At 70.1% G+C, this 56,277-nt stretch carries 53 protein-coding genes (2 of these 53 only partly in view); 37 read left to right on the plus strand and 16 right to left on the minus strand.

The features are described 5' to 3' along the window. From ACFTZC_RS19505 to ACFTZC_RS19515, 3 genes are all read left to right on the plus strand, one after another. Positions 1 to 1,114, plus strand: partial view of a discoidin domain-containing protein gene (locus tag ACFTZC_RS19505; protein ID WP_382891278.1) — the final stretch only. It extends 1,595 nt beyond the left edge of the window; only the last 1,114 of its 2,709 coding nucleotides appear in the window; the start codon falls outside the window, past its left edge; the stop codon is at positions 1,112 to 1,114. A gap of 127 nt (positions 1,115 to 1,241) precedes the next feature. Next, positions 1,242 to 2,771 carry an ABC transporter substrate-binding protein gene (locus ACFTZC_RS19510; protein ID WP_382891280.1) on the plus strand — a complete coding sequence of 510 codons (1,530 nt, stop codon included), beginning with the start codon at positions 1,242 to 1,244 and terminating at the stop codon, positions 2,769 to 2,771. Next, a complete protein-coding gene (locus ACFTZC_RS19515; RefSeq protein ID WP_382891282.1) occupies positions 2,772 to 4,577 on the plus strand; it encodes an ABC transporter permease subunit in 1,806 nt (601 codons plus the stop codon). On the opposite strand, the gene ACFTZC_RS19520 is transcribed toward ACFTZC_RS19515, so the two are convergent. Together ACFTZC_RS19520 and ACFTZC_RS19525 are read right to left on the minus strand one after the other, a co-directional pair. Then, entirely contained in the window at positions 4,555 to 4,917 is a 363-nt protein-coding gene (locus ACFTZC_RS19520; RefSeq protein ID WP_382891284.1) for a hypothetical protein, read from the minus strand. The two genes, ACFTZC_RS19515 and ACFTZC_RS19520, sit on opposite strands and share 23 nt — an antisense overlap. 49 nt (positions 4,918 to 4,966) lie before the next feature. Continuing rightward, positions 4,967 to 5,734 (minus strand): LysR family substrate-binding domain-containing protein, encoded by a 768-nt coding sequence (locus tag ACFTZC_RS19525; protein WP_382891286.1) that lies wholly within the window; start codon positions 5,732 to 5,734, stop codon positions 4,967 to 4,969. Positions 5,735 to 5,792: 58 nt separating this feature from the next. On the opposite strand from ACFTZC_RS19525, the gene ACFTZC_RS19530 reads away from it, so the two are divergent. The 6 genes from ACFTZC_RS19530 to ACFTZC_RS19555 all read left to right on the plus strand — a co-directional run bounded on the left by ACFTZC_RS19530 (position 5,793) and on the right by ACFTZC_RS19555 (position 10,548). Beyond that, positions 5,793 to 6,200: a DUF5997 family protein gene (locus tag ACFTZC_RS19530; protein WP_382891288.1), complete on the plus strand. Its 408-nt coding sequence runs from the start codon at positions 5,793 to 5,795 to the stop codon at positions 6,198 to 6,200. A 16-nt stretch (positions 6,201 to 6,216) separates the two neighbouring features. Then, positions 6,217 to 6,798 carry a Uma2 family endonuclease gene (locus ACFTZC_RS19535; RefSeq protein WP_382891290.1) on the plus strand — a complete coding sequence of 194 codons (582 nt, stop codon included), beginning with the start codon at positions 6,217 to 6,219 and terminating at the stop codon, positions 6,796 to 6,798. A gap of 135 nt (positions 6,799 to 6,933) precedes the next feature. Continuing rightward, complete coding sequence (locus tag ACFTZC_RS19540) at positions 6,934 to 7,386, plus strand: hypothetical protein (protein ID WP_382891292.1); 453 nt, start codon at positions 6,934 to 6,936, stop codon at positions 7,384 to 7,386. Between the two features lie 148 nt (positions 7,387 to 7,534). Then, the gene (locus ACFTZC_RS19545; protein ID WP_382891294.1) at positions 7,535 to 8,011 is read left to right on the plus strand and encodes a hypothetical protein; all 477 of its coding nucleotides are present in this window, start codon (positions 7,535 to 7,537) and stop codon (positions 8,009 to 8,011) included. A 141-nt stretch (positions 8,012 to 8,152) separates the two neighbouring features. Next, a complete protein-coding gene (locus ACFTZC_RS19550) occupies positions 8,153 to 9,253 on the plus strand; it encodes a PLP-dependent cysteine synthase family protein (protein WP_382891296.1) in 1,101 nt (366 codons plus the stop codon). Beyond that, a complete protein-coding gene (locus ACFTZC_RS19555; RefSeq protein WP_382891297.1) occupies positions 9,250 to 10,548 on the plus strand; it encodes an MFS transporter in 1,299 nt (432 codons plus the stop codon). Before ACFTZC_RS19550 ends, ACFTZC_RS19555 begins: the two co-directional genes overlap by 4 nt. 52 nt (positions 10,549 to 10,600) lie before the next feature. Here ACFTZC_RS19555 and ACFTZC_RS19560 read toward each other — a convergent pair whose 3' ends face one another. Continuing rightward, positions 10,601 to 11,128: a DUF4396 domain-containing protein gene (locus tag ACFTZC_RS19560; protein WP_382891299.1), complete on the minus strand. Its 528-nt coding sequence runs from the start codon at positions 11,126 to 11,128 to the stop codon at positions 10,601 to 10,603. A gap of 158 nt (positions 11,129 to 11,286) precedes the next feature. On the opposite strand from ACFTZC_RS19560, the gene ACFTZC_RS19565 reads away from it, so the two are divergent. The 3 genes from ACFTZC_RS19565 to ACFTZC_RS19575 all read left to right on the plus strand — a co-directional run bounded on the left by ACFTZC_RS19565 (position 11,287) and on the right by ACFTZC_RS19575 (position 14,272). After that, positions 11,287 to 11,778, plus strand: a complete 492-nt coding sequence (locus tag ACFTZC_RS19565) for a DUF6153 family protein (protein ID WP_382891301.1) — start codon at positions 11,287 to 11,289, stop codon at positions 11,776 to 11,778. 95 nt (positions 11,779 to 11,873) lie between these two features. Beyond that, entirely contained in the window at positions 11,874 to 12,548 is a 675-nt protein-coding gene (locus ACFTZC_RS19570) for a DUF305 domain-containing protein (protein WP_382891303.1), read from the plus strand. A gap of 122 nt (positions 12,549 to 12,670) precedes the next feature. After that, positions 12,671 to 14,272, plus strand: coding sequence for a multicopper oxidase family protein (locus ACFTZC_RS19575; protein ID WP_382891305.1), 1,602 nt, complete (start codon positions 12,671 to 12,673; stop codon positions 14,270 to 14,272). Positions 14,273 to 14,332: 60 nt separating this feature from the next. On the opposite strand, the gene ACFTZC_RS19580 is transcribed toward ACFTZC_RS19575, so the two are convergent. From ACFTZC_RS19580 to ACFTZC_RS19590, 3 genes are all read right to left on the minus strand, one after another. After that, positions 14,333 to 16,420 carry a pectinesterase family protein gene (locus tag ACFTZC_RS19580; RefSeq protein WP_382891307.1) on the minus strand — a complete coding sequence of 696 codons (2,088 nt, stop codon included), beginning with the start codon at positions 16,418 to 16,420 and terminating at the stop codon, positions 14,333 to 14,335. Positions 16,421 to 16,573: 153 nt separating this feature from the next. Continuing rightward, the gene (locus ACFTZC_RS19585; RefSeq protein ID WP_382891309.1) at positions 16,574 to 16,813 is read right to left on the minus strand and encodes an acyl-CoA carboxylase epsilon subunit; all 240 of its coding nucleotides are present in this window, start codon (positions 16,811 to 16,813) and stop codon (positions 16,574 to 16,576) included. Next, positions 16,810 to 18,408, minus strand: a complete 1,599-nt coding sequence (locus tag ACFTZC_RS19590; RefSeq protein WP_382891311.1) for an acyl-CoA carboxylase subunit beta — start codon at positions 18,406 to 18,408, stop codon at positions 16,810 to 16,812. The genes ACFTZC_RS19585 and ACFTZC_RS19590 overlap by 4 nt, the downstream gene beginning before the upstream one ends. A 145-nt stretch (positions 18,409 to 18,553) precedes the next feature. On the opposite strand from ACFTZC_RS19590, the gene ACFTZC_RS19595 reads away from it, so the two are divergent. The 11 genes from ACFTZC_RS19595 to ACFTZC_RS19645 all read left to right on the plus strand — a co-directional run bounded on the left by ACFTZC_RS19595 (position 18,554) and on the right by ACFTZC_RS19645 (position 27,214). Beyond that, entirely contained in the window at positions 18,554 to 19,558 is a 1,005-nt protein-coding gene (locus ACFTZC_RS19595; RefSeq protein ID WP_382891313.1) for an acyltransferase domain-containing protein, read from the plus strand. A 153-nt stretch (positions 19,559 to 19,711) separates the two neighbouring features. Further along, positions 19,712 to 20,452, plus strand: coding sequence for a 3-oxoacyl-ACP reductase FabG (gene fabG, locus ACFTZC_RS19600; protein ID WP_382891315.1), 741 nt, complete (start codon positions 19,712 to 19,714; stop codon positions 20,450 to 20,452). Beyond that, the gene (locus tag ACFTZC_RS19605; protein ID WP_382891317.1) at positions 20,449 to 21,921 is read left to right on the plus strand and encodes a peptide MFS transporter; all 1,473 of its coding nucleotides are present in this window, start codon (positions 20,449 to 20,451) and stop codon (positions 21,919 to 21,921) included. The genes fabG and ACFTZC_RS19605 overlap by 4 nt, the downstream gene beginning before the upstream one ends. 239 nt (positions 21,922 to 22,160) lie before the next feature. Continuing rightward, positions 22,161 to 22,481, plus strand: coding sequence for a TcmI family type II polyketide cyclase (locus ACFTZC_RS19610; RefSeq protein WP_382891319.1), 321 nt, complete (start codon positions 22,161 to 22,163; stop codon positions 22,479 to 22,481). A gap of 110 nt (positions 22,482 to 22,591) precedes the next feature. Then, positions 22,592 to 23,017 carry a cupin domain-containing protein gene (locus ACFTZC_RS19615; RefSeq protein ID WP_382891321.1) on the plus strand — a complete coding sequence of 142 codons (426 nt, stop codon included), beginning with the start codon at positions 22,592 to 22,594 and terminating at the stop codon, positions 23,015 to 23,017. Beyond that, positions 23,014 to 24,291 (plus strand): beta-ketoacyl-[acyl-carrier-protein] synthase family protein, encoded by a 1,278-nt coding sequence (locus tag ACFTZC_RS19620; RefSeq protein WP_382891323.1) that lies wholly within the window; start codon positions 23,014 to 23,016, stop codon positions 24,289 to 24,291. Before ACFTZC_RS19615 ends, ACFTZC_RS19620 begins: the two co-directional genes overlap by 4 nt. A gap of 92 nt (positions 24,292 to 24,383) precedes the next feature. Continuing rightward, positions 24,384 to 25,580 (plus strand): ketosynthase chain-length factor, encoded by a 1,197-nt coding sequence (locus ACFTZC_RS19625; RefSeq protein ID WP_382891390.1) that lies wholly within the window; start codon positions 24,384 to 24,386, stop codon positions 25,578 to 25,580. 99 nt (positions 25,581 to 25,679) lie between these two features. Next, entirely contained in the window at positions 25,680 to 25,934 is a 255-nt protein-coding gene (locus ACFTZC_RS19630) for an acyl carrier protein (protein ID WP_382891325.1), read from the plus strand. A 1-nt stretch (position 25,935) separates the two neighbouring features. Further along, positions 25,936 to 26,397, plus strand: coding sequence for an SRPBCC family protein (locus tag ACFTZC_RS19635; RefSeq protein WP_382891327.1), 462 nt, complete (start codon positions 25,936 to 25,938; stop codon positions 26,395 to 26,397). After that, positions 26,394 to 26,783 carry an antibiotic biosynthesis monooxygenase family protein gene (locus tag ACFTZC_RS19640; RefSeq protein WP_382891329.1) on the plus strand — a complete coding sequence of 130 codons (390 nt, stop codon included), beginning with the start codon at positions 26,394 to 26,396 and terminating at the stop codon, positions 26,781 to 26,783. Before ACFTZC_RS19635 ends, ACFTZC_RS19640 begins: the two co-directional genes overlap by 4 nt. Further along, entirely contained in the window at positions 26,780 to 27,214 is a 435-nt protein-coding gene (locus ACFTZC_RS19645; protein WP_382891331.1) for an SCP2 sterol-binding domain-containing protein, read from the plus strand. The genes ACFTZC_RS19640 and ACFTZC_RS19645 overlap by 4 nt, the downstream gene beginning before the upstream one ends. Before the next feature lie 84 nt (positions 27,215 to 27,298). Here the strand turns inward: ACFTZC_RS19645 and ACFTZC_RS19650 are convergent, their stop codons facing one another. Both ACFTZC_RS19650 and ACFTZC_RS19655 read right to left on the minus strand, forming a co-directional pair. Then, positions 27,299 to 28,039 carry a SchA/CurD-like domain-containing protein gene (locus ACFTZC_RS19650; RefSeq protein WP_382891333.1) on the minus strand — a complete coding sequence of 247 codons (741 nt, stop codon included), beginning with the start codon at positions 28,037 to 28,039 and terminating at the stop codon, positions 27,299 to 27,301. 39 nt (positions 28,040 to 28,078) lie between these two features. Further along, complete coding sequence (locus tag ACFTZC_RS19655) at positions 28,079 to 28,525, minus strand: anthrone oxygenase family protein (protein WP_382891335.1); 447 nt, start codon at positions 28,523 to 28,525, stop codon at positions 28,079 to 28,081. A 273-nt stretch (positions 28,526 to 28,798) separates the two neighbouring features. Here ACFTZC_RS19655 and ACFTZC_RS19660 point away from each other — a divergent pair, with 273 nt between their 5' ends. The 5 genes from ACFTZC_RS19660 to ACFTZC_RS19680 all read left to right on the plus strand — a co-directional run bounded on the left by ACFTZC_RS19660 (position 28,799) and on the right by ACFTZC_RS19680 (position 31,799). Continuing rightward, positions 28,799 to 29,266: an anthrone oxygenase family protein gene (locus tag ACFTZC_RS19660; RefSeq protein ID WP_382891337.1), complete on the plus strand. Its 468-nt coding sequence runs from the start codon at positions 28,799 to 28,801 to the stop codon at positions 29,264 to 29,266. A gap of 34 nt (positions 29,267 to 29,300) precedes the next feature. Beyond that, positions 29,301 to 30,356, plus strand: a complete 1,056-nt coding sequence (locus ACFTZC_RS19665) for a methyltransferase (protein WP_382891392.1) — start codon at positions 29,301 to 29,303, stop codon at positions 30,354 to 30,356. Positions 30,357 to 30,422: 66 nt separating this feature from the next. Beyond that, entirely contained in the window at positions 30,423 to 31,172 is a 750-nt protein-coding gene (locus ACFTZC_RS19670; protein ID WP_382891339.1) for an SDR family NAD(P)-dependent oxidoreductase, read from the plus strand. 1 nt (position 31,173) lies between these two features. Continuing rightward, positions 31,174 to 31,485, plus strand: a complete 312-nt coding sequence (locus ACFTZC_RS19675; protein WP_382891341.1) for an antibiotic biosynthesis monooxygenase family protein — start codon at positions 31,174 to 31,176, stop codon at positions 31,483 to 31,485. After that, a complete protein-coding gene (locus ACFTZC_RS19680) occupies positions 31,482 to 31,799 on the plus strand; it encodes an antibiotic biosynthesis monooxygenase family protein (RefSeq protein ID WP_382891343.1) in 318 nt (105 codons plus the stop codon). The genes ACFTZC_RS19675 and ACFTZC_RS19680 overlap by 4 nt, the downstream gene beginning before the upstream one ends. A 199-nt stretch (positions 31,800 to 31,998) precedes the next feature. Here ACFTZC_RS19680 and ACFTZC_RS19685 read toward each other — a convergent pair whose 3' ends face one another. The 3 genes from ACFTZC_RS19685 to ACFTZC_RS19695 all read right to left on the minus strand — a co-directional run bounded on the left by ACFTZC_RS19685 (position 31,999) and on the right by ACFTZC_RS19695 (position 34,749). After that, positions 31,999 to 33,000 carry a beta-ketoacyl-ACP synthase 3 gene (locus ACFTZC_RS19685; protein WP_382891345.1) on the minus strand — a complete coding sequence of 334 codons (1,002 nt, stop codon included), beginning with the start codon at positions 32,998 to 33,000 and terminating at the stop codon, positions 31,999 to 32,001. Further along, the gene (locus ACFTZC_RS19690) at positions 32,997 to 34,097 is read right to left on the minus strand and encodes a hypothetical protein (RefSeq protein WP_382891347.1); all 1,101 of its coding nucleotides are present in this window, start codon (positions 34,095 to 34,097) and stop codon (positions 32,997 to 32,999) included. Before ACFTZC_RS19690 ends, ACFTZC_RS19685 begins: the two co-directional genes overlap by 4 nt. A 148-nt stretch (positions 34,098 to 34,245) precedes the next feature. Then, positions 34,246 to 34,749: a MarR family winged helix-turn-helix transcriptional regulator gene (locus tag ACFTZC_RS19695; protein ID WP_382891349.1), complete on the minus strand. Its 504-nt coding sequence runs from the start codon at positions 34,747 to 34,749 to the stop codon at positions 34,246 to 34,248. 130 nt (positions 34,750 to 34,879) lie between these two features. Between ACFTZC_RS19695 and ACFTZC_RS19700 the strand changes: the two genes are divergently transcribed. Further along, on the plus strand, positions 34,880 to 35,344 hold the full coding sequence (locus tag ACFTZC_RS19700) for a DUF6069 family protein (RefSeq protein ID WP_382891351.1): 465 nt from the start codon (positions 34,880 to 34,882) through the stop codon (positions 35,342 to 35,344). Positions 35,345 to 35,435: 91 nt separating this feature from the next. After that, a complete protein-coding gene (gene asnB, locus ACFTZC_RS19705; protein WP_382891354.1) occupies positions 35,436 to 37,316 on the plus strand; it encodes an asparagine synthase (glutamine-hydrolyzing) in 1,881 nt (626 codons plus the stop codon). Positions 37,317 to 37,465: 149 nt separating this feature from the next. On the opposite strand, the gene ACFTZC_RS19710 is transcribed toward asnB, so the two are convergent. Next, positions 37,466 to 39,289, minus strand: coding sequence for a BTAD domain-containing putative transcriptional regulator (locus ACFTZC_RS19710; protein WP_382891356.1), 1,824 nt, complete (start codon positions 39,287 to 39,289; stop codon positions 37,466 to 37,468). A 280-nt stretch (positions 39,290 to 39,569) separates the two neighbouring features. On the opposite strand from ACFTZC_RS19710, the gene ACFTZC_RS19715 reads away from it, so the two are divergent. Beyond that, positions 39,570 to 41,195, plus strand: a complete 1,626-nt coding sequence (locus ACFTZC_RS19715; protein WP_382891358.1) for an MDR family MFS transporter — start codon at positions 39,570 to 39,572, stop codon at positions 41,193 to 41,195. 707 nt (positions 41,196 to 41,902) lie between these two features. Here the strand turns inward: ACFTZC_RS19715 and ACFTZC_RS19720 are convergent. Next, positions 41,903 to 43,033, minus strand: coding sequence for a tyrosine-type recombinase/integrase (locus ACFTZC_RS19720; protein ID WP_382891360.1), 1,131 nt, complete (start codon positions 43,031 to 43,033; stop codon positions 41,903 to 41,905). A gap of 464 nt (positions 43,034 to 43,497) precedes the next feature. Here ACFTZC_RS19720 and ACFTZC_RS19725 point away from each other — a divergent pair, with 464 nt between their 5' ends. The 5 genes from ACFTZC_RS19725 (at position 43,498) to ACFTZC_RS19745 (ending at position 51,903) form a co-directional block, all read left to right on the plus strand. Beyond that, the gene (locus ACFTZC_RS19725; RefSeq protein ID WP_382891394.1) at positions 43,498 to 45,153 is read left to right on the plus strand and encodes a type I restriction-modification system subunit M; all 1,656 of its coding nucleotides are present in this window, start codon (positions 43,498 to 43,500) and stop codon (positions 45,151 to 45,153) included. Beyond that, positions 45,146 to 46,309: a restriction endonuclease subunit S gene (locus ACFTZC_RS19730; RefSeq protein WP_382891362.1), complete on the plus strand. Its 1,164-nt coding sequence runs from the start codon at positions 45,146 to 45,148 to the stop codon at positions 46,307 to 46,309. Before ACFTZC_RS19725 ends, ACFTZC_RS19730 begins: the two co-directional genes overlap by 8 nt. Next, positions 46,306 to 49,560, plus strand: coding sequence for a type I restriction endonuclease subunit R (locus tag ACFTZC_RS19735; protein ID WP_382891364.1), 3,255 nt, complete (start codon positions 46,306 to 46,308; stop codon positions 49,558 to 49,560). The genes ACFTZC_RS19730 and ACFTZC_RS19735 overlap by 4 nt, the downstream gene beginning before the upstream one ends. Before the next feature lie 505 nt (positions 49,561 to 50,065). Then, positions 50,066 to 51,127, plus strand: a complete 1,062-nt coding sequence (locus tag ACFTZC_RS19740; protein WP_382891366.1) for an AAA family ATPase — start codon at positions 50,066 to 50,068, stop codon at positions 51,125 to 51,127. Between the two features lie 32 nt (positions 51,128 to 51,159). Next, the gene (locus tag ACFTZC_RS19745) at positions 51,160 to 51,903 is read left to right on the plus strand and encodes a hypothetical protein (RefSeq protein ID WP_382891368.1); all 744 of its coding nucleotides are present in this window, start codon (positions 51,160 to 51,162) and stop codon (positions 51,901 to 51,903) included. 182 nt (positions 51,904 to 52,085) lie between these two features. Here ACFTZC_RS19745 and ACFTZC_RS19750 read toward each other — a convergent pair whose 3' ends face one another. Together ACFTZC_RS19750 and ychF are read right to left on the minus strand one after the other, a co-directional pair. Next, positions 52,086 to 53,705 (minus strand): endonuclease NucS domain-containing protein, encoded by a 1,620-nt coding sequence (locus ACFTZC_RS19750; protein ID WP_382891370.1) that lies wholly within the window; start codon positions 53,703 to 53,705, stop codon positions 52,086 to 52,088. 339 nt (positions 53,706 to 54,044) lie between these two features. Next, complete coding sequence (ychF, locus tag ACFTZC_RS19755; protein ID WP_365808084.1) at positions 54,045 to 55,133, minus strand: redox-regulated ATPase YchF; 1,089 nt, start codon at positions 55,131 to 55,133, stop codon at positions 54,045 to 54,047. 271 nt (positions 55,134 to 55,404) lie between these two features. Between ychF and ACFTZC_RS19760 the strand changes: the two genes are divergently transcribed. Further along, complete coding sequence (locus tag ACFTZC_RS19760; protein WP_382891372.1) at positions 55,405 to 56,034, plus strand: DUF6542 domain-containing protein; 630 nt, start codon at positions 55,405 to 55,407, stop codon at positions 56,032 to 56,034. 39 nt (positions 56,035 to 56,073) lie between these two features. On the opposite strand, the gene ppgK is transcribed toward ACFTZC_RS19760, so the two are convergent. Beyond that, positions 56,074 to 56,277, minus strand: the 3' portion of a protein-coding gene (gene ppgK, locus ACFTZC_RS19765; RefSeq protein WP_382891374.1) for a polyphosphate--glucose phosphotransferase. The gene runs 534 nt beyond the window's last position; 204 of the gene's 738 nt are visible here — the last part of the coding sequence; its start codon lies beyond the right edge, outside the window; its stop codon occupies positions 56,074 to 56,076.

Here is a 56,277-nt window from a genome sequence, read left to right on the forward strand (position 1 = left end):
CACCGAGGCCGCCGCGCTCGTCGGGGAGGAGCCGCCCGCCGCGTGGACCCGGATCGCGGACCGGATCCGGATCCCCTACGACCCGAAACGGAACATCTACCTCCAGTACGCCGGGTACGACGGATCGCGGATCAAACAGGCCGACACCGTGCTGCTGATGTATCCCCTGGAGTGGCCGATGCCCCCGGGCGCCGCCGCGGCGACGCTCGACTACTACGCGGAGCGCACCGACCCGGACGGGCCCGCCATGACCGACTCGGTCCAGGCGATCGACGCCGCGGCGATCGGGGAGCCGGGGTGCGTGACGTACACGTACCTCCAGCGGGCGATCCGGCCGTTCGTGCGCGGCCCGTTCGCGCTCTTCTCCGAGGCGCGCGGCACCAAGGCGGGGGCGGACGACCCGCTCGCCGGCTCGCCCGCGCAGGACTTCCTGACCGGCAAGGGCGGCTTCCTCCAGGTGTTCACGCACGGGCTGACGGGGCTGCGGCAGCGCGCGGACGGCGTACGCCTCGATCCCATGCTGCCGCCGCAGCTCGCGCGGGGGGTGACCGTACGGGGGCTGCGCTGGCAGGGGCGTACGTACGACGTGGCCCTCGGCGCCCGCGAGACGACGGTGCGGCTGACGTCGGGCGCGCCGTTCACCGTGCACACCCCGGCCGGCGACCGCCTGCTCGACTCCACGCTGACGCTCCCCACGCGCCGCCCCGACCTCGCGGCGACGGGGAACGCGGCCCGCTGCCGTCCGGTGAGCGCCACCTCGGAGCAGCCGGGACAGTATGCGGCGGCGGCCGTCGACGGCAGCCCGGCGACCGCGTGGGCGCCCGCGGAGGGGGACGCCACGGCGGCGCTCACGGTCGACCTGGGGCGCCCGGTGCCGATCGCCGCCGTCACGCCGCGGTGGACGGAGCCGCGCCCCGCCACGTACGGGATCGAGACGTCCACGGACGGGGCCCGCTGGAGGCCGTTCCGGCCGGGCGCCCCGGGCCGTTACGTCCGGATCACCGTCCATGCCGCTGCCCACAGGGGTACGAGTACGAGCCCGGGCATCAGCGAACTGTCCGTCAGCACCTCCGGTACGGGCGGCGCGCCACCGGCGGCGGGCGCCTCGGGTTGAGAATTCACCCACCCCAGGGGCTGGATTGGTAAGGCTTGCCTTATATGCTGCGTTCGCTCCCGGAGTGCACGCGGAGCGCACACACGTCCCGGCGGGCATCCCCTGCCCGTACAGAAGGACCTGCCCCATGCGCACCACCACCCGCGGCGTGCTCGCGGCGCTCACGCTCCCGCCCCTGCTGGCCGGCTGTTTCGCCGCGAGCGGCCCGGACTCCGCCGCCGGCCAGGGGTCCGGCGCGGACGGTGCGAAGCGGCTGCGGGTCGCCCTCGCCGTACCGCCGGTCCAGGCGCTCTCCCCGTACAGCAACGACGCCACCGTGCTGAGCAAGCTGTCCGTCGCCGAGGGCCTGACCGCGCTCGGCGCCGACGGCACCGCGAAGGCGGCGCTCGCCACGTCCTGGAAGCGGACCGACGCCACCACCTGGACCTTCGAGCTGCGCAAGGCCTCCTTCCAGGACGGCACCGAGGTCACCCCGGCCGCCGTCGTCAACGCGCTCGACCACGCCGGCGCCGCGAAGACCAGGCCGCGCGTGCTCAGCGACGTCACGCTGACCGCGAAGGCCGAGGGCGCGAACACGGTGCGGATCACCACCGGCGCCGCCGACCCGGTGCTCCCGCTGCGCCTCGCCTCCCCGGCGCTCGGCATCCTCGCCGCGGGCGCCTACGCGAAGGACGGCTCCGTCGACCCGGCGGGCAACGGCACCGGCCCCTTCGAGGTCACCAAGCTCACCGGCACCTCCAAGGCCACCCTCCGGCGCTTCGACGGCTACTGGGGCGGCCAGGCCAAGACCCCCGGCATCGACGTCTCCTGGATCGCCGACGGCACCGCCCGCGCCAACGCGCTGCGCGCGGGCGACGTGGACATCGCCGAGTGGATACCCACCTCGCAGGCGAAGCTCCTCGACGCGAAGACCCGGCACGAGGTGCCGTCCGTCCGCACCGACAGCCTCGTCCTCAACACCGCGAGCGGCGTCTTCACCGACGCCGCGCTGCGCGCCGCCGCCCGCGAGGCCGTGGACGGCCCGGCGCTGGTCGGCTCCGTCTTCGGCGGGTACGCCGACGCGCCGAAGGGGCTCTTCGGCCCCGGCATCCCCTGGGCCGCCGGCGACCGCACCGCCGTGACCGGCCGCGCCGCGGCCGCGAGCACGGCGGAGGTGAGGTCCGCGACCAAGGGGAAAACGCTGCGCCTCGCCACGTACACCAACCGGAGCGAACTCCCCGAGGCCGCGACCGTGCTCCAGCAGCAGCTGGAGAAGGCCGGGTTCACGGTGAAGCAGGACGTCCGCGAGTACACGCAGATGGAGGCGGACCTGCTCGCCGGGAAGTACGACGCGCTCGTCTTCTCCCGCGTCACGCTGCTCGACACCGGCGACGCCGTCTCGTACCTCGCCAGCGACTTCACCAGCAAGGGCGTCTACAACATCGCCGGGCTCAAGGACCCGGCCGTGGACCGGGCGATCGCCGCGGCCGCCGAAGAGGGCGACACCGAGCGCAGGCGGCAGAAGACCATGGCGGCCGAGGCGGCGGTCCTGCGCACCGACGCCGTCGTCCCGCTGGTCCACGAGAAGGTCGTGCAGGGCATCGCCACCGGTGTCGAGGGCGTGCTCCTCGACCCGCGCGAGCGCTCCCTGATCGACGCCGACACCCGCCTCCGCTGAGTGGCCGTCACCCCCGGCGCCCCCGGCGCCGCCCCGTACCGCCGCGTCGTGTGGCGCGCCGGGGCCGGCCGGCTGGCCGCCGGCGCCGCCCTGCTGGTCACCGTCGCGCTGCTGCCCTGGCTCTCGCGCACCGACCCGGCGCTGACCGTGCTGCGCACCCGGTCGGCCGAGCAGGACCCGACACCTGAGGCGCTCGCCGCCGTACGGGAGCAACTCGGCCTGGACGACGGGCCGCTCGCCCTCCTCGGCCGCTGGCTCGGCGGGCTGGCGCGCGGCGACGCGGGCACGTCGTGGGTGTCCGGCGAGCCGGTGCTGCCCGACGTGGCGGCGGCCTTCGGGATCTCGGCGACCCTCGTACTGGGCGCGCTGCTGGTCACGGCCCTGGTCGCCGGGGCGGTCTGCGCCCGTACGCTCCTGCTCGGCTCCCGGCGGAAGCTGCGGTACGGCGGGGCGGGCGGGCCGGCGGCGCTGCTGGCCGCGCTGCCGAAGTTCCTGCTGGCGTCGACGCTGGCCACGGTGTTCGGGGTGGGGCTCGGCTGGCTCCCGTCGAGCGGCTGGGACGGGCCGGCGTCGATGGTGCTGCCCGCGCTGGCGCTCGGGGTGCCGTCCGGCGCGATGATCGGCGGGCTGCTGGAACAGGCGCTGCCCGCCGCGTTCAACGAACCCTGGGCGCGCACCTGGCACGCCGCCGGGTTCCCGCCGGGCCACACGGCCCGGCACGCGCTGCGCCGGACGCTGCCCGGGGTGCTCCCGCAACTGCTGCCCACGCTCGTCGCGCTGGTCGGCGGCGCCGTCGCGGTGGAGAAGATCTTCAACATCCCGGGGCTCGGCCGGCTCGTCCTGGACGCCGCCGTCGCCCAGGACCTGCCCCTGCTCCAGGCCGGCACGCTGACGCTGATCCTGCTCGGCACGGGCGCGGGCCTCGCCCTGGGCGGGCTGCGGCGCGCCCTGCTCGGCCCGGCGCTGCGCGACGGCGCGCTGCCCGCCCTGCACCGGCCGCCGCTGCCCGTACGGCGCTGGGTCCGGTACGCCGCCGGGGCCTGCGCGCTCGTCCTGGTGGTCCTCGTCACGGCGGGGGCGCTGCGCGATCCGCTGCACGTCGACACGGCGGCCCGGCTGCTGCCGCCGTCCGCCGCGCATCCGCTGGGCACCGACGCGCTCGGCCGCGATCTGCTGGCGCGGGTCGGCCACGGCGCGCTCCGCACGGCCCTCGTCGCGCTGGCGGTGACGGCGGTGAGCGCGCTCGCCGGGGTGCTGCTCGGTCTCGCCCCGCGGGTGAGCGCCGGGCTGACGGACGTGGTGGCGACGCTGCCCGCCGTCCTGGCCGGGCTGCTGGTCACGGCGGTCACCGGGCCCTCGGTGTACGGGGCCGCGCTGGCGGTCTGCGTGGTCGGCTGGAGCCCGTACGCCGCCCAGACCGCGGCGCTGCTGGAGCAGGAGCGCGCGAGCGGCCATGTCGCCGCCGCGACCGCTCTCGGCGCGGGGCGCCGCCAGGTGCTGCGCCGTCATCTCCTCCCGGCGCTGCTCCCGCCGCTGCTGCGCAACGCCCTGCTGCGCCTGCCGACCGCGGTGCTGGTGCTGGCCTCGCTCGGCTTCCTGGGCCTGGGCGAGCAGCCACCGGCGCCGGAGTGGGGCCGGCTCCTCTCGGAGAACCAGCCGTACGCGGAACTGGCCCCCTGGACCGTCCTGGGCCCGGCCGCCGCACTGGCCCTGCTCGCCGTCCTGGCGGTCACGGCGGGCGGGGAGGGGCCGCGCCGGGCCACCGTAGGTCAGCCCCGGCGGGTCACCAGGGGCCGCCACGCGTGAACGGGGCGGTCCGTACGTCGAGCCACTCCGCCCCGGCCCACGCGGCGAGGGCGAGCACGCCGACCATCATGAGCGCGGCCAGGCCCTCCCTGACCCGCAGGACTCCGGCGGCCAGCGCCCAGACGGCAAGGGCGAGGGCGGGCATCCCGAACAGCAGCAGGGGCAGTTCGACGTAGAGGAGGCTGAGATCCCGCTCCCCCTCGAACCCGCCCCGTACGCCGGGAGCGGCCCCGAGGAACCACACCACGGCCCCGGTCGCAAACCCGCCCACCACAGCCAGGCAGCCGGCCCACCCCCGGGTGACGGGCCGTTCGTCCGCGGAACTCTCACGTATCGCCATCAGGTCGAAGGACGCGCGGGCCGCGGGGCCGGTTCCCCGGACCTGCGAGTCAGGACCGGCGACGCGGCTTGCCGCGCTTGGCGCCTCCGGAGCCACTCCGCGCGCCCTTGCCGGCGGCGGGCTTCCGCGCGGCACTCTTCGCCGTCGTCTTCGACTTCGCCTTGGCCTTCGCCGTCGGCTTCGACTTGTCCTCGGGTACGGGCGCGGGGCGGCCCCGGGTGCTGTTGACGGTCCGCCCCCGGACGATCCCGATGAACTGCTCCACCAGATCGGTGGTCTCGTCCTCCCGCCACGACAGCGCCACCCGCGACTCGGGGGCGTCCGTCACCGGCCGGTACGTGAGGTCCCTGCGGTGGTAGAGCCGGGCCAGCGACTGCGGCACCACGAGCAGCCCCACGCCCGCCGCCACCAGCTCGACCGCGTCCGCCGTCGTGGCGGGCCGCTCGACCGCCGGAAGGCCGGGCGGGCGCTCCCACTCCAGGGTGTCGTCAAGGGGGTGCAGCACCACCTCGTCGGCCAGCTCCGCGGCGGAGACCTCCTCGACGGCGGCCACGAGATGGTCCTTGGGCACCACCACGACGGTCGTCTCGGTGTAGAGGGGAATCGCGCTGAGCCCGCTCCGGTCCATCGGCAGCCGCACCAGCCCGGCATCGGCGCCCCGGCCCCGCACCACCTCGGGCGCCTCGGCGGCGGAGACCCCGCTGAGGACCAGGGGAACGCCGGGCAGCCGCTCGTGCCAGATCCGTACCCACTTGGTGGGCGTCACCCCCGGTACGTAGGCGAGCCTGAATGAGGGAGGTGCGTCCGAGCCTGTCACCCCGCCAGATTACCGGCCGTGGTCGGAGGGCGCGCACACGCTCGTTACGCTGGGCTTCATGACCTCGCACAAGACCACTGTCCAGACGATGAAGCCCGCCACGGCGGCGAAGAAGCTGGGCGTGTACCTGGAGGCCACCCCCGCGGAGTTCCAGGAGGGTGTCGTCTCCCGCAACGAACTGAACGCGCTGCAGGCCGACCCGCCCGAGTGGCTGTCGACCCTGCGCCGCACCGGCCCGCACCCCCGCCCGGTCGTCGCGGCGAAGCTGGGCGTCTCCATCGCGGGCCTCGCCCGCGGCGGCGTGACGGACCCGCTCACCACGGAGGAGATCGACGCGCTGAAGGAGGAGAACCCCGACTGGCTGGTCCGCGAACGCGCCACCCAGGCCGAGGTCAGGAAGGAAGCGGTCCGTATCAAGCAGAAGCACGCAGAACCTACCGGTCGGGCCCCCGAGGCACGCTCCTGATCGGTACGATTGGGGCATGACCGCACTGCCCGACTGGATGCGCCCGCCGCGCGCGGAAGGCTGGCTCGCGGAGGACTTGGACCGCCTCCCCGAGGCACCCCGCCACACCGAGCTGATCGACGGAGCGCTCGTCTTCATGATGTCGCCGCAGAGGTGGTGGCATGGCCACCTCGTCACCATGCTCACCGTCGCTCTCATGGAGCAGGCGCCCGCCGACGTCAGAGTCGGCCGTGAGATGACCATCAAACTCGACCAACGCAATCGCCCGGAGCCGGACCTCGTGGTGACGACGGCCGAATTCGAGAGTGACCGCACCTGGTTCGCACCGGACGAAGTGCGACTCGCCGTCGAGGTTGTCTCCCCCGAGTCCGCCCACCGCGACCGCACGGTGAAACTCCGCAAATACGCCGAGGCCGGCATCCCGCACTACTGGCGTATCGAGGACGAGGACGGAGCGCCCGTGGTCCACGTCTACGAACTCGACGAGCCGACCGCGTCCTACGTGCCGGTCGGCATCTTCAGGGACTCGCTCCGGCGCCCGGTGCCCTTCGAGATCAGCCTCGACCTGGAGAAACTCGCTCCGCCCCGGCGCGGCTGAGCCGGCCGCCGGAAGCGGCGCCGTTTCGAAGAGCGGAACGGGTACCGAGCGAATACCGGCCATGTACGAGGCTGATTGCCGCGATGTTTCCGGGATGGTGTCAGGGCCGCATCGGGAAGCCCTTAGGATCACCACATGATCACGGCTCGGCCACCATTCGGTATCGCACGAGCCCGCCATGCGGCGGGCCCCCTGCGCGTGCTCTGGCTGGCCGCCCTGCTGATCGGTTTCGTATACACGCACGGTCCGGACGCCGGCAGCGTCGCCGGACATGTCGCGCCGCACGGCAACGCCTTCGCGGCAGCCTCGGATGCCACCGATGACGTACACGGCGGCGACGGGACACCGGCCGTCTCCGTATCGGCGAGCCGCGACGGGCACGGACCCGACGGCCCGTCCCATCCGGCCACGGAGTGCGTGCCGGGGCAGCCGCAGTCGGCGCAGGCGCAGGCAGCGCCGTGCGCCACGCCCCGGGTGTGGGGTCCAGCGGCCGTGATACCGGCGGGCGGGAAGTACGGTGCGCGGCATTCCGGGTCGGCCGCCCCGTCGTCGGCCGAGGCGAGAGGCCCCGTGGTCCTGCGCGTCTAGAAGACGCCGGCTCCGCCGCCGGACCGCGCCCTCGCGGCGCCGTCCGCCGTCCCGGTCCGCCCTTCTCGGTCCGCCATCTCGCCGAACCTGCCGCTGCTTTCCCCTCCGACGCCCGGCGTCCGGGGAGCGGCCCTGCCACGGAGGATCCGTGCCGTTCTCCCTGCCCGCGCTCCCCCGCCCGCCCCTGGGCCCCCGCTCGGTCCGTGCCCTGTCCCTGCACCTGCTGCTGGTCTGCGCCGTACTTCTGACGGCCCTTCTGTGCGACGTGTCGCACGCGCGGGCCGACGACGGCACGGACACTCCGAGGAAACCGACCGCAGTCACCCCCGTCGCCCCCGTCGCTCCCGTCTCCGGCGTCTCTGACCTCTCCGGCGTCCCGGACGTCGCGGTGCTCGGGACGCAGGAGCACCGGCACCCCCAGACTCACTGCCTGCCGAGCGTCGTCACCCGCTCCGCCGTTGACACGCAACGGCCCTCGCCCGCCGTCCTGGGCCTGCCCGCCGTCGTCCCCGCCCGTACCGGAACCGCCGGAGACCGGCCGGGCCCCGCGCGGGAGGCGTGCACGGCCCGGACGGAGCGCTCGGGCAGATCCACCCTCACCGCCGTCTGCCGGTGGCGCATCTAGAAAGCCCGTCCGCAGCCGTCGTCATCACCGGCTGCCGCGTACTGGCGGCGCGACCGGAGGCCCACGGCCCCCGGCGCGTCACGGCAGAACGCGAGATGAACCGCGTCCCCCACCAGCGCTTCATCGAACGAGAGCGAAACGATGCACTCACCCCTCACCACCGACATCGCCTCCGCCCACCCCACGATCTCCGGACTCGTCGGGAACACCCCGGTCGTACGGGTGTCCGCGCCGCTCACCCCGGCCGGGCGGGGCTTCTGGGCGAAGCTGGAGGGCTTCAACCCGGGCGGGATCAAGGACCGGCCCGGACTGCACATGGTCGAGCGGGCCCGCGCCCGGGGCGAACTGCTCCCCGGCGGACGGATCGTGGAGTCCACCAGCGGCACCCTCGGGCTCGGGCTCGCGCTCGCCGGAATGGTGTACGGACACCCCGTCACCCTCGTCACCGACCCCGGCCTCGAACCGTCGATGACCCGGCTCCTCACGGCGTACGGGGCGGAGGTCGACATGGTCGCCGAGCCGCACCCCGACGGCGGCTGGCAGCAGGCCCGCCGCGACCGCGTGACCCACCTGCTCGGCCGGGATCCGCAGGCGTGGTGCCCCGATCAGTACAACAACCCGGACAACACCACCGCGTACACCCCGCTCGCCCTCGAACTCGCCTCCCAACTGGGCCATGTCGACGTGCTGGTGTGCAGCGTGGGCACCGGCGGCCACTCGGCCGGGATCTCCCGCGTCCTGCGCCAGCTCTACCCGGAGCTGCGCGTCGTCGGCGTCGACACCATCGGCTCCACCATCTTCGGCCAGCCCGCCAGGACCCGGCTGATGCGCGGCCTCGGCTCCAGCATCTATCCGCGCAACGTCGCCTACAAGAACTTCGGCGAAGTGCACTGGGTCGCCCCGCACGAAGCGGTACGTACCTGCCGCGAGCTGGCCTCCTCCCACTACGCCACCGGCGGCTGGAGCGTCGGCGCGGTGGCGCTGGTGGCGGGGTGGCTGGCCCGTACCCTGCCCGCCGACACCCGGATCGCGGCCGTCTTCCCCGACGGACCGCAGCGCTACCTGGAGACGGTCTACGACGACGAGTACTGCGCCCTGAACGGGCTGCTCGATGTCGCCCCGGCCGACGAGCCCGACACCGTGAGCCGGCCGGACGAGAAGGAGGTCACCCGCTGGACGCGGTGCACCCGGGTCGTCGACCCCCTCGCGCTGTCCGCCTCCACCGAGGAGGGCGGCCGATGAGGGCCCTGCTCGGCCAGGTACGTTCGTACGAGCGCAGCGTGCAGTTGCTGATGGTGAACCAGTTCACCATCAACCTCGGCTTCTACATGCTGATGCCCTACCTGGCCGCCCATCTCTCGGGCACCGTCGGACTGGCCGGCTGGCTGGTCGGACTCGTACTCGGCATGAGGAACTTCAGCCAGCAGGGCATGTTCCTGGTCGGTGGCACGCTTGCGGACCGGTTCGGCTACAAACCCCTGATCATCGCCGGATGCGTGCTGCGCACCGTCGGCTTCGCGGCCCTGGGGTTCGTCGGTTCGCTGCCGGGACTGCTGGCCGCCTCCGCGGCCACGGGGCTGGCGGGCGCCCTGTTCAACCCCGCCGTGCGGGCCTATCTGGCCGCCGACGCCGGGGAGCGCAGGGTCGAGGCGTTCGCGCTGTTCAACGTCTTCTACCAGGCGGGAATCCTGCTGGGCCCGCTGGTGGGCATGGTGCTGACGGGCGTGGACTTCCAGATCACCTGCCTGGTCTCGGCCGGGATCTTCGCGCTGCTGAGCGTCGTGCAGATCCGCGCGCTGCCCGCGCGCCGCGCCGACGACGCGAAGAAGCACGAGGACGGGCGGCGGGAGAGCGTGCTGTCACAGTGGCGTCTGGTCTTCTCCAACCGGCCCTTCCTGCTCTTCTCCGCCGCCATGATCGGCTCGTACGTCCTGACCTTCCAGGTCTACCTGGCGCTGCCGCTGGAGGTACGGCGCCTTGGCGGCGACGGGCAGTTCGGGACGGCCGCCGTCGCGCTGCTGTTCGCGGTCTCCGGGCTGAGCACGATCCTCGGCCAGACCCGGGTGACCGCCTGGTGCAAGGCCCATGTCGAACCGGGCCAGGCACTCGTCCGGGGGCTGGCCGCGATGGGCCTGGCCTTCGTACCGCTGCTGCTCGCGGCGGCCGTACCGGTTCCGCGGGGCGGCGTGGGGCTGTGGCTGCTCGCGGCGGTTCCGCCGGCGCTCTCCGCGCTGCTGCTCGCCCTGGGGACGATGATCGCGTACCCCTTCGAGATGGACACCATCGTCCGGCTCTCGGGTGACCGCCTGGTCGCCACCCACTACGGGCTCTACAACACCATCTGCGGGGTCGGGATCACGCTCGGCAATCTGCTCACGGGGGCGTCCCTCGACGCCGCCCGCTCGGCGGGGATGTCCGCGCTGCCCTGGTTCTGTCTGCTCGCGCTCGGCCTCGCCTGCGCGGGGGCCCTGTACGGGCTGCACCGCACGGGTCGCCTGACCGGGGCCGCGCCGGAACCGGCACCGGCACCGGCCTGACGCCCGGCGGGTCCTGGGGGCGGGCGGCGGGCACAGCCGCCCGCCCCTCCGGTCAGTGGTAGGCGTGGACGACCGCGTGGCCCTTGCCCCGGCCGATCAGCCAGCGGTTGACCGGCACGGTCAGCACGAAGGCGACGGCCAGGGCGAAGGCCAGCGCTCCCCAGAACAGGAAGGTGGTGAGCCCCGCGTCCATCACCCCGGGGACGGTGAGCATGACCCCGTTGTCGACGAGTTCCATGACGGCGATGGAGAGGGTGTCGGCGGCCAGCGCCACCCTCAGGGCCTGCCGGACGGGCACCCCCGCCTTCAGGACACCGCGCATCGTGAGCGCGTAACCGAAGACGAAGGCCAGGGCGATGGCGAGGACGATGGTGGCACCGGCGGACAGGCCGGCCGCGGTGCCGATGACCATGCCCAGGACCTCGCCGATGGCGCACCCGGTCAGGCAGTGCAGCGTCGCCTGGGAGGCGGTGCGCCAGGAAGACTGCGACGCAGACGGGTGTCCAGCGTGCTCGCCGTGCCCGCCGTGCCCGCCGTGCCCGCCGTGCTCGCCGTGCTCGTGATGACTTGAGTGGTCCATGACTCCTCCGTGGCTCCTGCGCCGGCCGTGTACCGAGATCTGGCTCACATCGATCGGCAATCTATACCCCTCTAGGGTATGGTGTCATCGGGTTTCCCGGCTTCTCGGCCCTTCACCCCTCGGCCTGTCGGCTACGGTGGGAAACCGAACGGAGAGTGATGATCGCGAGCAGGTACGCACGGGTGGGTGGTGTCGTCGGACACCTCCTGCTGGTCGTCGTGCTCGCGCTCGGGGTGTTCGCCATGCACACGCTGGGGCACCCCGAAGGCACGTCGAGCGCGGCCACCGGAGCGTCCTCCTCCCATATGGGCGGCCCCGCGGCCTCCGGTATGAGCACCGGGGACGTCACGGTCGCCGCGGTCGCGACGGACACGAAGGTCGCGACGGACGCGAGGGACGCGAAGGGCCCGGACGACGGTATGGCGTCGGACGATTCCGCGTCCTCCCACGGGTCCTCCACCGGTATGGACATGACCTCCCTGTGTGTCGCCGTGCTCGGCGCCTGGGCACTGGGGGCCCTGCTGTACACGGCGTTCACGCGCCGGCCGGGGCTGCCGGGCGTACATCTGCCGAAGGCCGTCTTCTCGCCGCGCCCCGGCCCTCCACCCCGCCCGCCCGATCTCACCGAACTGTCGGTCCTGCGGACCTAGGCCGGCCCGCGCCCCGGACGCGCCCTGTCGCGCCGCCCGGAGACACGTCGTGCCCACAGATCCGCAGAATGACTTCACAGCAAGGTGTATTCGTCATGGCCTACTTCAAACACGTCTCGTCGCGCCCGTTCGCCCGCCGTCTCGCCCTCGTCGGCGTCCTGGCGGCCGGAGCCCTGACGCTGACCGCCTGTGGCGGCGGCGAGGAGCACGACATGGCCGGCATGGACGGCGACAAGACGTCCGCCGCGGCCACCACCGGCTCGGAGAAGAGCCCCGGGGCCGGTGCCTTCAACGACGCGGACGTGACGTTCGCGCAGTCGATGATCCCGCACCACGAGCAGGCCCTGGAGATGTCCGCGCTGGCCGAAGGCCGCGCCTCGGACGCGGAGATCAAGAAGCTCGCCGGGGAGATCGAGAAGGCTCAGGACCCCGAGATCCGGACGATGACGGGCTGGCTGAAGTCCTGGGGCAAGGAAGTGCCCGCCTCGGATGCGTCGGACAGCATGCCCGGCATGGACCACGGTGGTGACTCCGCCATGTCCGGGATGATGTCCGAGCAGGACATGGCCGACCTCAAGGCCGCCAAGGGCACGAAATTCGACCGCAAGTTCGCGGAGCTGATGATCGCCCACCACAAGGGCGCGATCACCATGGCCGAGGACGAGCAGAAGAACGGTCGCGACGCGACGGCGAAGAAGCTCGCCGGTGACGTCGTCCGCACCCAGTCCGCCGAGGTCGACACGTTCCAGAAGATCCTCGACCGGCTCTGATCCCTCCCCCACCCGACGCGCGGCTGTTCCGGGCCCGCCCCTGTGCGGGCCCGGAACAGCCGCGCCCCGCGGGGCACCGTGCGGCAACGCCCGCGGGAGCAGCACCTCGGAGGACACCCCGAATGAACAGCATCAACCGACGCTCCGTCCTGCTCGCCGGACTCGGGGCCGCCGGCGCCGGCGCGCTCACCGCCTGCGGCGGCCCCGGCTCGTCCACCGCACTGGTCCGCCCGTCGGACCCGGCGGTCACCGCCACCGAGAAGAAGCGCCCCACCAGCGGACGGGAGCGGAAGGTCACGCTGACCGCCGCGCCCGCCAGGGTCGACCTGGGCGGCGGCGTCACGCCCAGGACCTGGGCGTACGACGGCCGCGCCCCGGGCAAGGAGATCCGGGTCTCCGTCGGCGACACCCTGGTGGCCGAACTGTCCAACCAGCTCCCCGACCGGACCGCCACGTCGATCCACTGGCACGGCCTCGCCCTGCGCAACGACATGGACGGCGTGCCACCGGCCACCCAGACCGCCGTACGGGCCGGCTCCGCCTTCACCTACCGGTTCATCGCCGACGCGCCCGGCACCTACTTCTTCCACCCGCACGTCGGCGTCCAGCTCGACCGCGGCCTGTACGCCCCGCTGATCGTCGACGACCCCAAGGAGCCCCTCGCCTACGACGACGAATGGGTCGTCGTCCTGGACGACTGGGTCGACGGCGTCACCGGCACCCCGGACGACGTCTTCGCGGAACTCAGGCGAGGCATGGGCGGAATGGACGGAATGGACGGAATGGACCACGGCGACATGGGAGGCATGAGCGGGCACAGCGCAAGCGCTTCCGCCTCGCCCTCGTCATCAGCGTCACCTTCGTCGGCCTCGTCACCCGCCCCGACCGGTTTCATGCTCATGGGCGCCACCAGCGCGCTGCTCGGAGGTGACGCCGGGGACGTGAAGTACCCGCACCACCTCGTCAACGGCCGGGTGGCGACCGACCCGGCCGTCCACACCGGCCGGCCCGGCGACCGGGTCCGCCTGCGGATCGTCAACGCGGGCTCGGACACCGCCTACCGCGTCGCCCTCGGCGGCCACCGACTGACCGTCACCCACACCGACGGCTTCCCGGTCGAGCACCGGGACGTGGACGCGCTGCTGATCGGCATGGGCGAACGCTACGACGTCCTGGTCACCCTGGGCGACGGGGTGTTCCCGCTCGTCGCCCGGGCCGAGGGCAAGGACGCGAACGGCCTGGCCCTCGTGCGTACCGGCTCCGGCGGCAAGCCCCCCGCGACCGTCCGCCCGAAGGAACTCGACGGCGTGATCCTGACCGCCTCCCAGCTCCGCGCCGCCGAGGGCGCCCGGCTCCCGACCGCCAGGACCGACACCACGCACCGGATCGAGCTGACCGGCGGCATGGCCGCGTACAACTGGGCCATCAACGGCAAGCCGTTCGACATGGGTGATCCCGAAGCGCGTCCGATCCTCGTCGAGGAGGGACAGCGCGTACGGCTCGACTTCGTCAACGACACCGACATGTGGCACCCCATGCACCTGCACGGCCACACGTACCAGCTCGGCGCCTCCGGACCGCGCAAGGACACCGCGATCGTGCTGCCCGGGAAGAAACTGTCCGTCCACTTCGACGCCGACAACCCCGGCCAGTGGATGCTCCACTGCCACAACGCGTACCACGGGGAGGCCGGGATGATGGCGAACCTGGCCTACCGCGCCTGACCTCACCTGACGGCGCCCGGCCCGCGGCGGACGGGCCGGGCGCCGCGACCGACAGCCCGCTCAGCCGGCCGTGGGCGTCCAGTCGCCCAGCCAGTCCGCGACCTCCTGGCCCGCCGCCTGGGAGTCGCTGAGGTGCGGCCGGTCGCCGCTCGCGGAGCCGGAGCCGGGGCCGGTGTTCTTGTACTCGGCGAAGCGGTCGTCCTTCCACGAGAAGCCGCTCATGTCGGTCCACGGGGTCGTCCTGATCGCGGCGCTCAGCGTGGACTCGCGGACGGTGGTCTGCGGGTCGAGGGAGGCGTCGCCGCCCGCGTGCCAGGGCCGGCCCAGGTAGAAGGTGGCCGAGGACACGTCACCGTTGACGGTCGAGCGGTTGATGAGGATGCCCTTGCGGCCCGCGGCGGTGCTCGGCGCGGTGATGTACCCGGCCGAACTGCCGTCCCAGCGCTTCTTGAGGGTGATCACGGACCTGTCGATCACGGCGCTGGCGCGGCCGAAGATGAAGTCGACGTTGCCCGTGACATAGGAGTTGGTGACATAGACCCGGCCGAGCCGGTCCTTGGCCGCGGTGTCCAGCAGCAGGGTGTCCTGGTCGCCGTTGACGATGACCCCGTCGAGGAAGACCTTGTCCGCGGCGGTGCGCAGGGCGACTGCCTGATGACCGGAGAGGCCCTGGTTCCTCGCCTCGTCGAAGTCGTTGCTGATGGTCAGGTTGCGGGCCTGGAAGTCGTCGGCCTCGACGGCGACGCTCGCGCTGCCACTGGTGCCGTACGTACCCCCGTCCGGCTTCGCGGTGCCCGCCGCGTTGTTGTACACGATCTCGGTGTCCTTGCGACTGGCGCCCGAGCCCTGGATGGTGACATGCGGCTTGTTCGAGGGGACCTTGACGGTCTCGCGGTACGTACCGGGCTTGACCAGGATGACGACCCGGGAGGCGTTGCCCGCCGGTACGGCGTCGACGGCCTTCTGCACGCTGGTGTACTGGCCGCTGCCGTCCTTGGCGACGGTGATCGTGGTCGCGGCGGCCGTACGTTCCGCACCCACCGCACCCGCCGCGTCCACCGCCCCGATCGCACTACGCGGCCCCGTCCCGGACCTGAGAAGCGCCGGGACATCGGCGGCCTTGTCGAGCGTGTAGCTGTAGTACGCCTTCGGGTCGAACGCCGTACCGCCGCTCTCGTTGCGCCCGCTCGTACCGGAGAAGACGTTCCCCCGCTGGACGACGGAGGCGGTGGAGTCCTTCTGGACCGGGTTCTTCATGCCCTGGAAGTAGCTGTTCTCCAGGACCATCTTCGTGTTCCCGCGCGAGTAGTTGCCGTAGGAGGAGTTGATGGCGGTGCCCGCCACGTCCTCCAGGTAGTTGTTGTAGAGGTGCGCCTGAGCGACGTTGTCGGTGGACGGATTGCGCTGCTCGGTCTCGCGGAACCAGTTGTGGTGGATGGTGAGGGCGGCGGTGACGTTCTCGGTCCAACCGATGCCGAACGTCTTGTTGTTGTCGCTCAGCTTGTTCCAGGACACCGTCACGTACGTGGTGTCCTTGCGGCTGTCGATGAGCCCGTCGGCCATCCGCCGGAAGTCGTTGTGGTCGATCCACACATGGTGGGCGCCGTCCATCTGGATGCCGTCGAAGTCGTGGTCCTTGTCGTTCCAGATGCCCTGGTACGCGTCACGGATCGTCAGGTTACGGATGATCACGTTGTGCACGCCCTGGCCGAGGAAGAACCCACCGCCGACGATCTGCCCGGAGGTCCCCCGGCCCACGATCGTCTTGTCCGAGGCGACCTTGATCTCCTTGCCGACCGGGTTCATGGTGAGGGCCGCGGCCACGACGATGACGTACGGCTCCGCGGCGGTGGCGTACTTCTCCAGATCCGCGGTCGTCGTCACGGTGACGGTCCTGCCGTCCCGTCCGCCGTACGTCCCGTTCTGGCCGAGGGCGTTGACGGAGGCGAACCCGTCCGCCACATCGGCGGCCCAGGCGGGGGCGGCGGCCGGAACCGCCGCGGCGACCGTCCGCTGCCCGTCCGCCGGGAACGTCCCGGGGCCGCTGCCGTACGCCATGACCCCGGCGGCGGCGAGGGCCAGCGGGACACCGGCGGCCAGGGTGGTCCACCGCTTGCGGGGGCGGGCCGTACTGCGTATCTCACTCATGGATTCTTCCGATCTGTGTCGGACACGGTGGGGGAAGAGATACGGAGTGGTTGCCGCCGGGGCGGCGAAGGTTGCCGCTGCCGCGCACCGGCCCTGGACAAGGCGCCTCCTGCCTGATGGTCTCCGAGCAACAGGCCCGCTTCCCGCGCGGATTCAGCCCGGGGACGACTCCCGCCACTGCGGGCCCGCGGCAGCCGCCCAGGCGGGGGCCGACGCCCTGAAGGGGCGGGCCGCGACCGGCCAGGCGGCCCTCGGCGGGTCCGACGGGGGGCCGGGGTCCCGTCGGGTGGCGGCCAGGGCGGTGAGGACCACCAGGACGGCGGCCAGTTCCTCGGGGCGGGGCGCGCCCCGCACGAAGCGCACCGGGGCGGTGAGGTCGCGGGGCGCCGTCACTGCGGCTGGTTCCCGTGTTTGCGGCTCGGCAGCGGGGCGTGCTTCGCACGGAGCATGGCGAGCGCGCCGATCAGCCGGGCCCGGGTCTCGGACGGGTCGATGACGCTGTCGACGAGCCCGCGTTCGGCCGCGTAGTAGGGGTGCATCAGCTCCGTGCGGTACTCCTTGACCAGCCGGGCCCGGGTGGCCTCGGGGTCGGCGGCGGCCGCGATCTCCCGCCGGAAGATCACGCCGGCCGCGCCCTCCGCCCCCATCACCGCGATCTCGTTGTGCGGCCAGGCCAGTGACACATCCGTCCCGATGGAGCGGGAGTCCATGACGATGTACGCACCGCCGTACGCCTTGCGCAGGATCACCTGGACCCGGGGCACGGTGGCATTGCAGTACGCGTACAGCAGCTTGGCGCCGTGCCGGATGATGCCGCCGTGCTCCTGGTCCACGCCGGGCAGGAAACCGGGCACGTCGACGAGGGTCACCAGCGGGATGTTGAAGGCGTCGCAGGTCTGCACGAACCGCGCGGCCTTTTCGGAGGCGTTGATGTCCAGCACTCCGGCGAGCGCGGCGGGCTGGTTGGCGACGACACCGACGACCCGGCCGTCCAGCCGGGCCAGGGCGCACACGATGTTGGTGGCCCAGTTCTCCTGCACCTCGAAGAAGTCGCCGTCGTCGACCACCTCCGCGATCACCGCCCGCATGTCGTACGAGCGCCCCGGGTCGGCGGGCACCAGGTCCAGCAGTGCGGCGGTGCGGCGGTCCGCCGGATCGGAAGGAGGCTCGGCGGGCGGGAGTTCGCGGTTGTTGGCCGGCAGGAGCGACAGCAGGTGCCGGACGTCCTCCAGGCAGGACGCCTCGTCGTCGTACGCGAAGTGCGCCACACCCGACAGTGACGCATGGGTGTCCGCGCCGCCCAGCCGCTCGTGCGAGACGACCTCGCCGGTCACCGTCTGCACCACGTCGGGGCCCGTGATGAACATCTGCGCGGTGCCGCGCACCATGAACACGAAGTCGGTCAGGGCGGGCGAGTAGGCGGCCCCGCCGGCGCAGGGGCCCAGGATCACGCTGATCTGCGGGATGACCCCGGAGTTGCGGACGTTGCGGGTGAAGATCCCGCCGTAGCCGGCCAGGGCCGTGACACCCTCCTGGATCCGCGCCCCCGCCCCGTCGCACAGCCCGACGAGCGGGGCGCCCGCGGACTCCGCGAGATCCATCAGCTTGTGGATCTTCTCCGCGTGGGCCTCGCCGAGGGCGCCGCCGAAGATACGGAAGTCATGGGCGTAGGCGAAGACGGTACGGCCGTGCACCCGGCCCCATCCGGTGACCACGCCGTCGGTGTGCGGCCGGCGGTGCTCCAGGCCGAAGCCGGTCGCGCGGTGCCGGCGCAGTTCCTCGGTCTCGGTGAACGTCCCCTCGTCGAAGAGGGTGGCGAGGCGTTCCCGGGCGGTCAGCTTGCCCTTCGCGTGCTGGGCCTCGGTCGCCCGCTCACTGGGCCCCCGCCGCACCTGCTCGCGCAGATCGGCGAGTTCGGCGACCCGGTCGGTGGGACGGCTGTCCTGGGCGGTTCCGGTGCCCGCCGGCGATTCGTCGACAACGCTCATGCCGGACAGCGTGCACCCGGACGCTCAAGACGGGCTCGACAGCGCCTCCAACCACGGATGGAGAACGGCTCCACCTCACCCCGCCAGTCTTACGGGCATGTCATCGTCATCCGGTCGTGAGTGTCCTGGGCGTTCCGTCGTCCTGATGTTCCCGGGGACCGGCGCGCAGCACGCCCGTATGGCGGCCGGCCTGTACGGTCGCGAGCCGGTCTTCACCGACGCCGTCGACGCCGTACTGGATCCGCTGGGTCGGGCGGGCCGGGCGGCCCGCGCCGACTGGCTGACGCGCGAGCCCGCGCCGCCGCTCGACGCGGACGTCCGGGCCGCGCCCCTGCTGTTCGCCGTGGACTACGCCATGGGCCGGCTGGTCGAGAGCTGGGGCGTGCGCCCGGCCGCCTACCTCGGCCACAGCATGGGCGAGTGCGTCGCCGCCGTCCTCGCCGGAGTGTTCTCCCTGTCCGACGCGGTCATGCTGCTGTGGGAGCGGGTCAGGGCACAGCGCGCCGTCCCGCCCGGCGGGATGCTCGCGGTCGCCGCCGGCGCGGCGGAGCTGGCCGCGTATCTGGGCGACGGCGTCGTGGTGGGCGCCGTCAACGCCCCCCGGCACACCGTCCTGTCCGGCCCGGAGCGGGCGCTGCGCGCGGTGGAGCGCCGGCTGGCCTCGGACGGCCGCACCAGTCGGCGGCTGGCCACCCGCACCCCGTACCACAGCCCGGCCCTGGACCCGGTGGCCCGGAAGACCGAGGTCCTGCTGCGCACGGTCGGCCTGCACCCGCCCGCCCTGCCCCTCTACTCCGCGTACCTCGCCCGGCCGGTGCGCCCGGAGGACGCGCTCAGCACGGAGTTCTGGGCGGCGCAGCCGACCGCTCCCGTGCTGTTCCGGCCCACGCTGGAGCGGCTGCTCGGCGACGGCGACCGGATGCTCGTGGAGGCCGGGCCCGGCCGGAGCCTGACCGTCCTGGCGCGCGGGCACCGGGCCGTGCGCTCGGGCCACAGCGCCGTGCTGAGCACCTTGCCGGCGCGCTCCCTGGGCCCCGAGGAGGACCGGCGGGCCGTCCGCGCGGCCAGGGAGCGGCTCGCCGCCGAGGGCCTCCTCGGCGGCGAGCCGGGTCACTCGGGCGTGTTGCCGGTGGACCTGTCTGTCCCGTAAGGGCTGCGCACTCCGTCGTAGGCCAGGTGGAGGACCGTCCCGTCCCGTTTCGAGGCTCCCTCGAGGCCGTTCGCCGATCCTCGCCGTGACCGCGGGCCCTACGCGGTCACGGCGGCCGCCGTGCCGCCGTACCGCCGCCCCTGGGAGGTACGGATGCAGGAGAAACGCTGTGTACTGGTCACCGGCGGATCGCGGGGCATCGGCCGCGCGATCGCCGTCCGGCTGGCCCGCTCGGGCCACGCCGTCGGCTTCTGCTCCCGCGCCGCCGACGAGGCGGCCCTGGAGACCGCGCGTCTGGTGGCCGAGGCGGGCGCCCCCGTCCACCACGTCGTGTGCGACGTCACCGACGCGGACGCGGTCCGCGCCTTCACCGAGGAGTGCGAGGAGAAGCTCGGCCCGCCGTACGGCGTGGTCAACTCGGCCGGTGTCCTGCGGGACCGCCCGATGGCGCTGATGTCCGCGCAGGACTGGCAGGCGGTCGTGGGCACCAGTCTGGACGGCGCGTTCCACGTCTCCCGCGCCGTACTGCGGGGCCTGATCTCCCGGCGGGCGGGCGCGATCGTCAACGTCTCGTCGGTCATCGGCGTGTACGGCAACCCCGGCCAGACCAACTACGCCACCGCGAAGGCCGGCCTCAACGGTCTCACCCGCGCCCTGGCCAAGGAGGTCGCGCCGTACGGGGTGCGGGTCAACGCGGTCGCCCCCGGCTTCATCGAGACCGACATGCTCGACGGCATGACGGCCAGAGCCCGGGAGGCCGCCGTGGGCAGGATCGCCATGCGCCGCTTCGGGACCCCGGAGTCCGTCGCCGAACTGGTGGCGTTCCTGCTCTCCGACGCGGCGGACTACATCACCGGCCAGGTGGTGCGGATCGACGGGGGGATCTCCCTGTGACCGGCCGGCCGGTCACCACCCGCGCCGCGGCCCGCCCCGCCGACCCCCCGGTCTGGACGCTGCTGCGCGAACGCTGGTTCAGCACCCTGTTCCTCACCGACATGTGGGAACGCTTCAGCTTCTACGGCATGCAGGCCCTGCTCTTCCTCTACGCCACCGCGCCCGGGGCGGACGGCGGGCTCGGGCTCTCCGACGGGACGGCGGGCGCCCTGTTCGGGCTGTACGTCTCCGCGTCGTTCCTCGCCGCGATGCCCGGCGGCTGGCTCGGCGACCGGGTCCTCGGCACCCACCGGGCCATGCTGACCGGCGCCCTGGTCATCGCCGCCGGCCACCTGTGCATGACGCTGCCGGCCCAAGCCGGCTTCTACATCGGGCTGGTGTTCGTGGCCGCCGGCACGGGGCTGCTCAAGCCCAACCTCCCCGTGATGTTCGACCAGATGAACCCGGGGGCGGACAGTGCCCGGCGCCGGGCGGCCTTCTCGCTGTTCTACATGAGCATCCAGATCAGCGCGCTGCTCGGTCCGCTGGTCACCGGCGTCCTCGGGGAACGCGTGAACTGGCACCTGGGCTTCGGGGCGGCCGCCGTGGGCATGCTGCTCGGCGTGGGCCAGTACATGCGGGGCGCCTCCTCGTTGAGCGGCGCCCGTACCGGCCCGAGCCGCCCGCTCCCGCCCGCCGCCCTGCGCCGCTTCGTCCGGGGCGCGTGGGCGGTCCTGGCCGGCGCGGTGCTGGTCGTGACCGGTGCGGTGGCGGCCGGCGGGGTTCCGCTGCGGCCGGTGCTGGCGCTGTGCGGGCTGGCCTCGCTGGTGCTGCCGGTCGTCGCCTTCCGCCGGCTGCTGCGCGCCGACGGCCTGGACGCCGCCGCCCGCGAACGGGTCCGCGCCTACCGGGCGGTGTTCGTGCCGTCGGTGCTGTTCTGGGCCATGTACGGCCAACTCGGCTCCGTCTTCAGCCTGTTCGCGCGCGAGCACACCGACCGGGAGGTCGCCGGGTTCGCCGTACCGGCCAGCTGGTTCCAGTCCGCCCACCCGCTGTTCCTGCTTCTGCTGGCGCCGCTGTTCGCCTGGCTGTGGCTGCGGATCGGGGGCCGCGCCGGCACGGCCCGGAAGTTCTCCGCCGGGCTGCTGTGCGCGGCGGGCGGCTTCCTGGTGCTGGCGGCCGGTGCGGGGCTCGCCACGGACAGCCGCCTCGTGTCCCCGCTGTGGCTGCTGGGCGCCTTCCTGTGCATGACGTGCGGGGAGCTGATCTTCGGGCCGGTCGGGCTGAGCACCACCGCCGAGGTCGCGCCGGAGGGCCACCGCAGCCGCATGATGGGCCTGTTCTACCTCGGTGCGGCTCTCGGCGCGGGCGCCGGCGGCCAGTTGTCGCACCTCGTGGGCGTCCTGCCGCTCTGGGCCTACCTGGCGGGATTCGCCGTCACCGCCGCCGCGACGGCTCTTGTCCTGGCCCGCGGAACGGTCCGGATCTGAGACCGGCCGGGTTCTGCGGTCGGGCCGGGTGTCGAGTTGGTCTGGACGCCTCCTCAAGGCGCCCGGACCACCATCGGATGCGGGCCGCCGGACGGAGCCACCGCTCGCTCCGCCGTTGAGGCCGCACCACTGAGGCTCCCTGGCCCCGGCCCGGTTCCAGTTTCTGCTCCTGGCCCCGTTCCAGGCCCTGTTCCTGTCCTAGGCACTTCTCATCGTCCCTGTCCCCAAGGGGGTCCCCAATGGCTCACCGCACCCTCATCGTCGCGCGGATGGACCACGCCGACGCGGACAAGGTGGCGGCACTCTTCGCCGAGTCCGACGCCACCGACCTGCCGCACATGATCGGCGTCCAGCGCCGCACGCTGTTCAGGTTCCACGGCCTGTACTTCCACCTGGTGGAGGCCGAGGACACCATCGGCGACCGCCTCTACCAAGCCCGCAGCCACCCGCTCTACCAGGACGTCAACCTCCGGCTCCAGCAGTACATGACGCCCTACGACCCCGCGTGGCGCGAACCCAAGGACTCGATGGCCGAGCCCTTCTACACCTGGACGCCCTGACGCGACCGCGCTTCCGCGCCTCCGTTCGACCGCTCTTCCGCTCTTCCGCTCTTTCGCCGCACCCCGCCCGTCCATCCGGGATCCCCACTCCCCACCTCTGTGGAGCAACCATGCAGACCACCGACCTCATCAAGGTCGCCCTAGACGACGTGGCCCCCAACCGCAGGCGCGGGGGCGATCTGCGCGTGCTGCTCAGCCCCAAGTCCTGCGGTGCGACGTCCGGCTTCATGGGCGTCGGCACGCTGGAGCCCGGCGACTTCGTCTCCGAGCACTACCACCCGTACTCCGAGGAGTTCTTCCACACCATCCGCGGCCGGATCCTGCTGCGCGTCGAGGGCAAGGAACTGGTGCTGGAGGCGGGTGAGTCCTTCATGGTCCCCATCGGCGTACGGCACCGCATCGAGAACCCGGGCGAGGAGCAGGCCCATGTGGCCTTCTTCCTCAGCCCGCTCGCGCCCCGTCCCGACCTCGGCCACGTCGACTGCGAGCCGTTGCCCGGCGAGGGCACCCTGCCCGAAGTGGGGGACACCCGATGACCACGCCGGGCACCGGCCGCGCGGTGATCACCGGTATCGGAGTCGTGGCCCCGGGCAGACCGGGCCGCGAGGAATTCTGGGAGATGATCGTCAAGGGCCGTACGGCGACCCGGCGCATCACGCTCTTCGACCCCACGCCGTACCGCGGCCGCGTCGGCGCCGAGGTCGACTGGGACCCCGAGCGGGCCGGACTGTCGTACCAGGAGATCCGGCGCACCGACCGAGCCGGCCAGTTCGCGCTGGCCGCCGCCCGGGAGGCGGTCGCCGACAGCGGCCTCGACCTGGCCGCGACGGACCCGCACCGCCGGGGCGTGAGCATCGGCAACGGCGTCGGCAACGCGATCTCCATGGAGCAGGAGTACCGCACCGTCAGCGACAACGGCCGCCGCTGGCTGGTGGACCCGGACTACATGGCGCCGCACCTGTACTCGTACGTGATGTCCAGCTCCCTGGCCACCGAGGTGGCCTGGGCGGTCGGCGCCGAGGGGCCGTCCACCGTGGTCAGCTCGGGCTGCTGTGCCGGCATCGACGCCGTCGGGTACGCCGTCGACCTCATCCGGGAGGGCTCCGCCGAGGTGATGGTCGCCGGGGCCACGGACGCGCCGATCTACCCGGTCACCGTGTCCTGCTTCGACGCCTTGCGCGCCTCCTCCACCAGCAACGACGACCCCGAGCACGCCTGCCGCCCGTTCGACCTGCGGCGCAACGGCCTGGTGCTCGGCGAGGGCTCGGCCGTGTTCGTCGTGGAGGAACTGGAGCACGCGCGCCGCCGCGGGGCCCGGATCTACTGCGAGGTCGCCGGGTACGCGGCCCGCGCCAACGGCTACCACATGACCGGATTGCGGGCCGACGGGCGGGAGATGGGCGAGGCGATCACCGCCGCGCTCGACGAGGCCCGGATCAACCCGGACGAGGTCGACTACGCCAACGCCCACGGCTCCGGTACCCGGCAGAACGACCGGCACGAGACGGCCGCGTACAAGCGCAGCCTCGGCGACCACGCCTACCGGATCCCCGTCAGCTCCATCAAGTCGATGGTCGGGCACTCGCTGGGTTCGATCGGCTCCATCGAGATCGCGGCCAGCGCGCTCGCCATCGACCGGGGCACCGTCCCGCCCACCGCCAACTACGAGGAGCCGGACCCCGAGTGCGACCTGGACTACGTCCCCGGCACCGCGCGCGAGGCGGCCCTGGACGTGGTGCTCAGCGTCGGCAGCGGCTTCGGCGGCTTCCAGAGCGCCGTGGTGCTGGCTTCACCGAGGAGGATCGGGTGAGCGCCGTACAGGAAAGGGCCGCGCAGGAGAAGGCCGTACGGGAAAGGGCCGTACGCGACCGAGCCGTACGCGACCGAGCGGGCGCCCCCGTCATCACCGGGATCGGGGTCGTCGCGCCCAACGGCCTGGACCGGGAGACCTGGTGGCGGGCGACCCTGGAAGGCACGTCGGGGCTGGGCCGGATCAGCCGTTTCGACCCGGCCGGCTACCCGGTCGGCGTCGGGGGCGAGGCCACCGGCTTCGCGCCGGCCGACCACGCCCCGGCCCGGCTGGTCGCCGAGACCGACGCCATGACCCAGTACGCCTTCGCCGCGGCCAACGAGGCTCTCGCCGACGCGGGGGTGGCCGAGGACTCGCTCGCCGACCTGGACATGGCGGTCATCACCGCGAACTCCTCCGGCGGAGTCGAGTTCGGCCAGCGTGAACTGCAGAAGCTGTACTCCGAGGGGCCTCAGGCGGTCGGCGCCTACATGTCCATCGCCTGGTTCTACGCGGCGACCACCGGCCAGCTGTCCATCCGGCACGGCATGCGCGGGCCCTGCGGGGTGCTCTGCTCGGAGCAGGCCGGCGGCCTGGACGCGCTGGCGCAGGCCCGCCGGGTCCTCGCCAAGGGCACCCGTCTTGTCCTGTCCGGCGGCACCGACGCCTCGCTGTCGCCGTACGGTCTGGTCTGCCAGCTCTCCAACGGGCGGCTCAGCGAGGACCCGCGGCCCGACCGCGCGTTCGTGCCGTTCGACCCCGCGGCGCGCGGCTATGTACCCGGGGAGGGCGGGGCGATCCTGGTCGTGGAGAGCGCGGCCGACGCCCGCGCCCGGGGTGCCGGCCGGATCTACGCCGAACTCGCGGGCTACGCCGCGACCACCGACCCGCGCCCCGGCTCGGGCCGCCCGCCGGGCCTCCGGCGCGCACTCGAACTCGCCCTCGACGACGCCGGGACGGCCCCCGGGGACATCGACGTCGTCTTCGCCGACGGCTACGGCGTCCCCGAGCTGGACCGTCAGGAGGCCGAGGCCCTCGCGGAGGTCTTCGGAGCCGCCGGGGTCCCGGTGACCGTCCCCAAGACGATGACCGGCCGCCTCTACGCCGGCGGCGCCGCCCTCGATGTGGCCGCGGCCGCGCTCGCCCTGCGCGACCAGGTGATCCCGCCCTCGGTCAACGTCAGCCCCGACCCCGCCCACCGCCTCGACCTGGTCACCGGCCGGCCCCGCGCGGCCGGTCTGCGCACCGCCGTGGTCCTCGCCCGGGGCTACGGCGGCTTCAACGCGGCCGTGGTGCTGCGCGCGGCGTGACCGGCCGCCCCGTACCCCGTCCGCCGTTTCCAGGGCGACCGCCCGTTTCCCGTTCGATTCACGTGCCCGATTCACGTATCCGGTTCCCAGGAGGAACGCATGAGCAGCATCACCTTCGACGACCTGAAGACGATCATGAGCCGCTGCATCGGGGAGCTCGACGGACAGGAGATCACCGAGGGCGACCTCGGCACCTCCTTCTCCGACCTCGGCTACGACTCCCTCGCGGTGCTGGAGATCGCCAGCCAGCTCCAGCGCGCGTACGGGCTGAAGATCCCGGACGAGGCCATCGAGTCGATGCAGTCCCCGCAGGCCGTGATCGACTACGTCAACACCAGCCTGGCGGCGGTCTGACATGGCCCGTACCGACAACGCGATCGTCGTCGACGCGCCCCTGCAGCTGGTGTGGGACATGACGAACGACGTCGAGACCTGGCCGCAGTTGTTCTCCGAGTACGCGGCGGCCGAGATCCTGGAGCGCGACGGCGCCACCGTCCGCTTCCGGCTCACCCTCCACCCGGACGAGCAGGGCCGGGTCTGGAGCTGGGTCTCCGAGCGCACCCCCGACCCCGTCACCCGTACCGTGCGCGCCCGGCGGATCGAGACCGGCCCGTTCGAGTTCATGGACCTGTACTGGTCCTACGTCCAGACCGACGCCGGCGTGGAGATGCGCTGGCAGCAGGAGTTCACGGTCCGCCAGGGCCTGCCGTTCGGCGACCCCGAGATGACGGAGCGGCTGAACACCAACACCCGCCGGGAGATGGCCCGGGTCAAGGGTCTCGTGGAGGAGGCCGCGCGGCAGGCGGTGGCGCCGTGAGCCCCGGGCTGCGGGTCCTGCTGGAGATCAGGATCGCCCCCGGCCACGAGGCGGAATTCGAGGAGCTGTGGCGCGGCCACGCCGACCTCGTGCGCCGGCTCCCCGACAACCACGGCCAGCAGCTGTACCGGCTGGCCGGCTCGGACGGCTGCTACACGGTGCTGACCGACTGGACGGACGAGCCGTCCTTCCGCGCCTTCGAGCGCAGCGAAGCCCAGCAGGCATACCTCGGACGGCTCTGGCCGATGCGCGAGGGAGGCGGGATGAGCCTGCTGGAACCGCTCCACAAGCTGTCCGGACATGCGCTGTCCGGCCACGAACTGCCCGGCCACGAGACACCCACTGCCGAAGTGTCCGGCCGAAACGAAACGGGAGGAAACGCATGAGTACGCGAGCGGAACAGGTGACCGAGCTGATCGAGCTGGTCGAGTCGGTGCCGGCCAAGGAACTGGAGGCGGCGGTGGCCCGCCGTGAGGGCGGTCTGGACGCCGCCCTCACGCTGATCTTCGACCTCCTCGTGTCGGAGTTCAGCCCGGCGAAGGCCAAGGGCGAGAAGGGCGTCTTCCAGTTCGACATCGTCTCCGGCGAGGGCCAGAAGCTGCATTACGTCCATGTCGAGGCGGGCACCTGCCGTACCGACAAGGGCCTCCACGAGAGCCCGGACATCACCATCGGGATCAAGTTTCCGGACATGCTCGCCATGGGCGTCGGCAAGCTGCCCGGCGCGAAGGCGTTCCTGACCGGGAAGCTGAAGCTGCGCGGCAGCCCGCTGATGGGGACCAAGCTGGGCGAGTGGTTCGACCACCCCGAGGTGTGACGGACGGACGGCGCCCCCATGTAACGGAGAACCGCCGCCGGGCCGGGCCCGGCGGCGGTTCTTCCGTGTGCGGGTACGCCGGCGTCAGTCGACCCCCAGCGCCGACATGTGGGCGATCATCAGCATCGCCTGCTCGTGCACCAGCGCCAGATACGCGTCCGGGTGCTCGGGCCGCCCGGCGCCCTCCAGGTAGGGGGCCAGCCACCGTTCGGCGTCCCGGCCGTGGCAGCGCTCGGTGAGGTAGCCGACGACGTCGTACGGATGGCCGTCGTACTGGACGACCCGCACCAGGGTGTCCTCGTGCAGGAACAGCGCGGTGCGGATGATCGAGGGGTGTTCCGGCGCCAGCGTCAGGGAGGCCCGGCTGTTGGCGGTCTCGCGGGAGGCGGTCAGTTCCGCGCCGGCGCCGGGCCGCAGGGGGTAGCGCAGGGCGACGGTGCCGGCGGCGGGACGTTCGTCGGGGCTGTGCTGCTCCAGCACCGTCATCAGGCTGCGGTGGAAGTGGTTGCGGAAACCTTCGGGAGTCTCGGTGTCCCGCGGCTCGGTCAGATAGGTGCTGATCGCCCGCTCGGCCTCGTGCACTCCCTTCTGCACGGACATGTGCCGGGCGACCCGGGCGGCGCCCACACCGTCGTGGTGGATCACCCGGACCAGGACGTCGTCCTGGACGAACAGGCCGGTCCCCAGCAGTATCCCGACCGTTTCCCCCGCGGAATCCCTGATCACCGGGGAGTCGACCCGGCTGAAGTTGTACGGCGAGAAGACCTCGGTGAGCTCTTCCTCATGGCCGGGACGGACGCGGTAGGTGATGGCGTCCAGAGGCATGACGGTTCCTCCTGTCGGAATGTTCCGGACGTCACGGCGTCACCGGGCGGTGAGCACCGTGACGGTGACGACGACCAGTGCCAGGGCGGCCAGCGCGGTGCGCAGCCGGTGCCAGGCCCGCCACAGCGGGCGCGGGTCCTGCCAGGGGCCGTGCGCGGCGAGCGTGCTCAGCGAGCGGTTGATCGGCACGTTGCCGAGATGCGAGACCGCCTGCACACCGATGAGCAGCACGGAGACCAGCGGGAACAGCAGCTGCCCCGGCCCCTCGGCGAGGAAGGCCAGGGTGAACCCGCTGAGCGTGACCGCGTTGACCAGGAGCGGCATCAGCGGGTGATACCCCTTGCCCAGCAGGGCGTGGGCGCGCAGGTAGTCCGCGCGGTCCATGGCGGACATGGCGGGGCCCACACTGACCAGAACGGCCACGAACACGCCGGTGACGGTCCCCGTTCCGATCAGTACGACCCCGCTCAGCACTTCTTCGAGCATCACGACTCCCGGTCCCGCGGCCTTGGTTGGTGTGTGCCGGTCACCCTGCCCCGGCCTGCTCGATTCGCTGTGGAGCGGTGCTCGACCCATCCGTGCCCGCACGGACACCCCCGCGGACACGGATGGGACACCCACGCGGGCCGGCGCGCCCACCCCGGCCGTGATCGTCAAGCGGTCTTCGAGCCCGTTTCGACCGCAGGCTCCGAGAGTCGTGTCAGGCGTCCGCCGCACCGAGCGGCGACATGGTTCTGAAGGGTCCGGGAGGGCTGAGTCGTGGTCGATCCGGTTCGGATACTGCTGCCCCTGGCGCTGATCGCCGGCGGCCTCGCCGCCGGCGGCCTCGCCATATCCGTCCTCGCGGCGCCCCTGTTCACCACGCTGCCCACCCGGATGTACGTGCCCGTACACCAGGGACTCGTCACCCGCTTCGACCCGTTCATGCCGGTGTCGCTGGTCAGCTGTCTGCTGTGCGACCTGGCGCTGGCGGCCCTCGCGGACCGGACCGCCGTGCGCCTGCTCGCGGCCCTCGCCGCGCTGCTGCTGGCCGCCGCCATGACGGTGTCGCTGACCCGCAACGTCCCGATCAACCGGTGGCTGTCCACGCTCGATCCGCGGGACCTGCCCGCGGACTTCGACCGGCTCGACCCCCGGGAGCGGTGGATCCGCTGGAACCGGGTCCGCGGCTCGTTCGCCGTCGCGGCCCTGCTGACCAACGTCGCCGCGGCCGCCGTACTCCTGTAACCCGACATCCCGACAAGGAGAAGGTGTGGACACCATGACCGGAGTGGTCGGCCCGGCGATGACCGCCGCGCTGCCACCCCATGTACGGCTGCTGCTGCTCACCGACGGCAAGCGCGTCTCCCGGGTCCTGCACGTCGTCGCCGAACTCGACATCGCCGGGCTGCTCGCCGACGGCCCGCTCGGCGTCACCGACCTCGCCGGGCGGACCGGCACCCACGCGGACGCGCTGGGCCGCGTCCTGCGGGTCGCCGCGGCGTTCGGCGTCCTCGCCGAGGAACCCGACGGCCGGTACGCGCTCACCGAGGTCGGCCAGGCCCTGCGCGCCGACGTGCCCGGCAGTCAGCGGGACATGGTCCTCTACAACGGCGACGAGATGCTGTGGCGCTCCTACGGGGCGCTGATGCACACCGTACGCACCGGCCGCCCCGCGTTCGAGCATGTCTACGGCCACGGCTTCTTCGAGCACCTGGAGCGCGACCCGCGCGCGGGCGCCCTGTTCGACCGGGCGATGACCGGGATGAGCCGGGCCACCTCCCGCATGCTGCTGGACTCCTACGACTTCGGCCGCTTCCCCCGCCTCGTGGACGTCGGCGGCGGCCGGGGCCTGTTCCTCGCCGAGCTGCTCACCCGCCACGCCGGGGTACGGGGCACGCTCGTCGACCGGCCGGTGGTGGTGGAGGAGGAGGCGCCCAAGCTGTTCGAGGAGGCCGGCGTCAGCGCCCGCGTCGAGGTGGTGCCCGGCGACTTCTTCGGCGCGCTCCCGCCGGGCCACGACGCCTACGTACTGAAGGCCGTACTGCACGACTGGGACGACGAACGGGCGGCGGCGATCCTGCGCAGGGTCCGCGAGGCCCTCCGCGATGTGCCCGACGGGCGGCTGCTGATCTGCGAGTTCCTCGTCGGCCCGGCCAACGACTGGGACCGCGGCAAGCTGCTCGACCTGGACATGCTCGTCCGGTTCGGCGGCCGGGAGCGCGGCGAGGACCAGTGGCGCGCGCTGCTCGCGACGGCGGGCTTCGAGCTGGTGAACGAGCCGGTGGCGGGGCGCTGGGCGGTTCTGGAGTGCCGCCCGCTCCCCGACGGCCGGTGAACGGACCGAACCGAACCGAACCGACGCGGCAGAGGCCGCCGGCTCACGTAGATCACGGAGGACGGCATGGAACTTCGACTGGTCGGCAGGAACGCACTGGTCACCGGCGGCAGCCGGGGAATCGGGCGAGCCGTCGTGCTGGCCCTGGCCAAGGCAGGCGCCACGGTGGTCACCTGCTACCGCACGGAGGGCGAGGCCGTGGACAGCCTCGCCCGCGAGCTGAAGGAGATCGGGGGCGACCATGTCCTGGTGCGCGCCGATGTCGGCACCGCCGAGGGTGTGGAGCGCCTCCTCGACGAATGCCGCAGCCGGTTCGAGAGGCTGGACGTCCTGGTCAACAACGCGGGCGTGATCAGCCAGATCCCGTTCGCCCAGCTGCCGTTCGAGGAGTGGGAGCGGGTGCTGACCACCAACCTCACCGGCCCGTTCATGGTCGTCAGCAAGGCGCTTCCGCTGCTGCGCGAGGGCTCCTCCGTCATCAACATCGGCTCCCGCGGCGCCGTCGCCGGCATTCCGCTGCGCGGCCACTACACCGCTTCCAAGGCCGGTCTCGTCGGCCTCACCCGCTCGCTGTGCAAGGAGTTCGGCGGCAAGGGCATCCGCTTCAACGTGGTCGCCCCCGGCGTCATCGACACCTCCGAGCCCGACGAGCTGACCGACGAGCAGCGCGCCGCGTACGACGAGCGCTATCTGCGCATGATGGCCCTGGGCCGCTTCGGCCGCCCGGACGAGATCGCCGGCGCGGTGCTGTTCCTGGCCAGTGACCTGTCCACGTACGTCAACGGTGAGACCCTGCACGTCGACGGGGGTGTCTGAGATGGCCGCGGGGAACAGGCCGTTCCGGGTGCTGCTGACCGTACGGGTCAAACCGGGCATGGCGGCCGGCTTCGAGAAGGTCTGGGCGGAGGGCAGCGAGGAGGTCACCGCCCAGGAGGCCAACCTGGGGCACACCCTCGCCCGCAGCGCCCAGGAGGACGACGTGTACTACGTGGTCAGCGACTGGACCGACCGGGACGCGTTCCTCGCCTTCGAGAGCAGCCCGGGGCATGTGCTCCACCGGGAGAGACTGCACCCGTACCGCGAGAGCGGCTCGCTGGCGCTGATGCACGTGCTGGAGGACGGCCGATGAGCGCCGCCCCCGGCCGGGTACGGGTCCTGCTCCATCTGCGGGCCGAACCCGAGCAGGTGCCCGAGGTCGAGGAGGCGTACCACCTCATCAGCAAGGAACTCGCCGGCACTCCGGGCCTCCTGGGCAACGAACTGCTGCGCGACCTCACCGCCCCCGGCGGCTACGCCGTGCTCAGCGCCTGGGAGAGCATGGCGGCCTTCCGCTCCTGGGAGGAGGGCTCGGCCCACCGCGGTACGACGTCCCCGCTCCGTGCCTTCCAGGACCGCGGACGCCCGAGCCCCTTCGCCCTGTTCGAGGTGACGGCGGAGTACTGAGCGCGGAGTACCGGCCGCGGACACCGGGTCCGTACGACGAGGCCGCGGGGAGCACCGGCTCCCCGCGGCCTCGTCATGCGGGCCCGGCCGAGGGCACAAGGCCCTTTCGTACGGCACGTTCGCAGGACGCTGTCGTACGGCAGGAGAACGGGCGCCCGGACCGCCGACCGGCCGGGCGCCCGTTGTCGTGGGCCGCGGGTCAGGGGAGCCGTACGACCTGTCCCGCGTAGACCAGGCCGGCGCCGAAGCCGACCAGGAGGGCGAGGCCGCCGGAGGGGGCCCGGCCGGAGGAGAGGAGTTCCTCCATGGCGAGCGGGATGGAGGCGGCGGAGCTGTTGCCGCTGCCGACGATGTCCCGGGCGACGGCGGTGCGTTCGGTCAGGCCCAGCTCGCCCACGACGTGGTCGGTGATGAGCATGTTGGCCTGGTGCGGGATGAACGCGTCGAGCTGGTCCGTGGTGACGCCGGCCGACTCCAGCATCCTCCGGGTGGCGGGCACGAGTTGCTCGGTGGCCCACCGGTAGACCTTCCAGCCGGACATGGTGATGGCGGGCCTGTCGTCGGGCCGGTCGCCGTCGCCGTCGTGCCAGGGGGCGGTCATCCTCAGCGCCGCGTTGCGCGAGCCGTCGGCCTGCCAGACGACGGGGCCGATGCCCGGCTCGTCGGAGGGGCCGACCACGACGGCGCCCGCGCCGTCGGCGAACAGGAAGGCGGTGTCGCGGTCGTGGTGGTCGAGGATGTCCGTCATCCGTTCGGCGCCGATGACCAGCACGTACTCCGAGCGGCCGAGCCGTACCAGGTCGGAGGCGAGGGCGACCGCGTGGCAGAAGCCGGCGCAGGCGGCGGAGAGGTCGAAGGCCGCGGCCTGTCCGGCGCCCAGCCGGTGGGCGACCTCCACGGCGACGGCGGGCATCTGCTCCATCGAGGTGATGGTGGCCACGATGACCGTGCCGAGCCGGTCGGCCCCGATACCGGCGGCGGCCAGCGCCTTCTCGGCCGCCGCCGTCGCCATGCCGGGCAGGGTCTCCCCGGGTGCGGCGTAGCGGCGGGAGCGGATGCCCGAGCGGCGTTCGATCCAGTCCGGGTCGAGCCCGGTCCGTTCGGCGATCTCGCTGTTGGGTACCGACCGCCGGGGGCGGTACACGCCGACCGCGAGGAGACGGCTGTGCCGCAGGACCTGGGTGTCCTGAATCGCTGTCATGACTGTCCTTCCGGTACGGGCGAGCGGACGGGACGGGTGCGGGTGCCCGCGGCGGCGCGGCCCCAGCGGGTCAGGCCCCAGGGTTTGTAGGTCGAGACGGCTGTCATGAGGATCAGGGAGAGCAGCGCGACGAGCGCGGCGCCGCTCATCATCCAGCCGACATCGTCCAGTTCGCCGCCGCGGACGGGGGCGCCTTCGTCGACCAGGGTGTTGGCCTTCAGGATCAGCGGGTGGATCACGGAGAAGCCGAGGACCATCACACACATCGTGAGGAAGAACTTCGTGGCCACCCAGGTGCGCCGCAGCAGACTCCACTTGGTGCCCGCGCTCACCACGATCCCGCTGATGAGCGCGAACATGCTGGTCATGCCGAGGAAGATCTCGTCGAGCAGCGACATGGTGCGGTACATCGCGGCCTGCTGCGCGGCGTCGTGGGTGGTGGCACCGGCCACCGACATGGCGAACATCCCGGTCACCAGGCCCAGCCAGCCCACCGAGACGGCCACGTGCACGGTGAGGACCGCCTTGCGCATGCGCGGCGATATGGTGCGGCTTCCGGTGCGGACCGTGGCCATCCAGCGGTTCACGGAGGGCACGTACAGCAGCACCAGGCCGATGACGGAGGGGATCAGGCTGGCGACGGCGAGGCTCGCCTGGAGCGGGCCGACCAGCGGCCGGCCGCCGAGCTGGGCGAGGCCGAGGCCGGTGAAGAGCAGGCCCAGGGAGGTGAAGATCGTCAGCAGCACGCGTCCCCACTGGCGGCCTGCCCGCAGCATCTCGGCGAAGAAGCCGAACAGCGCGCAGAAGGCGGTGGTCAGCGCCAGGTCGCCGGTGGTGGCGGCGCCTGCCGCGTTCGTCTCGATCTGGTGTCTGATCTCGAAGACGTTGCTGGCGATCGCGGCGGTGGTCGCCACGATCACCATGGCGTAGGCCCAGCCGACGGCGGCCGGGGGCCGGACGGGCGGGGCCTCGGCGGCTCCCCGGGCGGGGCCGCGCCGGGCCGGGGACGTGGTGGCCGTCGCTTCGGTGGGGGGCGGGTAACGGTCACTTCGTGCCTTCGGGGCCTGTGGCCCTGTGGTCCGGTCGGTCGTGCTCACCGTCGCGCCTCCTTCTGGAACGGGCGCGGACGTCCCTGCAAGCAAGCAGCGGGATCACGACGCGCCGTAGATGCGGGGATCCGGTGCCGGTCCTGGCACTGGCACCGTCAGCGTCGTCGGGTGGTCTCGAAGCTCGCTCGAAGGGCGGTCAGCCGTCGGCGGCACCGTCCAGGGAGTGCACGAACTTGGTGAGCAGCCGGGCGAACTCCTTCTGCTCGTCGGGGTTCCAGCGCTCCAGGACGGTGGCGTAGAACGCCTGGCGGGTGCTGTGGGCGGCGTCCACCGCGTCACGGCCGGCCGGGGTGAGTTCCAGGCAGCTTCGCCGGCCGTCCTCCTGGGAGGCGACGCGGCGCACGAAGCCGGTGCGGACCGCGTCGGCGATGATCCGGCTGGCCCGGGACGGGTCGATGGCGAGCCGGTCCGCGACGAAGCCCACCGTCACGTCCTTGCTGCCCTCGCCGTTGCCTTCGTCGACCGCGTCGACCACGGCGAGCGTGCTGAGGTCGACCGGCTCGGACATGCCTTGCACCACAGGCCGCGCCAGCGTGCGCCGGGACTGCCGTCGGCGGATTCGTATCAACGCCCTTTCGACGGCGGTCAGCACCTCGGCAGGGGGCGTCTTCACGGCTTCGGGCTTCTCGGCGGCGTTCACGGATCCGAGGTTACCCGCATACATCTGGAACAGGCATTACTGGACTCCGGGCAGTCGTATGCTATTCTCACATATATGCTCCGCGCAATAATCCACGATCGACCGCCACCCGCTCCCTGAGGAGGACCGGATGCCCACACCCCCTGCCAACCCGGCCAACACCGCCGGCCGCACCGCGAACCCGATGCGCGTCCGCGCGCTCGCCGTCGTCGGCGCGGTGCTCGCCGACGCCCTGATCTGGCTCGTCGCCCACGGCCTGTTCGACCTGGACCTGCGGATCCCGGACGGCCCGGGTTCCACCTCCACCAGCGAGCTGCCGTTACCCGCCGTGATCGTCGCGGTCCCTGTCGTCTCCCTCCTCGGCTGGGGTCTGCTCGCGCTGCTGGAGCGCTTCGCACCCGGCCGCGCGCGCACCACATGGACCGTCCTCGCGGCCGCGGTGGTCCTGCTGTCCCTGTTCGCCCCGCTGTTCGCCGAGGGACTCTCCGCCGGCAACCGGGTCACGCTGGTTCTGCTGCACCTCACGGTCGGGGCGTTCCTCATCCCCGCCTTCCGCCGGACTCCCGCTTTCCGTGGCGGATCCGTACGGACGTGACCTCCGTTCCATCGCTCCTCCACGCCGTTTCGAGCGCTCAGGACGACGGTTGCCGTCCAGGCAACTCACCGGACACGGAAGGGGATTTCCCATGTGCGGCATCGCAGGCTGGGTCGTCCGCGAGGGCGGACCCCGAGAAGGTCCCGGGCTCCCGGAGGCCATGGCGCGGACCATGTCCTGCCGGGGCCCGGACGACCGGGGTGTGTGGCAGGACGGGCAGGCCACGCTCGTCCACACCCGGCTGGCCGTCATCGACGTCCCCGGCGGCCACCAGCCCATGACCGCACAGCGCCCCGACGCCCCGGCAGGCACGGAACCGCCGCTCGCGGTGCTCGCCTACAACGGCGAGGTGTACAACTTCCGCGAGCTGCGCGCCGAACTGACCGGCCGGGGGCACCGGTTCACCACCCGCGGCGACACCGAGGTGGTGCTCCACGCCTATCTGGAGTGGGGCGAGCGGTGTGTGGAGCATCTGGAGGGCATGTTCGCCTTCGCCGTCCGGGACCCGCGCCGCCGCACCCTGTTCCTCGCCCGGGACCGCTTCGGCATCAAGCCGCTCTTCTACGCGCTCACCGCCGACGGCCTCGTCTTCGCCTCCGAGCCCAAGACCCTCCTGGCCCACCCGGCCGTCCGGCCCACCGTCGACCTCGACGGTCTGCGGGTGCTGTTCTCCATGGCCCGCGCGCCCGGCGAGAGCGTCTACCGCGCCATCCGGGACCTGCCTCCGGGCCACACCCTCGTCTACGGCGAGAACGGCGCGGTCCTGCGCCGCTACTGGCAACTGGCGGCCCACCCGCACCAGGACGACCTCGACACCACGGTCCGTACCGTGCGCGAGCTGCTCGAAAGCAGCGTCTCCCGCGAGCTGGTCTCCGACGTGCCGCTGAGCGTGCTGCTCTCCGGCGGGCTCGACTCCAGCACCGTCGCCGCGCTCGCCGCCCGGGCTCTCCGGGCGGAGCACGGCACCCGGGTGCGCACCACCACCGTCACCTACAGCGGCTACAGCGACAACTTCCAGCCGGACCTGGTACGCAGCGCTCCCGACGCGCCCTACGCACGCGCGGTCGCCGAGCACATCGGCGCCGACCATACGGAGATCGAGCTCACCACGGCGGACCTCATCGCCCCCGCCGCCCGCCGCGCCGTGCTGCGCGCCCAGGACATACCCGCCCCCTTCGGCGACATGGACACCTCCACCTACCAGGCGTTCGCCGGCGCGAGCGGACATTCCAAGGTGGCCCTGACGGGCGAGAGCGCCGACGAGATCTTCGGCGGGTACAGCTGGGTGCACATTCCCGATCTGGCACACGAGGAGCAGTTCCCGTGGGTCGCCTTCGAGCAGTGGCACCCCGGCACCCGCGCGGGCCTGGGACAGGGGCTGCTCTCCCCCGCCTTCACGTCCCGCCTGGACATGGGCACGTATTACGCCGAGCGGTACGCGCAGGCCATGGCCGGCATCCCCCGACTGCCCGGCGAGGACCCCGAGGAGCGTCGCGCCCGCGAGGTCTGCCACCTCCACCTCACGCACTGGCTGCCCCGGCTGCTGGAGCGCAACGACCGGCTCAGCATGATCTCCGGTCTGGAGGTACGGGTGCCCTTCTGCGACCACCGCCTCGTGCAGTACGCGTACGACATCCCCTGGCGGTTGAAGACCTTCGACGGCCGGGAGAAGAGCCTGCTGCGGGCCGCGGCCGCGGACCTGCTGCCCGAGCAGGTGCTGGAGCGGCCCAAAGCCCCCTTCCCGGTGAGCCAGGACGCCACCTACACCAAGGCGCTGCACGAGGAGTTCGCGGAGGTGCTGGCCGATCCGGCGGCGCCGGTACGACCACTGCTCGACCTGGAGGCGGCCCGCGCGGTCATCACCCCGGAAGGCAAGGCAGCCGCCCAGGACTGGCTGCACCGGATGAACGTGGAGATGGTGGTCCAGGTCAACAGCTGGCTCCGGGAGCACGGCGACATCCTGGACCTGTGACCTGTGACCTGCGAGCCGCGACCTGCAACCCGCAACCCGCAACCTTCGAGCTGCGACGACCCACAGGAGAGCGCGCCGGGTGGCACCGGATCGGTCCCGGGAGCCACCCGGCGCGCCTCTCGGAGGGGCACCGTCCGTGCGTGGGTCCGTCAGGCGTAGACGGGCGTCACCTGCAGAGCGGTCCGCAACAGTTGCGGAATCCGGTACCGGAAGAAGGCCTCGGTGGGGGGACCGTCGACGGACAGCTCCACATTCAGCAGGAAGAGTTCGACGAGTTCCTCCAGTTCCTCCTCCGCCTCGATGGTGCTGCGCCCCAGCGCCGAGGCGACCTTCTCCACCGTCACCACCATCTGCGACCCCGCGGCGAGCTTGGCGAGCACCTCACGCAGAGCGGGGGCCAAGCAGCCGCTGCGGCGGACCAGATGGTCGCACGGGTGGGTGCGCTGGGCCGGGGCCGTCCGCTGCCGCTCGCGTTTCATCCAGTCGATGAGCCGCCACACCGTCCAGTGCGGACGCAGGGCCAGCAGGTTGACCGCCTCGATCACCGGCCCCGGCAGGTGATCGCACAGGTCGAGCAGCATCCACAGCCCGGGTTCGTCGGCCGGCTGCAGACCCCGCCCCAGGGTGGTGAGACACAGGTCCGCCGCGTCCTCCGCGCGCAGCGGGCCGATGTCCACACGGGTCCGGATCTGGCTGCTGGCCAGCCGGCGCAGCCCGACCACGAGGAGAGCGGAGCCGACGTCCGCGGGCAGCAGGTCGGTGATCTGGTGGCTCGCCGTCACATCGTCGACCACCAGCAGCACCCGGCGGCCCGCCGTCCAGGCGCGCAGCAGCCGGGCACGTTCGGCCCGCCCCTCCGGCAGGTCGGTGCGCCGGTGTCCCACGGCGGTGAGCAGATCGGCGAGCACGTCCTCGACCGGCCGGGACGCGGCCGGTTCGCCGAAGGAGACGTACAGCCGCCCGTCGGTGAAGACGTCTCCGAGCCGGTGGGCGACCGCAACGGCCACCGCGGTGCTGCCCGCGCCGGGCGGGCCCCCGACCGCCACACACATCGGGCCCTGGCTGTCGCCGTATTCGGTGAGCGCCTCGCGGACCTGGTCGCACTCCGTTCCTCTGCCGCTCAGCGGGACGTCGGCGGGCAGGGTCACGGGCGGTTCGCCACCCGGTGCCGGGTGCACGGTGACCGGCCCTTCCGGCAGGTCGAGCCGGCTGTCCCCGGCCAGCACCTGCTGGTGCAACCGCTGCAGTTCCGAGCAGGGTTCGAGACCGAGTTCGCGTGCGAGGACGGCGCGCAGCCGCTGGAACACCTCCAGCGCCTCAGGTCTTCGGCCCGCCCGGTGCAGCGAGAGCATCAGCTTGGCGTGCAGGGCCTCCCGGGTGAGGTTGTCGGCGGCCAGCGCGGTCAGTTCGCTGATCAGCTGGTGGTGGCGGCCGAGCAGCAGATCGGCGTCGATGCGCTGCTCCAGGACCTCGTAGCGCCGTTCCTCCAGTCTGATGGCGTCGATGCCGATGACCGGGCCGAGGGTCAGATCGCCGAGAGCGGGCCCCCGCCACACGGAGAGGGCCCGCTGTAACAGGTCGGCACCCTCGGCCATGCCGCCCTTCTCGATGGCGGCCCTGCCACGATCCGCGAGTTCACCGAACTCCTGGATGTCCAGGCAGCCGTGCGGTACGGAGAGCTGGTAGCCGCCGGGCGTGGTCACCAGCGCGTGGCCCGCGCCGCGGGAAGCGGACTGCTGGTCGGAGAGTCCGGGCAGCTTGCGCAGCTGGTAGATGTACGTCTGGAGAGTGGTCGCCGCGCTGGACGGCGGGTGCTCCTCCCACAGCTCCTGCACGAGTTGATGGAGCGGGACCGTGGCGTTGGCCCGCAGGGCCAGCAAGGCCAGTACCTGCCGGACCTTGGGTGCGGAGGGCGTGACATGCACGCCCCGGTGGACGACTTGAAGCGTTCCGAGCAGACCTATTTCGAGCACTGACCCTCCCGTTTGACTTGCATCGTTCTCTCGGTCTGATGCACTTCGTCGGTGCTGAAAGCGTCGTGATGTGTCGCTTATCCGACCCGCGCCCGCTTGACGACCGCTTGAGCGGTCCTTGACCGGCTCGCGAACCTGCGCCCGGCACCCCCTCCTTGCGGGCAAAAGGTCCCACACACAAGACATTTATATGCCAATGTCATACACTTGCGAAAGTCCTTTTTTTCTGCGGTTCCCGCACACCGACCCGCACCCATTTCCTACCCACCATGGAGGAGTGATGGCCGAAGCCGGCCCGGCGCGCACCCCGGGGGGCGCCACCGCGGATCCATCCCCGCACCCGCTGCCACCCCACTTTCCGCTCCTGCTCGCCACCTTGCTGCTGACCAGCGCGATGTCGATGATCGACCAGTCGATCACCGCTACCGCCGCGCCGAGCCTGACCGGCGAGTTGGGTGCTCTCGACCTGTACGCCTGGACCACCACGGCGTACATGCTCACGTTCAGCGTGGCCATGCCGATATACGGAAAGCTGGGCGATCTCCTCGGCCGGCGCGCGGTCTATCTCGCCGCGATCGTGATCTTCCTGATCGGGTCGGCGGCCTGCGGCGCCGCCGGTTCGATGGAGCAGCTCATCGCCTTCCGGGCGCTGCAGGGACTCGGCGGCGGCGGACTCCAGGTGAGCGCCTTCTCCGTACTCGGCGACCTGATGCCGCCCCGTCAACGGGCCAAGTACCAGGGCTGGTTCGCCGGCGTCATGGTCGTCGCCAACCTCGCGGGCCCTCTCGCCGGCGGTGTCCTGACCGACCAGCTCGACTGGCGCTGGATCTTCTACGTCAACCTGCCGCTCGGCCTGCTCGCCCTCGCCGGTATCCGCGCGCTGCTCCCGGCGGCCCCACGCTCCGGCGCCCGCCCGCGCATCGACCGCCTGGGCACGGCCCTGCTGACCGCGCTCATCGCCTGCCTCGTCCTGGGCACGGACCGGGCCGGCCGCGAGGGCTGGGGGGATCCGCTGGTCCTGGGCCTCGGGGCCGGGGCCGTGCTGCTGGCCGTGGTGTGGCTGCGTCACGAGCGCTCGGCGCCCGAGCCCGTGGTCCCCCTCGAACTGTTCGCCGACCGTACGTTCACGATCTGCGTGGTGGTCGCCTTCGCCGTCAGCTTCGCCTTCTTCGGCTGTGTCGCCTTTGTACCGCTGCTGTTCCAGGCGGTCGAAGGCGTCAGCGCGACCGACACCGGCCTCCTCTTCCTGCCCGCGATGATCGGTATGGCCCTCGCCACCGTCGTGGCGGGACAGATCATCGGCAGGACCGGACGCTACAAGTGGTTCCCCGTGGTGAGCACCGCCCTGGCCGCCGTCGCCGCCGCCCTCATGGCGGCGACCTCCGAGGACACCGGCACCGCCGCCGTGGCCGCGCTCCTCGCCGTGATGGGCGTGGGCGTCGGCCTCTCCTCCCAGGTCACCACACTCGTCGCCCAGTCCACCGCGCCCCGCGCCCGGATCGGCGTCAGCACCTCCACGGTCGGCCTGGCCCGCAACCTCGGCACGGCCTTCGGCGTCACCGTCTTCGGCTCCGTCCTCAACGCCCGTCTGGCCACCGAGGCCCCCGACCGCCTCCCCGCCGCCACCGCCGACCACATCGTCAACGGCACGTGGGACCCTTCGGCCCCGGGCAGCCTCTCCCGGAACACCCTCGCCGAGATCGCCGAGGTATACAGCGACGCCCTGTCCACCGTGTTCCTCGCGGCCGTACCCGTCCTGCTGGCCGGCTTCGCCCTGTCGCTGCTCCTGAAGGACATATCCCTGGAGAGACCCGGCGGGCCCGGGGCCCCCGGCGGGCCGGGTGGACCCGGCGGCCCCGGAAAGCCGGGAGTTCAGGACAACTCCGGCACCCGCGGTGATCAGTGAGGCCGTCGAGGGCGCGGAGGGGGCTGGGTGGCGGAGTTCAGCCGGCGGACCAGTTCGCGCCACTCGGCCCGTTCCCCGGGCGACAGCCCCGTTCCCGATTCCGCGGTGAAGCCATAGTGGTCAGGTGGTGTCACGACCCCGAAATACTGCCCCATGGCAGCCGCCCCGGCCCCGAACTCGCGCAGCAGCCACATCAGTCCGTATCCCATCCCCGTCCCCTTTCCTGCGGTCAGGGCGACACTAGGAAGCCCCGCTCGAACCCCGGTGGAGCCGCGGGCGGCCACGATGCCGTGACGTTCCCGGAATTCAGCGGGTGACGACCGATCGACCAGCGCCTCTCGAGCGCCGTCGGGCAGCCTGTTGTGCGGGAGGTGCCCCTACGGCCTGGTGCCCTTCCCCGGCGTGGGCGGACCTCCGCTTCCCCCGTGGCGGAATACCCCGCCCACGCCTCACCGGCCGTCACGACACCGGCACACCGACCTTCGACGGAGCCACAAAAGGGGCCCGCCTCGGATGGACAGACCCCTCTTGACCTGCACCTTTACAGGCGCACGGCTTAACCGAACCTTCAATTAAACATTGAAGCGGAATCCGTAGTACAGAGCTCCCACCTGCGGAAACGCGCGTTTTGCAGGGGTCATCCCAGCACCATCCCAGCACGGGCGTTCTATCCCAGCACCGTGCAGGCCAGACGCCCCCTCCTACACCTACGCGGCTCGGGCGCTGCCGCTCGAGCTCGCCTCCTCTGCCGGGCGGGACGTCGCGTCTGGGGATGCAGGCCGCATGGCGCGCTGCAGAACATCCCGGCAGCGATCCCAGGCGCTGGGCAGCAGATGCCCATAGATGTCGGCTGTCGTCTTGACCGAACGGTGCCCCAGCCAGCGCGAGACCTCGTGGATTGGCACGCCGTTGGCCAGGGCCGTGGATGCGAAGAAGTGCCGCAGGCTACGAGGCGTGTACTTGGCATTGCCGTCCAGATCGACCAGGCCGGCCGAGAGGCATGCCTTCTTGAACTGGTAGCCGTAGGACGCGATGGACGGCATCACGCCTGCGCCAGGCTGACGTGGAGCAAAGAAGGTCTCAAGCCGAATCCGTTTCCCCTTCTGCCCAGTGAAGACGACCGGCACCGACTTCCACTTCAGAAGGTGCGCGTCGATCTCCTGCTCAACGAACAGGGCGGTTGGGACGTCTCGACTCTCCTTCTCCACCCGATGCTTAAGCGGCACGAAGGGCGTCTGGCAGTCCTCACGGTGCGCCTTGGCACTGACCTGCCATCGAATCCTGACGTAGCCAGGTCGCCTGCACTCGGTGGAGAAGGCCAGGGCTTCGCTGGGGCGCTGGCCTGTGCCGGACTGGAGGTAGACGGTGAGGCGGAAGCGCGGCGCGATGTGTGCAGCGATCAGATCGACCTCGGCTGACGTCGGAACTTCGTCCTCGTCCACCGCCAGCCCGTCCCTGCGGGAGATCCGGATGCCCCGGGCCGGGTTCTCCGTGATGCGCTTGTCCACGACGGCCGCCTCCATGATGGCGGCCACCATCACCATCCGGTCGTTCACTGTCGATGCAGCCAGCCCTGCACCGCCTCGGTAGATGTCCTTGACGAACCTCTCAAAGTCCCGGCGCGCCAGCCCAGCCAGGGGCTTACGACCAAGGCTCGGCACGAGATGGTTGCGGATGAACCCTTCGTAGTTGCAGCGAGTCGCCTCTCCGATGGCTCGTCGCTCCAACCACTCCTCAGCCCAGACCGACAAAGACATAGCGCCGCGCGCAGGATCGATGCAGACGCGGGCCTTCTTATCCTTCTCCACGACGGCAGCGAACGCGTCCGCACCGTCCAAGCCGATCCTTCGTGGAAACGACTTCTCTCGCTGGCGCCCTCGCCTGCCGCCTGGCTCCCGATACCGCACGGTCCACGCGTGACCGCAGCGTGGACGCACGCACGGATAGTTCCGATCCCGGGTGTCCCCCTTGCACCTCTGAAAGACGCTCGCCATCCATGCTCCTTGCTCTCCGACCAGCGCTCAAGATCGTCGCTCCTCTCTCCTGGCCAGACCAGACACTCACTACCAATTCACCTCTTTCGGCGAACCATCAAGCCCCATCTGTGATGCTGCGCACAGGAGCGCTCCGCCCTGAACTGCATCGCCAGCTAGAGCACAAGCAGGGATGGACCAAGTAGGTCGTGGCCGAATCCATACGTGACGACCTTGCACCGACGCGACGGATGCGGTGTAGATCTGTACGAGACTGGACCACGACAGACGTCTCCCTGATCCCCGCTACACGACGAAGCGAGCCTCCCGTGCCACCCCGCCAGAAAAAGCAAGCCAAGCCGGAGGACATGAAGTCCATCCTCTGGAAGTCTGCCGACAAGCTGCGTGGCAGCCTGGATGCGGCCGAGTACAAGCACTTCGTACTCGGTCTGGTCTTCCTGAAGTACGTGTCGGACGCAATGGAGGAGAAGCGGGAGCTACTGGAGGAGGAGCTGCGGAGCGGCGGCATGCTCGCCGGGATGGGACTCGAGGGTACGGCCCCAGAAGAGCTGATCCGCAAGACGGTCGAGGACCCGCTCCAGTACACCGGGGCCGGGATCTTCTATGTGCCACCGACAGCACGGTGGAACGAGGTACTCAAGCACGCCAAGGTGAGTGCAGACGGGCCGAGCGTCGGTGAGGTCATCGACGGCGCAATGGGGACCATTGAGAAGTTCAACCGGCCTTTGAAGGACACCCTCCCGAGGATGTACAACAGCGGTCGAGTCGACGAGCCCACTCTCGCCGAACTAGTGCGACTCCTTGACCAGCTGACCTTCCAGTCGCAGATCTCTCTGGACGGGAAGCGAGTAGGCGCGCGGGACCTGATGGGTGAGGTGTACGAGTACTTCCTCGCGCAGTTCGCACTCGCCGAGGGGCGCAAGGGAGGCGAATATTTCACGCCGCCCTCGGTGGTACGGCTGCTCGTGGAGATGTTGGAGCCGAAGGAACGTGAGCGGGTACTCGACCCCGCGTGCGGATCGGGCGGCATGTTCGTGCAGGCCGAGAAGTTCGTGGAGACGCACGGCGGCAACCGCTTCAACGTCTCGGTCTACGGTCAGGAACGGAACCAGACGACTTGGCGGCTGGCCAAGATGAACCTCGCCATTCACGGGATCGAGGTGGACCTGGGCGAAGAGCCCGCGGACTCCTTCCGCAACGACCAGCACGGTGACGTGAAGGCCAATGTGGTCCTCGCCAACCCGCCATTCAACATCTCCGACTGGGGTGGCGAACTACTCGCCAGCGACGAGCGCTGGAAGTACGGCACCCCGCCAGCCAGCAACGCCAACTTCGCCTGGATCCAGCACATGGTCAGCAAGCTCGCGGTCGGCGGGCGGGCCGGAATCGTCCTGGCCAACGGCTCGATGAATAGCAAGTCGGGCGGCGAAGGTGACATCCGGCGAGCGATGGTCGAGGACGACCTGGTGGCGTGCATGGTTGCGCTGCCGGGACAGTTGTTCCGGTCGACACAAATCCCGGCATGTCTGTGGTTCCTGGCAGACGGGAAGGGGAAGCGGCCGTCACGGTCACCGTGGGTGTCGGCGGAGCGAGCAGGCCAGGTCCTCTTCATCGATGCGCGCGATTTCGGCTACATGGCTACACGGACGATGCGGGAGCTGAGTGACGCTGAGCTGGGGCGGATCGCGGAGACGTTTCGCTCCTGGCGGGGCGTGGAGAACGAAACCGCCTACGCGGATATCGCGGGCTTCTGTCGCAGCGTTCCAATGGACGAGCTGCGCGAGCACGACTTCGTACTGACGCCTGGGCGCTACGTAGGGACAACGGAAGTCACGGACGACACGAACGCGGAACCTGTAGAGGCGAAAGTCGCGCGCCTTACGATCTTGCTGCGGGAACAGTTCATGGAGTCGGAGCGACTAGCGAAGGTTGTAAACGACCAGCTCAGGAGGATCGATGCCTGATTGGCCTACAGTCCGGTTCGAGGAGCTCTCCGCTGACGAGAAGAGCGCCATCACGAAGCCTTACGGGTCCGCATTCACCAAGGCTGACTACACGCCTCACGGAATCCCCGTGATCCGAGGCGTGAACTTGGGGAATGGTATTTTCCTTGACGATGATTTTGTTTTCGTGTCCATCGAAAAGGCCGACGAAATGCCAGGGGCGAACCTACTTCCTGGCGATCTAGTATTCACCCATCGCGGAACAATCGGTCAGGTTTCGATGGTTCCCCGCTCGCCTCGCTACCCTCGATACACGCTTTCCACGAGCCAGGTGAAGGCTCGCCTTGACACCACTCAGGCGCTTCCCGAGTTCTACTACTACTGGTTCCGCTCACCCCGTGGCCAGGAGTCCATTTTGGCCCACGTCTCAACTGTAGGTGTGCCTGGCCTGGTCCAGCCAGTGGCCACCATTAAGTCACTACGGGTTCCGCACCCTCCGCTACTCGAACAGCAGGCCGTCACCGAAGTCCTCGGCGCCCTGGACGAAAAGATTGCGGCCAATGAAAGGCTAGCAATTTATTCGATCGAGCTCGGCCGATCTTTGCTTCAGCAAGCCACAAAAGTCCAGCCCCGCGCCGTCACGGTCGGTGAATTTGCTGTCCTCACCTACGGCAAGGCGCTCCCCGAGCCGAAACGGTTTCCTGGGGAATCCCCTGTATTCGGATGCACAGGGCAAGTTGGTTGGCATAATTCCCCGTTGACTGAATCACAGTGCCCCGTGGTCGGCCGTAAGGGCGCCAATGCCGGCCACGTCTCATGGATGCCGAAGTCGGGTTGGGTGATCGATACGGCCTTCTTCGCTAAACCAGTATCCTCGGAAATCAACATGCAGGCACTTTATTTCCTGCTTGACGCCGCGGGGCTCAAGTCGCTAATCGGCGACTCAGCCGTACCTGGAGTTAACCGAAACACCGCACTAGCTCATCCCACACGCATTCCTGGACCGGAGCAACTTCCTCACTTCTGCGAAGAGGCCAGGGAACTTCTCAGAGTTCTCGTACAAGCAGAGGCGGAGAACGACACCCTCGCGTCTCTCCGCGACACCTTGCTCCCTCAACTCGTCGCCGGAAAGATTCGCGTTAAGGACGCCGAAAAGATCGTGGAGGATGCTGCATGACCACCGACGGGGGAACGGATGCAATGGAGACAGAGACAGGCATCGAGATCGGCACGGCGGCCGGCCGTGCAATGTCCGAACAGGATTGGGAGCACCACACACTCAATCAGCTCGCCGAGCGCGGCTGGCAGCACATTCGGGGTAAGGACCTCCGCCCCCGGGACGGACACCGGAAAGGGTGGGACGACCTCGTCCTCTACCCCCGGCTACGCGCGGCCATCACATCGCGCCACCCCGAACTGCCCTCGTCCGCGGTGGAGGACGCGATCGAGCGATTGCTCGACACCTTCCCAGCAAACGAGGTCCGCCTGAGCTGGAGCTTCTACCAGCACCTGAAAGCCGGTGTGAAGGTGTCCTACACCAGCTCCGTCACTCAGCAGGAACGGCATGTCACTGTTCGACCTGTCGACTTCGCCAACCCTCACGGCAACGATCTCGTCGCTGCTAACCAGGTCCGCGTCAAGGGAGCCCGAGGGCGCGTCTTCATATTCGACGTCGTCCTGTACGTCAATGGAATCCCGCTCGCCATCATCGAATTGAAGAAAGCAGGCGGCACGGACGATTCCCGATCTGCATACGACCAGATCCAGAACTACCGCCGCGAACTCAAACTTGACCGCGTCTTTCGTACGCTGCTCCTCTCGCTCGCGAGTGACGGGATAACCGCTCGCCTCGGCACCCCGCATACCCCCTGGCAGCACATGGCCCCCTGGCATGCGGAGGAGGACGGCACTCTCCTTCGCAAGCACGAGCGGAACGACGACCTCGCGCTCGACCGCATGATCCACGGCGCACTCGAGCCCGATCGCTTCCTCGACCTGATTGCGAACTTCCTCTCGTTCTCCGCCGAGGGGATGGGCGGCGAGGTCGACACCGTAAAACTTGCCAAGGCCCACCAGTATGTGGCGGTGAGGCAGGCGATCACCGCCACCGCCTCAGCCGTAGCCACTGACGGTCGGGCGGGCGTCATCTGGCATACCCAGGGAGCGGGCAAAAGCGAGGAGATGCTCTTCTACACAGGACTCGCCGCCACCATCCCCGAGGTCGCAAACCCCACGGTTCTTCTGCTCACAGATCGCATCGACCTGGACTCCCAGCTCTTCGACACCTTCGCACAGAGCAAGAGCCTAGAAATGGTCAGCGGTAGCCCGAAGAAGGCAACCAAGGCCAGCCAGTTGCGCGAGCTACTCACCCGCCGAGCAGACAGCGGGGGCATCGTCTTCTCAACACTTCAGAAGTTCCGGGTCAGCGAAGAGGAACGGAAGGCCGGCGTCCGGCATCCCGTCATCACAGACCGACGTGACGTGATCGTTGTGGTCGACGAGGCCCACCGTAGCCACTATGACCTGGAGGATGGCTTCGCCCGAAACCTCCGCGACGCCCTCCCGAACGCCACTTTCATCGCCTTCACCGGCACCCCCATCGACAACCGGACTGGTTCTACTCACCAGGTCTTCGGGCCGACTATCCACACGTACGACCTCACACAGGCTGTCGACGACGGGGCGACCGTGCCCGTCTTCTATGAGCCGATCCTGCACAAGGTCAATCTCCCCGCAGGGATAGACCTGGACGAGCTCAACGCCAAGGCCGAAGGGCTCGTCGAAGGGCTCACTGCGGAAGAGCAAGCCCGGGCACGCAGCATCTTCGCCCGCTTCGAGGACCTAATCGGTGCCCCCGAACGTATTGGCTCCATCGCCGACACGATCCTCTCCCACTGGGACATCCGCCGCCAGGAGATGATCAAACTTACGGGCAGCCCCGGCAAGGCCATGATCGTCTGTTCCTCACGCCGTAACGCCGCCCGCCTCTTCCAGGCTCTGGCAGAACGCCGCGGGGAGTGGACCGGTACTCCCGACCCTGAGACCGAGCTCTACCCGGACGGCTCCGGGAAGATCCGGGTGGTCTTCACCGGCAATCCCGGCAGGGACACGCCCGACATCGCAGACTACGTGCGCACCCCAACTCAGCTCAAGAAGATCCAAGACCGTGTCGGCAAACCTGAGGACGAACTTGAGTTGATCATCGTTCAGTCCTTGTGGCTGACAGGCTTCGACGCCCCTCCCCTGCACACCATGTACCTGGATCGCCGCATGCGCGGCGCCGCCCTCATGCAGGCCATCGCGCGCGTCAACCGCACCTGGGACGAGAAGCCCTCCGGCCTAGTGGTGGACTTCCTAGGCGTAGCCAGAGAACTCAAATACGCGCTGGCCACGTACTCGGAGGCTGACCAGGAGCAGGAGACTATCGGCGCGCACATCGCCGAGGCGGTCAAGTCTGTACGCGGCATGCACAGCAAAGTCGACGCTGTACTGCGGGACTGCTCGTGGCGCACAGCTCTGCGGGATGTCGGACACCGCGAAGCACTCCGTGAAGCCCTGGACCTTCTGGAGACCGCCGAGCCTGCTCTGCCGCCGGGCGAGCCCACCCGGGCACAGCGCTTCCTGCACTTCGGCCGCCTGCTCTCCCAGGCGTTCTCTCTCTGTCCCACCCATCCCGACGTGCAAGACCTGCTGCCCGACGTCCACTTCTTCGCGACCCTGCGTACGACTTATCAGAAGCTGGCCGCGGAACATCGGCAGCAGCTCGGCCTGGCCACCGAAGCGGATGTTCGCCGCATGATCGAGCAGCTCAACGCTGAGATGGTGGCCGCGGACGGTGTCGTGGACATCTACGACGCCGCTGGCCTAACCAAACCCGATCTCTCCCACCTCGACGCGGGCTTCGTGCAGCAGTTGAGGGACAGCCGCCATCCGAACCTGGCGCTCAAGGCCCTGCGGGACGCCATCGCCCGCGAAATCCAGGAAGCGCACCCGAGGAACCTCACACGGCAGAAGGAGTACTCCGAAGCAATGAAAGCGGTGATGAACCGCTATCACAACGGCCTCATCGGCTCCGCTGAGGCGGCAAGACTCCTCGTCGAGATGGCCCAAGAGGTATCCGGGTCCCGCGCACTAGCTGCCGAACTCGGCTTGTCCGAACACGAGATGGCCTTCTACGACGCCATCGCTGCCAACCCGAAAGCCCTGGAAATGGGACAGGACATCCTGTCCAAGATCGCCCGCAAGCTGTACGAGCAGGTTGCGGGAGACGTCACTATTGATTGGCGCGTCAAGAGCCAAGCCCAGGATCGCATACGCGCCAAGGTCAAACTGCTGCTCAACTTCTTCGGCTACCCGCCGGACGAGGAGCCGGACGCGGTCGACCGCGTCCTGAAGCAGACTGAGGTCATCGCGGACGATCTGGCCTGACGTCCGGCCGCTACCAGCATGCGAACGCTGACTGTGAGGTCTGAATCTCGCCCTGCCAGAGGGCTGAGCGCGTCTTGGCGAGGAGCTGTCCGAAGCATCGGAGCCGAGGCAGATGGCAGTGTCAGCAGCTCATGAGAGGCTGACACTGCCATCCCCACTGGGGGAACAGAGGATCGGTAAGGAGGGCTGTGTGTACGTTACAGAGTTCGGCCTCTCCAGTGTCCGGGGTTTCCATGGAGCCCGTGCTGTTGACACACTCGCGCTGCCCCAGCCCGGCGATGGCGGCAGTTGGACTGTAGTCGCGGGACGCAACGGCTCCGGAAAGTCCACGTTCCTGCGCGCCTTGGCCCTTGCACTCGCCGGCCCGCGGGTCGCTCGTACCCTCACCCAAAATTTCAGCGGCTGGATCACTACTGATGAGACAGCCGCCTGGTGCCAGGCTGCTGTCTCACCAGACTACGCAGTCGACCAGCTCACCGGCCGAGGCCGCGAACCAGACAGCCGCATGATGCTCGGTCTGGACTGGACGCTACCGAACGCCGACGACCTCCAGCACAACACCTTCGGCGGCGCCGTACAGCCCTCGCTATCCCCATACGACGGCGTCAAGTACGGGTCTCCGTCAGCCGAGCGCGGCCCCTGGTCTGACAATCCGCAAGGCTGGTTCTGTGCCGCATACGGCCCCTTCCGACGCCTGATGGGGGGCAGCGGGGAGGCCCAACGACTCATGCTCTCGCCGGGACCCGCGGGACGGATGGCCTCGCTCTTCCACGAGGACGCCTCGCTCGCCGAGGGCGTCAGCTGGCTCAAGGAGCTGCGGCTGCGGAGTCTGGAGGGCAGCGAGGAGGCCACGCAGCTCCTGGACACCGTTAAGGAACTACTCTCCGACGGCCTGCTGCCCAACAAGTATCGGGCACTGCGGGTCTCGTCCGAAGGACTGTGGGTGGCACCGGCCGACGCCCCAGACCGGGCCTATCCCCTAAGGGAGATGAGCGACGGTTTCCGAACCGTCGTGGCCCTGGTTCTCGACATAGTCCGACAACTCCAGACCGCTTACGGGACCCTCGATTCCGGGACCAACAGCACCGGCCGTCCAATCGTGCGGATGCCAGGAGTGGTCATCATCGACGAGGTGGATGCCCATCTGCACGTCACCTGGCAACGGGCGATCGGCGACTGGCTGAAGTGTCACTTTCCACGAATCCAGTTCATCGTTACCAGTCACAGCCCCTACATCTGCCAGGCCGCCGATCCAGGTGGACTAATTCGGCTGCCGGGACCTGAGGAACAGCGTGCACCTGAGGTCGTAGCACCGGACCTGTACCAGCGGATCGTGTACGGAAGCGGCGAAGATGCCGTGCTCTCCGAGCTTTTTGGCCTAGAGACCCCGTACTCCGAGCACGCAGACAACCTGCGAAAGAGGCTCGTGCATCTCGAAGAGAAGGTCTTCGATGAGGAAGCAAATGCCGACGAAGTCGCGGAGTACAAGGACCTAGCAGCCAAGCTGTCGAGTTCCCGCACCGCACGGATCTATGAGATGGCGGCGCACCTCGCAGGTGACGAATGATCCCCGTCCAACGCCTGCCTGCCACTGACGCGATGACCAAGCTTTGCGACTCCCGCACAAAGAAGATCCAGGACGCAGGAGCCACAAGCAACGCAGCCGATGCACAGTGGAAGGGTGCGCGAGCTGCCAGAAGACACATCAAAAGTCTGCTGGAGCAGATGGCCCCCGGTCGCATCCGTTGCATGTACTGCCTGGATAACCAGGGAACCGACATCGACCACTTCGAGCCGAAGGCTCGTACCCCACTTCGGACCTTTTGCTGGGACAACCATCTGCTGGCCTGCTCTCACTGCAACAGCAACGAGAAACGCCACCTGTTTCCCTGTGACCCCGAAACAGGCGCTTGCCTACTCATCGACCCGACTGTGGACGACCCTGCGGATCATCTGAAGCTACTACCGAGGACGGGCAAGCTAAAATGCCTTACGCCCAAGGGTAAGCACAGCATCGAGGTCTTTGGGCTAAACCGCGAAGAACTGCGGAAGGGCCGCGCGGATGCCTGCGAGATGTTCATCTCCGGTCTCATCCGATGGCACGACCAGGTGCAGCTCAGAAAGATCGACGCCGCCAGGCGCACAGCTGTACGTCTACACCGGGCAGACTTCCCGGAGGTTCTCCGCACTTTGGAAAGTCTGGCGGGAACACCTCTTGCCTCGGTTCTGGAGGACAGGTACTTCCCTGAAGCGCTCTCCGCCTGGGCCGCTAGCCCGGATCATCAGGGATGGATTCCTTCGATGCGCACAGGTCTTGGTGTCCCGCTTCCAACACACCGCTGAACTCGCTGTCGCAAACATTCGAAGCACTGGGACGCGCTGGCATGTGCCAACCAGTGAATCACCACTTCGGTGCACCCCGCTTGCGGCGGTCGAGCGCCGCGTTCGCTGATTTAACGGCAGGAACGTCGACAGCCGTGCCCGCCGGAGAGGAAGGCTAGAAGCTGACTCGTTTTCCGGCGGAGCTAATCAACATGGATGAAGGCGCGATACTCCCTGGCTACCAGCTCTACCTCACGGGAATGCTTGTTGAGGTACTGCGTGACGGAGATAATCTCTCCGTTCGCCGCTATGTCCGCACACGCCTGTGCGTATGTGGACGGGTTCGCGAGTGAGGAGTAGGCACGAGCGCCCTGCTCGTGTCGCACCCATACACGACGCTCATCGACTGCAGATGTCTCGGCTTGGCCTGGGCCGATCTTCTCCAAGAGCACGTATTGAAGCCCGAGAAGTTCCAGCAGCTCTTGGTCCCGCCCCCACATGGTCCCGCCGTACATGTTACTCATCAGGAATAGAGAGTCCCGATAGACGAGCCGCACCGCTTCAGGGAGGGACATGCCTCGACCGTTCCAGCACAAGGCGCCCCGCACTGAGCTGTGCTGCCCCTCATCGGATACAGCTTCTCCCATGACCATGGGCAGGAACTCCTCCAATCGGCTTGGCCATCCATGGGTGATCGCTTGCAGGAGGTTGCAGGGGTTGTAGATGTGCAGACCAATATCCCCGTAACCGACCTTCTCGCTCGTCTCATCAAGCCAACCGGCAACCAGCGACTCCCACACCGGGTTGCCGGCCAAACTCTGTCGGCTCTCTCTCCGGAACCCTTGCCAGCGGCTTGCTACCCGCGGGCTCGCCGACCCCGTGTAGAGGACCTGACCGTCACCTCGATCATCCCCTGAGAGAAACCGAAATAGGTCTCGGTCTTCAAAAGCCGCTGTGTCATCGAAAGCTCCAGTGCCTCGGAATCCTTGAATGGCCCAGTTGGGATCGTCAGCAAGGTTGGTCAGCAACCCCGGCCGAGCTCCTTCCATGTTCATGCCCCGTATCTCGCTGCGCGCTAGGAGGTTACAGATCGCGCAGAGGGCCAAATACTCAGCAGGATGCTCGGCGGCGAACGGTTCTGGACCGTCATAACCGCTCAGAAGGTCCACCGATGCGCGTGCCTCATCGACGCGACCTACCGCCAGGTAGAGGCCGAACAGGGCAGGGATCCATTGCTTCTGCGCCACGCGATCGAAGTCCGCCGCCAGTAGATCCAGCGCTCCGAGATCGGCGGCAACCTTGCTGATGAGATTCCAGCCGTGCAACCGCTGTTCCTCTGTTTTGAAGAAGAACAGGTTGTGAATGGGGGTGATGCGAGGCTCGAAGGCGCGCGGCAGCAGTTGCACCCGCTCTGCAGCGATGGGATGACCACCATCATCCAGGAGGAGCCGGTAGCCACGAAGGTCATGGCTCCAGTCTCGCGCTGCGTTGCTGACGGCCGTCAGCAACTCCTCCCAGTCATCTGGCATTGCCACGATCACAGCTCGGATACGGTCAGGGGCGAGGTTCTTCTCCCGGCAGAGAAGCTCGGCGTACTTGTTCACTTCATGCAGGGCCTGCCGAGCGCTGGACCGCGACCGCTTCAGCTCGACGACCACCCACATCTGGTGACGGTCTCGAGCCAAAATATCGATGCTGCCCTTGGTGCCGTGAGCATTGGGCAGGGGGTACTCCTTGAGTTGAACCGGCCGGAGGCCCGGCTCGATCAACTCCAAGTTACGTACGAGCGCTTCACGCAGCTCGTGTTCAAGTGGCGGCCGCATGATCGAAGGCTAAACCGTGGGGCCGGCAACAGCCCTGCGGTTGTGGACGATTGGCGAGGCTCTTGCTCGCGGCATCAGGTCTTCCAGCGAAGAGGCCAGCGATGGAAGCTCCCGGCGGCTGATGTTCCATCTCGCCTTGACTCAGCACGCAATCCGCACGAGACGCTCTGGGACCGTAAGCGAGCTGACATGCATCGCATCATCGAGAAGTACGGCGCTCAGCCGTCAATCTGGCACAGCTAGGGCCAGTGCGGAGACGACAGGGGTCGAGCTCAAGAGAGAGCTCGACCCCTACTCTGCACGTCAAACGAAGTGCATCAACGTTCAGTAATCACTCGATTACACATTGAAGCGGAACTCCACCACGTCGCCGTCCTGCATCACGTACTCCTTGCCCTCCATGCGCGCCTTGCCCGCCGCGCGGGCGTCCGCGACCGAGCCGGTGTCCACCAGGTCGGCGAAGGAGATGACCTCGGCCTTGATGAAGCCCTTCTGGAAGTCGGTGTGGATCACGCCGGCCGCCTCGGGGGCCGTGGCGCCCTGTTTGATCGTCCAGGCGCGGGATTCCTTGGGGCCCGCCGTCAGGTAGGTCTGGAGGCCCAGGGTGCGGAAGCCTACGTGGGCGAGGGTGGCCAGGCCCGGTTCTTCCTGGCCTACCGACTGGAGGAGTTCGAGGGCCTCGTCGTCGTCCAGTTCCGCGAGGTCGGACTCCAGCTTGGCGTTGAGGAAGATCGCCTCGGCGGGGGCGACCAGGGCGCGCTGCTCGTCCTTGAAGGTGTCGTCCGTCAGCTCCTCCTCGTCCACGTTGAAGACGTAGAGGAAGGGCTTGGTCGTCAGCAGATGCAGTTCGCGCAGGGGCTCGGACTTCTCGGTGCCCTGGACGATGCCCGCCGAGAAGAGCGTCTCGCCGGTCTCCAGGATGGCCTGGGCCTCCTCGATCGCCTTGACCTGGCCCAGGACCTCCTTCTTGATGCGCGACTCGCGCTGGAGGCGCGGGAGGACCTTCTCGATCGTCTGGAGGTCGGCGAGGATCAGCTCGGTGTTGATCGTCTCGATGTCGTTCTTGGGCGAGACCTTGCCGTCGACGTGGACCACGTTCTCGTCCTTGAAGGCCCGGATGACCTGGCAGATCGCGTCCGACTCACGGATGTTCGCCAGGAACTTGTTGCCCAGTCCCTCCCCCTCGGAGGCGCCCCGCACGATGCCCGCGATGTCGACGAAGTCGACCGTGGCCGGGAGGATCTTCTGCGAGCCGAAGATCTCCGCGAGCTTGTCCAGGCGGGGGTCCGGTACGCCGACCACGCCGACGTTGGGCTCGATGGTGGCGAACGGGTAGTTGGCCGCCAGCACGTCGTTCTTGGTCAGGGCGTTGAACAGGGTCGACTTGCCGACATTCGGCAGACCGACGATTCCGATCGTGAGCGACACGTTGGCGACTTCCTGGAGTGAGGACCGGCCGGCGGCCGAGGACTGGCTGGGGGCCTGTCGGCCCGGGCAGCGGGCCGGGCGGGCCCGATCCCCCAGTTTACGGGCGCGCCGCGGCGCGCGGCGACGGGTGCGGGGCCGTGGACTCCGTACCGGCGCCCCTTCCGGGGGCGTACGGTGCCGTACCGCTCGAACTCACCTCCGCTGGCACCCGGAGGGCGTGTCCCGCCCCCGGTTCCCCGGTTCGTCCGTCTTCGCCACCTACGTTGGTCCGGTGGAGCAGCAGCGGAGGACACCTCACCAGGCCCAGCGGCGGCACCGGCCGCGGCGCCACCCGGCGGTGCACAGGCGGCGGGTGCCGCCCGTCGTGCGGCGGCTGCGCGCGCTGCCCAATCCTCGGCTGACCGGACTGGGTGCCGGGCTCTTCGCCACGGCCTCGATGCTCTTCTTCGCCTTCCTCGACGCGCTGCTCTTCGGCGCCGAGCCCGTGGTCTACGGAGTGCTGTTCCTGCCGGTCAGCGCCGTGACCGCGCTGTGGGTGCGCCCCGCGGACCTGGTCACCGCGCCGATCATCGCGCCGATCGCCTTCGCGGTCGGCGCGCTGCCGATCTCCGGCGGCGCCGGGGGCTTCGGCGGGCATGTCATGGCGCTCGTCACCACGCTGGCCGTCCACGCGGGCTGGCTGTACGGGGGCACGCTCGTCGCCGGGCTCATCGCCACCGTACGGAAGGTGCGCGAGATGGGGCGGCGGCAGCTCGCCAGGGACCTGGCCGCCACCCGGGCCGCCACCCGGGTGGGCGCCGGGCCCCGGGGGCGGCCGGCGCCCGCCCGGACCGGCCGGACACCCGCCCCGCGGAGCGGCGTCACCGCGAGCCGGGCGGTGCGGCAGGGGCCGCGGGGGTAGCGGAGCCGGTCAGCGGGTGGCGGGCCCGCCCGGCGCTCGTCAGCGGCCCGCCGCCGACATCGCCGCGCCGACGATCCCCGCGTTGTTCTGCAGCTCCGCCGGAACGATCTCGGCTCTGATCCCCTCGATCAGCGGGATGAACTTGTCGGCCTTGCGGCTCACCCCGCCGCCGATGATGAACAGCTCCGGCGAGAACAGCATCTCCACATGGGCCAGATACTTCTGGACCCGGTGCGCCCAGTG

The sequence above is a fragment of the Streptomyces sp. NPDC056987 genome (genome assembly GCF_042673865.1).
Classification (GTDB): Bacteria; Actinomycetota; Actinomycetes; order Streptomycetales; family Streptomycetaceae; genus Streptomyces.

Coding starts and splice junctions, on each gene's coding strand:
- ACFTZC_RS19730 (WP_382891362.1), top strand. CDS start 45,146: ATGCCTGATTGGCCTACAGTCCGGTTCGAGGAGCTCTCCGCTGACGAG.
- ACFTZC_RS19610 (WP_382891319.1), top strand. CDS start 22,161: ATGGCTCACCGCACCCTCATCGTCGCGCGGATGGACCACGCCGACGCG.
- ACFTZC_RS19540 (WP_382891292.1), top strand. CDS start 6,934: ATGATCACGGCTCGGCCACCATTCGGTATCGCACGAGCCCGCCATGCG.
- ACFTZC_RS19745 (WP_382891368.1), top strand. CDS start 51,160: ATGACCAAGCTTTGCGACTCCCGCACAAAGAAGATCCAGGACGCAGGA.
- ACFTZC_RS19685 (WP_382891345.1), bottom strand. CDS start 33,000: ATGACAGCGATTCAGGACACCCAGGTCCTGCGGCACAGCCGTCTCCTC.
- ACFTZC_RS19560 (WP_382891299.1), bottom strand. CDS start 11,128: ATGGACCACTCAAGTCATCACGAGCACGGCGAGCACGGCGGGCACGGC.
- ACFTZC_RS19735 (WP_382891364.1), top strand. CDS start 46,306: ATGACCACCGACGGGGGAACGGATGCAATGGAGACAGAGACAGGCATC.
- ACFTZC_RS19675 (WP_382891341.1), top strand. CDS start 31,174: ATGGCCGCGGGGAACAGGCCGTTCCGGGTGCTGCTGACCGTACGGGTC.
- ACFTZC_RS19565 (WP_382891301.1), top strand. CDS start 11,287: ATGATCGCGAGCAGGTACGCACGGGTGGGTGGTGTCGTCGGACACCTC.
- ACFTZC_RS19650 (WP_382891333.1), bottom strand. CDS start 28,039: ATGCCTCTGGACGCCATCACCTACCGCGTCCGTCCCGGCCATGAGGAA.
- ACFTZC_RS19535 (WP_382891290.1), top strand. CDS start 6,217: ATGACCGCACTGCCCGACTGGATGCGCCCGCCGCGCGCGGAAGGCTGG.
- ACFTZC_RS19550 (WP_382891296.1), top strand. CDS start 8,153: ATGCACTCACCCCTCACCACCGACATCGCCTCCGCCCACCCCACGATC.
- ACFTZC_RS19620 (WP_382891323.1), top strand. CDS start 23,014: ATGACCACGCCGGGCACCGGCCGCGCGGTGATCACCGGTATCGGAGTC.
- ACFTZC_RS19750 (WP_382891370.1), bottom strand. CDS start 53,705: ATGCGGCCGCCACTTGAACACGAGCTGCGTGAAGCGCTCGTACGTAAC.
- ACFTZC_RS19575 (WP_382891305.1), top strand. CDS start 12,671: ATGAACAGCATCAACCGACGCTCCGTCCTGCTCGCCGGACTCGGGGCC.
- ACFTZC_RS19510 (WP_382891280.1), top strand. CDS start 1,242: ATGCGCACCACCACCCGCGGCGTGCTCGCGGCGCTCACGCTCCCGCCC.
- ACFTZC_RS19635 (WP_382891327.1), top strand. CDS start 25,936: ATGGCCCGTACCGACAACGCGATCGTCGTCGACGCGCCCCTGCAGCTG.
- ACFTZC_RS19530 (WP_382891288.1), top strand. CDS start 5,793: ATGACCTCGCACAAGACCACTGTCCAGACGATGAAGCCCGCCACGGCG.
- ACFTZC_RS19580 (WP_382891307.1), bottom strand. CDS start 16,420: ATGAGTGAGATACGCAGTACGGCCCGCCCCCGCAAGCGGTGGACCACC.
- ACFTZC_RS19595 (WP_382891313.1), top strand. CDS start 18,554: ATGTTCCCGGGGACCGGCGCGCAGCACGCCCGTATGGCGGCCGGCCTG.
- ACFTZC_RS19520 (WP_382891284.1), bottom strand. CDS start 4,917: ATGGCGATACGTGAGAGTTCCGCGGACGAACGGCCCGTCACCCGGGGG.
- ACFTZC_RS19630 (WP_382891325.1), top strand. CDS start 25,680: ATGAGCAGCATCACCTTCGACGACCTGAAGACGATCATGAGCCGCTGC.
- ACFTZC_RS19555 (WP_382891297.1), top strand. CDS start 9,250: ATGAGGGCCCTGCTCGGCCAGGTACGTTCGTACGAGCGCAGCGTGCAG.
- ACFTZC_RS19655 (WP_382891335.1), bottom strand. CDS start 28,525: ATGCTCGAAGAAGTGCTGAGCGGGGTCGTACTGATCGGAACGGGGACC.
- asnB (WP_382891354.1), top strand. CDS start 35,436: ATGTGCGGCATCGCAGGCTGGGTCGTCCGCGAGGGCGGACCCCGAGAA.
- ACFTZC_RS19615 (WP_382891321.1), top strand. CDS start 22,592: ATGCAGACCACCGACCTCATCAAGGTCGCCCTAGACGACGTGGCCCCC.
- ACFTZC_RS19700 (WP_382891351.1), top strand. CDS start 34,880: ATGCCCACACCCCCTGCCAACCCGGCCAACACCGCCGGCCGCACCGCG.
- ACFTZC_RS19570 (WP_382891303.1), top strand. CDS start 11,874: ATGGCCTACTTCAAACACGTCTCGTCGCGCCCGTTCGCCCGCCGTCTC.
- ACFTZC_RS19740 (WP_382891366.1), top strand. CDS start 50,066: ATGATGCTCGGTCTGGACTGGACGCTACCGAACGCCGACGACCTCCAG.
- ACFTZC_RS19715 (WP_382891358.1), top strand. CDS start 39,570: ATGGCCGAAGCCGGCCCGGCGCGCACCCCGGGGGGCGCCACCGCGGAT.
- ACFTZC_RS19645 (WP_382891331.1), top strand. CDS start 26,780: ATGAGTACGCGAGCGGAACAGGTGACCGAGCTGATCGAGCTGGTCGAG.
- ACFTZC_RS19680 (WP_382891343.1), top strand. CDS start 31,482: ATGAGCGCCGCCCCCGGCCGGGTACGGGTCCTGCTCCATCTGCGGGCC.
- ACFTZC_RS19670 (WP_382891339.1), top strand. CDS start 30,423: ATGGAACTTCGACTGGTCGGCAGGAACGCACTGGTCACCGGCGGCAGC.
- ACFTZC_RS19590 (WP_382891311.1), bottom strand. CDS start 18,408: ATGAGCGTTGTCGACGAATCGCCGGCGGGCACCGGAACCGCCCAGGAC.
- ACFTZC_RS19665 (WP_382891392.1), top strand. CDS start 29,301: ATGACCGGAGTGGTCGGCCCGGCGATGACCGCCGCGCTGCCACCCCAT.
- fabG (WP_382891315.1), top strand. CDS start 19,712: ATGCAGGAGAAACGCTGTGTACTGGTCACCGGCGGATCGCGGGGCATC.